Consider the following 56,846-nt stretch of genomic DNA (forward strand, 5'->3'; position numbering starts at 1 on the left):
GCTCGACGTCGCCGAGCAGCTCCGACTCCAGCTGAGACTGCCGGGCGCGCATCCAGTTGCGGTTGCCGCCGACCGTGTTGATCTCGCCGTTGTGGGCGAGCATCCGCAGCGGCTGCGCGAGCGGCCACGACGGGAAGGTGTTGGTCGAGTAGCGCGAGTGCACGACGGCGAGCTCGGACATGAACCGCTCGTCCTGCAGGTCGGGGTAGAACGGCTCGAGTTGCAGCGTCGTGACCATGCCCTTGTAGCCGAGCGTGCGGGCGGACAGCGAGACGAAGTAGGCGCCGAGCTCATGACCTGCGCGCTTGCGGAGACGATAGGCGATGCGGTCGAGGGCGATGCCGGTGAGCGGCGCCTGCGAGTGGGTCGCTCCCCCGGCGCTCACGAAGAGCTGCTCGAACGCGGGGCGAGCCTCATCGGCGAGCTTGCCCAGGTTCTCGTTGACCGTGGGCACCTCGCGCCATCCAAGGACGCGCAGGCCCTCGGCGCGGGCGATCTTCTCGATGCCGGCCTTCTGCTGGCGGCGTTCGCTGGAGTCACGCGGGAGGAACGCCAGACCCGCGGCGTACTCGCCGACCGGTGGCAGTTCGAAATCCGTGACCGCACGCAGGAACGCGTCGGGCATCTGCGTCAGGATGCCCGCACCGTCTCCGGTGCCGGCATCCGAGCCGATCGCACCGCGGTGCTCGAGGTTGCGCAGCGCTTCGAGCGCCAGCGCGATGATGTCGTGGCCCGCCTCGCCGCGCAGTGTCGCGACCATGGCAAGGCCGCAGGCGTCCTTCTCGAACGCCGGGTTGTACATGCCCTGCTTCGGGGGGTAAGCGCCGGAAGCGCCGTACGGAGGCTGAAAATACACCTGTACCGTCCTCAGATCTTCGAGTGACCCGGGGACGTCATTGGCCGGGCGAATGCAGTGTGGTCCTCACGGACCGGCGGCTATCGAGAGCCTTCCGCGTCCGTGGGAGCGGTGCTTGTGGCCCTGGCTCCTGCGGGGACTTCTTCGACCGGAGGCTCACTCAGGTCTACGAAATCGGAGGGATTGTTCTGCGAGTCTACAACAGCGTCGAGATCCTTCCGACCTCGACCCGGCTGGTAGGGCGAGGGCTCCAGGCCGAGGTGACGACGCTGGACGACGAGGATGGCGAGACCGACGACGATGCCGATGATCGCAGCCCACACGTTGCTGCGCAGGCCGAGGATGATCTCGCTCGGGTCGATGCGGATCGACTCCCAGACCACACGGCCGGCGCTGTACCAGATCAGGTAGATCGCGAACAGGCGGCCCCACTGGAGGGACGTGGCCTTGCGGCTCAGCCAGAGCAGCACGATGACGCCGAGGCCGTTCCAGATGACCTCGTAAAGGAACGTCGGGTGGAACAGAGTGCCCTCGGCGAGGCCGGGAGGGAATGCCGAGTTCGTGGACTCGATCTCGAGTCCCCAGGGGAGGTCGGTGGGCAGACCGAAAAGCTCGTGGTTGAACCAGTTGCCGAAGCGTCCCATCGCCTGCGCGAGCAGAAGGCCGGGCGCGAGGGCGTCGGCGAAGGTCCAGAAGCGGATGCCGGTCCACCTGCAGCCGAGGTAGGCGCCCACCGCGCCGCCGATGAGGGCGCCGAAGATCGCGATGCCGCCCTCCCAGATCGCCCACACCGAGCCGGGCTCGAAGGGGTTCCAGGTGTTCTTGCCCTCGCCGAAGTAGAAGTTCGGGTGCGTGAGCACGTGGAAGATGCGCGCGCCGATGATCGCGAGCGGCACGGCCAGGATCGAGATGTCGATCACGACCCACGGCTCCGCGCCGCGCCGCGTGAGGCGGTGGTTCGTCAGGAAGACCGCGGCGATGATGCCGGCGATGATGCAGAGGGCGTAGAAGTGGATCCGGATGGGTCCGAGGTCGAAGTAGGCGACCGGAGGACTCGGGATGCTGGCGAGCACGCCGGTGACGGTGCTGTGGAGCGCGAGGGACATGAGTGCGATTCTAGTTCTCGTGTACGGGGCGTGCCGACGACGTGCCGACGGCCAGGTTTCGGGTGACTTCGGCGAGGGCGGGGAGGCCGCCGTCGCGCAGGGCTCGGACGAGTGCGGTGCCGACGATCGCGCCGTCCGCGTACTCCGAGACGCCGGCGATCTGCTCGGCGGTGGAGATGCCGATGCCGACGCAGGTGCGGGTCGCGCCGTGGGCGCGCAGGCGTCCGACCAGGGTGCGGGCCGCGCGGTCGAGTTCGGCGCGCTCCCCCGTGATGCCCATGGTGGAGACGGTGTAGATGAAGCCGGTGGACGCCGAGACGATGAGGTCGAGGCGTGCGTCCGTCGACGTCGGCGCGGCGAGGAACACGCGGTCCAGGCCGGTGCGCTCGCTGGCCGCGATCCACTCCCCTGCGACATCCGGCGTGATGTCCGGGGTGATGAGCCCGGCGCCGCCGGCGGCGAGGAGGTCGTCCGCATAGCGGTCGACCCCGTACTGGAACACGGGGTTCCAGTACGTCATGACGAGGACGGGCACGTCCGTTGCCGCCGTGATCGCGCGGACCGCCGTGAACAGATCCTTCATGGTGAAGCCGTTGGCGAGCGCCGCCGTGGTCGCCTCCTGGATCACGGCGCCGTCCATCACCGGGTCACTGTACGGCGGACCCAGCTCGATGATGTCGACACCGTTCTCTGCGAGGGTGATGGCGGCCTGGATGCTGGTCTCGAGGTCGGGGAAGCCGACCGGGAGGTAGCCGACGAACACGCTGCGACCGGCGGCCTCGGCCTTCTGGATCGCCTCTTCGACGCGGCTCATCCGACTGCTCCCTCGTCGTACAGGTGGAAGTACCTGGCCGCTGTGTCCATGTCCTTGTCTCCGCGCCCGGAGAGGCACACCGCGAGGATCGCCTCGGGCCCGAGCTCGCGGCCGAGCCGCAGCGCGCCGGCGAGGGCGTGCGCCGATTCGATGGCGGGGATGATGCCCTCCGTACGGCTGAGAAGGCGCAGCGCCTGCATCGCCTCGTCGTCGGTGGCCGGGATGTACTCGGCGCGCCCGATGTCGGCGAGCCAGGAGTGCTCCGGTCCGACTCCGGGATAGTCGAGACCAGCGGAGATCGAGTGTGACTCGATCGTCTGCCCGTCCTCGTCCTGCAGGACGTAGGTCTTCGAGCCGTGCAGGATGCCGGGGCGTCCGCGCTCGATGGAGGCGGCGTGCCTGTCGGTGTCGACGCCGTCGCCGGCCGCCTCGACCCCGTAGAGCTTGACGTCCTCGTCGTCGAGGAACGCGTCGAACATGCCGATCGCGTTCGAGCCGCCGCCGACGCACGCGATGACGGCATCCGGGAGCCTGCCCGCCTCGTCGAGGAGCTGCTGGCGTGCCTCTTCGCCGATGATCTTCTGGAAGTCGCGCACCATCGCCGGGAACGGATGCGGGCCCGCCGCCGTGCCGAAGATGTAATTGGTCGTCTCGACCGAGGCGACCCAGTCGCGGTAGGCGTCGTTGATCGCGTCCTTGAGGGTGCGGGATCCCGAGGTGACCGCGACCACCTCTGCCCCGAGGAGGCGCATCCGGGCGACGTTCAGGGCCTGGCGCTCGGTGTCGACCTCGCCCATGTAGATCGTGCAGTCCAGGCCGAACAGCGCCGCAGCGGTGGCCGTGGCGACGCCGTGCTGTCCTGCCCCGGTCTCGGCGATCACGCGGGTCTTGCCCAGTCGCTTGGTCAGCAAGGCCTGCCCGAGGACGTTGTTGATCTTGTGCGACCCGGTGTGGTTGAGGTCCTCGCGCTTGAGGAAGATCCTCGCGCCGCCGGCGTGCTCGGCGAAGCGCTCCACCTCGGTGAGCGGAGACGGTCGGCCCGCGTAGGAGCTCAGGAGAGCGGCGAGCTCGGCGCGGAACGCCGGGTCGGCGATCGCGTCGGCGTAGGCCTCGGTGAGCTCGTCGATCGCGGCGATCAGCGACTCGGGCATGTAGCGCCCGCCGTAGTCGCCGAAGAGCGGTCCGTGCTGGTCACGGAGACTCATCACACCTCCAGGAAGGTCTTGAGCGTGGCGACCGGATCGCCCGTGACGAGCGCCTCTCCGATCAGGACGACGTCTGCACCGGCCGAACGGTAGTGCGTGACATCTGCGGGAGTGAGCACCGCGGACTCGGCGATCTTGACCGCGGAGTCCGGGATGCGATCGACCAGGCGGCCGAAGAGGTCGCGGTCGAGCTCGAGGGTCTTCAGATCGCGTGCATTGACCCCGATGAGCGGCGAGCCGAGATCGATCGCCGCCTCGAGCTCGTCTGCCGAATGGGTCTCGACGAGCGGGGTCATGCCCAGATCGGTGATGAAGCCGAACAGGTCGCGCAGCACCGCGGGCTCGAGGCCCGCGACGATGAGCAGGACGAGGTCGGCGCCGGCGGCGCGCGCCTCGAGCACCTGGTAGCGCGTCGCGATGAAGTCCTTGCGCAGCACGGGCAGGGACACCCGGGCCGTCACGGCCTCGAGGTCGGCCAGACTGCCGCCGAAGCGGCGCTCCTCGGTGAGGACGCTGATCGCGGATGCGCCGCCCGTCTCGTACAGCGACGCCTGATGAGCGGGATCGGGGATCTCCGCGAGCGCGCCGCGCGACGGGCTCGCGCGCTTGACCTCGGCGATGATCTTGACGCGCTCGGCGGGAGCGAGGAAGGCCAGTGCGTCCTTGGCAGCCGGGCGTGCGAGAGCAGCGCGCTCGACCTCGGAGAGAGGCCTCGTGAGGGCACGACGCTCTGCGTCTGCGACTGCGCCGGCCGTCAGGTCGGCGAGGACCACTAGTGGCCCTTCGGCTGGTACTTGGGGCCCTTCACGCCGTAGCCGGCCTTGGCCATGATCCAGCCCACGAGGGCGCCGATCGGGATGATCACGACGGAAGCCCACACGAGCGCCGGCTGCTCGAAGCAGAACGCGACGGTGGCCAGCGTGAAGCCCAGGAGCATGATGATCACGGCCGTCCAGGCCGCAGGCGAGTGTCCGTGGCCGGGGTCAGCGATCGGGTTGGTCATGGTCTCCTCCGGGGGACGACGTGCAGGATCGGTTTCAGTCTATCGGTGTCAACGAGTGGGATCGGTTCCGCGCGACAGCTCGTCCCAGGAATCGACGGCGTCGACCGGACCGGCCGTCGGCGTCGAGGGCGCGGCATCGGTCGCATAGCGGCGTCCGCCCTTCTTCCAGGCCCGTCCTGTGAGCAGGACCACCACGGATGCTGCGAGCAGGACGACCCATCCGACCAGCGCGATCACCGGCCACGCGGTGGGCACGATGGCCTTCACCACGTCGGACAGGGCGTCACCGCCGGCGAGTCCCGTCGTCTCGGTCACGGTCGAGCGGACGGCGCTCACCGGAGCGGTCAGCAGGAGCTGGAGCGTGGTCCACCCGAGCAGCAGCGCGGTCGCCCCGGCCAGAACCCCGAACACGAGGCGCAGCGCGCGCCCGGTGATCGACAGGGCCGCTCCGAGAGCGAGCACGGCGAGGCTCAGGGGCGCGAGAAGCGGGACCGCGGATGCACCGGGGACGAGGATGTCCGCCCCGGCATCCGCCCGCTGCACCGTCAGCCAGGTCTGCGTCGACGAGATGATGCCGATCGCCCCGCCCAGGAGGAACCCGGAGACGGAGAGCGAGCGCCCTCTGCGCACCAGGTCCATCAGGAGCCCGTCCCGACGACCGCGTCCAGGTCGGTCGTGTCGAAGCAGGTGCGGGTCCCGGTGTGGCACGCGGGGCCGGTCTGCTCGACGAGGAGCAGGATCGCGTCGCCGTCGCAGTCGAGGCGCGCCTCCCGCACGACCTGGATGTGGCCGGAGGTGTCGCCCTTGCGCCAGTACTCCTGACGCGAGCGCGACCAGTAGACGGCGCGACCCGATGTGAGCGTGCGACGCAGCGCCTCGGCATCCACCCAGGCGAGCATGAGGACCTCGCGCGTGTCCCACTGCTGCACGATGACGGGGGCGAGACCGTCGGCGTTGAACGCGACCTGTGCGATGCGCTCCTCGATGTCGCTCATCGGACGAGAACCCCTTCCGCGCGCAGCGCGTCCTTGACGTCGCCGACCGTGAGCGCTCCGGTGTGGAACACGCTCGCGGCGAGAACGGCATCCGCACCCGCCTTGATCGCGGGAGCGAAGTGCGACGCGGCGCCCGCTCCGCCTGACGCGATCACCGGCACGGATGCGGTCTCGCGCATGAGGCGGACGAGTTCGAGATCGAACCCGTCTCTGGTGCCGTCGGCGTCGATCGAGTTCACGAGCAGCTCCCCCGCTCCCCGCTCCGCGGCCTCACGGGCCCACTCCAGCGCATCCAGCGTGGTCTGCTGGCGGCCGCCGTGGGTCGTCACGACGAATCCGGACGGCGTGGTGTCGGCGCGCTTGACGTCGAGGGACAGCACGAGCACCTGCGCCCCGAAGCGGTCGGCGATCTCGCCGATGAGCTCGGGACGGGCGATCGCCGCCGAGTTCACGCCGACCTTGTCGGCGCCGACGGCCAGGAGCCGCGCCACATCGTCGACGCTGCGGACTCCCCCGCCGACGGTGAGGGGGACGAACACCTGCTCCGCGGTGCGCTGCACCACGTCGTACGTCGTGGCCCTGGCGTCGACGGTCGCGGTGACGTCGAGGAAGGTGATCTCGTCAGCCCCCTGCGCCGCATAGTGCCGCGCGAGCTCCACCGGGTCGCCCATGTCACGGAGATTCTCGAAGTTGACGCCCTTGACGACGCGGCCATCGGCCACATCGAGGCACGGGATGACGCGACTGGCGAGCGTCATCAGAGCCTCGCGGCGTGGATGGCGGTGACCAGGATCGCCCGCGCCCCGAGCGCGTAGAGGTCGTCCATCACCTGATTGACGCCACGACTAGGCACCATCACGCGCACGGCGACCCAGGAGGGGTCACGCAGCGGCGAGATGGTCGGGGACTCGCGGCCGGAGGCGATGGCCACGGCCTGGTCGACGAGGCCTGCGGGGAGGTCGTAGTCGAGCAGCACGAACCGCCGCGCGACCATGACGCCGCGCAGACGGCGCAGCAGCGTGTCGGTGCCCTCGGCCTCGCCTGGGCGGCTGATCAGTACAGCCTCGGACTCGAGGATGACCGGACCGAAGATCTCGAGGCCGGCCTGACGCAGCGTCGTGCCGGTGGAGACGACGTCGGCGACGGCATCCGCCACACCGAGCCGCACAGCCGACTCGACCGCGCCGTCGAGCTGGACGAGCTCGGCGTCGACACCGCGCTCGCGGAGGAACGCGCCGACGAGTCCCGGGTATGCGGAGGCGACGCGCACGCCGTTGAGGTCCTCCACGGACGTGAAGCGACCGGGAGGGCCCGCGAAGCGGAACGTCGACCCGCCGAAGCCGAGCTGCTCGATCTCACGCGCAGACCGCTGCACGTCGAGCAGCAGGTCGCGGCCGGTGATGCCCACGTCGAGGGCTCCGGAGGAGACGTAGGTCGCGATGTCACGGGGACGGAGGAAGAAGAACTCGACGTCGTTCTCGGCGTCGATGACGTGCAGGGTCTTCGGGTCGCGACGACCGGCATAGCCGGCCTCCGCGAGCATCTCGGCGGCGGTCTCGGAGAGAGAGCCCTTGTTGGGAACAGCAATGCGCAGCATGATCGGCTTTCAGATCGGATCGGAAGTATCGGAGCGCATCACAGATGTCGGTAGACGTCCGCGAGGGAGAGTCCCTTCGCGATCATCATCACCTGCAGGTGGTACAGCAGCTGCGAGATCTCCTCGGCAGCGGCCTCGTCGGATTCGTACTCGGACGCCATCCACACCTCGGCGGCCTCCTCCACGATCTTCTTGCCGATCGTGTGGACCCCGCCGTCGAGCTCGGCGACCGTACCCGATCCCTCGGGGCGAGTCTCCGCCTTCAGGCTGAGCTCCGCGAACAGTTCGTCGAAAGTCTTCACGGTTCCAGGCTAGCGGCTCTCGCGAGCTCTCTCAGCCGGGTGACGGCCGCCTCGACGTCATCGGCGCCGTAGACCGCCGACCCGGCGACGAACGTGTCGGCGCCGGCGGCCGCGGCGATCTCGATCGTGCTGTCCGCGATGCCGCCGTCGACCTGGAGCCAGACCGAGGATCCGCGGCGCTTCGCCTCATCGGCGAGCCCGCGCAGCTTGGGCATGGTCTCGCCCATGAATCCCTGTCCCCCGAATCCAGGCTCGACCGTCATCACGAGGATCTGGTCGAACTCGTCGAGGATCTCGTAGAGCCCTTCGGCGGGCGTGCCGGGCTTGACCGCCACTCCCGCGCGTGCGCCGATGCTGCGGAGTCGCCGGGCGAGTGCGACCGGATCCGACGCCGCCTCGAGGTGGAAGGTGACGCTGGCCGCCCCCAGCTCGGCGTACCCCGGCGCCCAGCGGTCGGGATCCGTGATCATCAGGTGGACGTCGAGCGGGATCGGGCTCGTCGCCTGGATGCGCTCGACCATCTGCGGCCCGAAGGTGAGGTTCGGCACGAAGTGGTTGTCCATGACGTCGACGTGGGCGAAGTCGGCTGACGCGATCTTCGCGAGGTCGCGCTGCATGTTCACGAAATCCGCGGCGAGGATGCTGGGGTTGATGCGGGGGGCTGCGGGAAGGTCGGCCATGCGCCCATTATCCCTGGTACGGACGAGCCCTTCCCTGCGGCGGCGGACGTCGATCGGGCTACGAAGGCCCCGTCGGCGTCAGAACGGCGTCGCCAGGCGAAGCCCGCGGAGCAGCGCCGCTGTCAGGACCGCTTCCGGATCAGCGCGAGGAACATCGCGTCGGTTCCGTGGCGGTGGGGCCAGAGCTGCACGCGTCCTGACCCGTCGTCGCCGAGATCGATGGGCGAGTCCGACACGTCGGCGAGGATCGCGCGGGCGTCGATCTCCTCGGCATCCGTGCGCGTGCGCAGCACCTCCTGTACGACACCCGTCGTCTCGGCGAGGTGCGGTGAGCAGGTGACGTACGCGACGATCCCACCGGGGACGAGCGCGTCGATCGCTCCCGAGAGCAGCTCGGTCTGCAGGGGCACGAGCTCGGCCACGTCGGCGGGCGACTTGCGCCATCGCGCCTCCGGTCGGCGCCGCAGCGCCCCGAGACCGGTGCAGGGCGCGTCCACGAGGATGCGGTCGAATCGGCCGGGGTGCGCGGCCGTGAAGGCACGACCGTCCTCCTCGTGCACGATCACCTCGCCGGGGACGGGCTCGAGGGCGTTGCGGACGAGACCTGCGCGCGCCGGGACCACTTCGTTGGCCTCGAGAACGGCGCCGTGCTCATGGGCGATCGCCGCCAACAGTGCCGTCTTGCCCCCGGGGCCCGCGCAGAGGTCGAGCCAGCGCTCACCGTCTCTGATCGGGGCCGCGTCGGCCAGGGCGAGGGCGACCAGCTGCGAGCCCTCGTCCTGCACACGGACGGCGCCGCCGGATGCCGAGACGATCCGGTGCGGGTCGCCGCCCGGCGATCCGAACGCCGTCGGAGCGTAGGGACGTCGCGGCTCCCCCGTGGGCGCGAGCCCCGGCAGAGCGACCAGAGTGACCTCGGGCGACAGGTTGTCGGCCTCGAGAAGGGCCTCGAGCTCCTCGGCGCGCCCCTCCGCCGCGAGTGCGCGACGCAGGGCTCGGATGATCCAGACCGGGTGCGCGCTGCGCAGTGCGAGTCGCTCGTCGTCGGAGCGGGCATCGGCCTCGATGCGGTCCTGCCACTCCCCCGGCGTCTCCCTGGAGATGCGGCGCAGCACCGCATTGGCGAAGCTCGCCGCTCCGCGCCCCTGCAGGGAGGCGACCAGGTTGACCGACTCGTTCACCGCGGCGTGCGAGGCGACCCTCGTCGCGAGCAGCTGATGCGTCGCCAGCCGCAGCGCGTCGAGGACGGCCGGATCGATGTCGGATGCCGGTCGATCAGCGGCGGCCGCGATGATGGCGTCGTAGGTGCCGCGACGGCGGAGCGTTCCGTAGGTGAGCTCGGTCGCGAGCGCGGCGTCCTGCGGGTTCAGCTGCGCGTCGGCGATCACGGACGGCAGCATCAGGTTGGCGTAGGCATCGGCATCCGACACGGCGCGCAGCACGTCGTAGGCGACGCGTCGAGCGGGCTGCACGGTCCGCACGGGTCCACGCGGGGACTGGGATCTGTTCTGCGGAGAGGGACGTCGCGGGGAAGACCGTCCGTCACGCTGTCGCTCGCCGCTCACAGCCCTGCTCGCAGACCTTCGGAGCGCTGGCCGCGCCACCAGTCGACGGCGTTCATCGCTCCCTTGCCCGCCGGTTGCACCCGGGTGACCGCAAGTGGCGCCGATCCGGTGCCGATGAGCAGGGCGCTCTTGGTCGAGACGATCTCCCCTGGCTCCAGCGGGTTCTCCGCGGATGGCGCCGCGTCGAGGATCTTCACCCTGACGCCCTCCACGGTCGTGTGGGCTCCCGGTTCGGGAGTCACGCCGCGGAACCTGGAGAACACCTTCTCCAGCGGCTGGGTCCAGTCGAGGAGGCCGTCTTCCAGGGACAGCTTGGGAGCGAAGGACTCCTGCCCGGTCTGCGGAACCGCCCGAGCGGTGCCGTCGGCGATGCCCGCGACGACGTCTGCGGTGAGCGCCGCGCCGTCGATCGCCAGTGCGTCGAGCGCGGCATCCGCCGTCGCATCAGCGGGGACGTCCACCGTGCGCATCGCGAAGACGTCACCGGCGTCGAGGGCGGGAACCAGCTGGAACACGCTCGCCCCGAGCTCGGCGTCTCCGGCGATCAGCGCCCGCTGCACCGGCGCGGCGCCGCGCCAGGCGGGGAGGAGGGAGAAATGCAGGTTGATCCATCCGTGCACCGGCGCGGACAGCAGCGGCTCGCGGACGAGGCCTCCGTACGCCACGATCACGCCGAGTTCCGCGCCGAGGGCGGTGATGGCGGTGGTGGCGGCGTCGTCGAGGCGCGGCGTCTTGATGATCGGGAGGCCGAGCTCGTCGGCGGCCTGGGCCACCGGCGACGGCGTCAGGATCCGCTTGCGTCCGAGCGGCGCATCGGGCCGGGTGACGACCGCGGCGATGTCGTGATCCGCCGCGAGGCGGCGGAGGGTGGGTACGGCAGCCGACGGCGTGCCGGCGAAGACGAGGCGCATGAAAGGTTCTCCGGAAGGGTTAGAGCTCTGGATCGAGGATATCGAGGCGGACCGAGAGCGTGCTGCGGTTCGTGCGTCCCTTGCGGCGACGGGTGCTGACGGCTTCGGCGACGACCGACGCCCGCAGGGTCGCCGCGACACGGCTGCCAGCGCCGTAGTCGAACCGCACGAGAGCACGCACCCGCTGCGGGACGTCATCGGACTCGATGGGCACGGGTCCCAGCACGGCATCCCGGGGCAGGGCGAGTTCGGCCAGCGATTCGAGCGCCCGTGCGACGGCCGCTTGGGTGCCCTCGACCAGGGCGACCCTGGCCGACGGCGGCATGTGCAGGGGGGCGCGCTCGGCGAGTTCGGCGCGCGCATAGCCCGCCTGATTCCAGGTCGCGAGGGCGCGGGCGACCCCACCGTCGACGCCCACGAGATGGACGGGCGCCCCTGGCGCGGCGAGGGCTGCGGCATTGGACCACCAGCGAAGGCAGGCCTCTCCGATGCGGAGATCGGGGGCCTGCAGCATACGAGGACCGTCCAGCAGCACGACGGCGCGGTAGCCGCCGTCTGCCAGCGGCTCCGCTCCCCTGGTCGCGACGACCAGTGCGGGCTTGTCGGCCACGCGCTCTACCGGGTGCGCGCTGTCGGCGACGATCACGCGGATGCCGGGGAACGCACGGCCGAGCTCGTCGGCGGTCCGTTCGCTGCCGGAGGAGGCGAGACGCAGCTGCGTCGACGAGCAGGAGGGGCAGGCCCACGCCCGCGCTCCCCTGCCGCACCAGCCGCACACCGGCACCGCTCCTCGGTGCGCCGCTCCGAGGGGTCCGCCGCAGTGGGCGCATCGCGCAGGGGCTCGGCACTCGGCGCACACGAGCGAGGGGGCGAACCCTGGTCGGGACACCTGCACGAGGACAGGACCCTCGGATGCCGCGGTACGCGCCGAGAGGAAAGCCGAGGACGGCATCCGCTGCGGCGACTGCTGCTCCATCTCCTGCGGGGTGGCGAGGATCACGCGCGGCATGACGCGGCGGGCGGCCCTCACGTCCTGCAGCCACCCGTGCGCGACGAGCCGCTCGACGTCGGTCGTCCGGGTGTGGCCCGCGAAGATGAGCGCGGATCCCTCTTCTCCCTGGCGGAGGAGAGCCACATCTCGAGCGTTCGCATAGGGGGCGAGCGGCTCGCCGAGCAGCGGGTCTCCGTCGTCCCAGATGGCGACGAGACCGGCCCTCGTCGGCGCATAGACCGCGGAACGGTTGCCGACGACGATGCACGGCGCGTCCTCGAGAGAGCGGAGGAACGAGCGGTAGCGGTCGGGGTTCGTCTGCCGTGAGTCGTAACGCGCGACAGCCTCCGCCGGCACGAGTCGTTCGAGAGCGGCGAGGAGCCGATCCAGGTCCCGGTGGTCGGGGACCACGAGGATGCTCGAACGGCCGGACGCCAGCATCCTCGTCGCCGCCGAAGCCAGCAGCAGAGCCCACCCCGGCGTGTCCGCCTGCAGCTGGGGAATGGCCTCGACGGCTGCGCGACCGCCGTCATCGAGCACGTCGGCGAGGCCGTCGTAGGCGGAGACCACGTCGTCGGCGCTGGCCTGCGCGTCGGCGGAGGGGATGACGGCGGGCGCATCCGCCGTCCAGGCCTTCTCAACGCGGACCTGACGCTTCGGGATCACGAGCCGGAGGACGTCGGATGCCGAGCCCGCCGCACGGTCGGCGACCCGGCGGGCGAGGCTGTGCAGACGCTCGGGGAGGACGGCGACCGTCGACACGATGCTGTCCACCTCGGACAGCGGGCGATCCGCGTCGTCCTCCGTGTCGATCTCGACGACGTACCCGTCGATCACGCGTCCTGCGGTGCGCAGCGGCACCCGGACGCGCACCCCGAGCGGCACGTCGCCGAGCGCGTCGGGCAGCGAGTAGTCGAAGAGCCGATCGAGCTGCGGCAGCGGCGAGTCCAGGAGCACGCGCGCGATGCGTCGGCTCTGCGTCGTCATCAGAGGCGACTCGCCGTCAGAGCCCGGCGGCGCGACGAAGCTCTTCGGCGCGGTCGGTGCGCTCCCACGTGAAATCGGGCAGCTCGCGGCCGAAGTGCCCGTAGGCGGCGGTCTGCGCGTAGATCGGACGCAGGAGGTCGAGCTCCTCGATGATCGCCTGCGGGCGCAGATCGAAGACCTTCGTGATCGCGGCGATGATGGCGTCGTCCGACACCGCACCGGTGCCGAACGTCTCGACGTACAGGCCGACGGGGCGCGCGACGCCGATCGCGTAGGCGACCTGCACTTCGAGCCGCTCTGCGAGACCCGCCGCCACGGCGTTCTTCGCGACCCAGCGGGTCGCGTACGCGCCGGAGCGGTCGACCTTGGACGGGTCCTTGCCGCTGAAGGCACCGCCGCCGTGCCTCGCGGCGCCGCCGTAGGTGTCGATGATGATCTTGCGTCCGGTCAGACCGGCATCGCCCTTCGGTCCTCCGGTCACGAACGGACCGGCGGGGTTGATGTAGAAGGTGACGTCGTCGAGGTCGAGGCCCGTCGTCGCCAGCACAGGATCGATGACGTGCTCGCGGACCTGCGCCTTGAGGTCGTCCTGGGAGATGTCGGGATTGTGCTGCGTGGACAGCACGACGGCGTCGACGGTCTTCGGCGTGAAGCCGTCGTAGCCCAGCGTGACCTGGGTCTTGCCGTCGGGGCGCAGGAACGGCAGCAGCCCGGTTCGGCGGACCTCGGTCAGGCGCTCCGCGAGGCGGTGCGCCGTCCACGCGGCCATCGGCATGAGCTGCGGCGTCTCGTTCGTCGCGAAGCCGAACATGATGCCCTGGTCTCCTGCGCCGAGACCGTCCAGCGGGTCGGTCGACGTGCCATCGCGGTGCTCCTGTGCGTTGTCGACGCCGCTCGCGATGTCGCCCGACTGCTCGCCCACCGAGACGCTCACGCCGCACGAGGAGCCGTCGAAGCCCGTGTCGCTCGAGGTGTAGCCGATGCCGTTCACGACATCGCGGACGATCGTGGGGATGTCGACGTACGCCTCGGTGCGGATCTCGCCGGCGACGTGGACGAGGCCGGTCGTGACCAGCGTCTCCACGGCGACGCGGGAGCCCGGATCCTTGGCGAGAAGCGCGTCGAGGATGCTGTCGGAGATCTGGTCGCAGATCTTGTCCGGGTGCCCTTCGGTGACGGACTCGGACGTGAACAGACGCAGCGCGCTCATCAGGACTCCAGAACGGGATCGAAGGGTGTGAGGGTGTGAACCCATTCTGAACCGCGCCGCCGACAATGCGGCGGCGCGGCTCCGAATATCACTCTGCGTGACGCAGGCGGAGCTTGTCCTCGTTGATCTCGTGCAGCGCGATGGTCAGCGGCTTGTCCTCGACGGACGAGTCGACGAGCGGCCCCACGTTGTCGAAGAGGTTGCCCTCGTGCAGGTCGGAGTAGTAGTCGTTGATCTGACGCGCGCGCTTCGCCGCGTAGATGACGAGCTCGTACTTGGAGTCGACACGGTCGAGCAGGTTGTCGATGGGGGGATCGATGATGCCCTTGTTGTGGTGTCCGGCCATGATGGGACCTCCTGATAAGGCGACGGGTTCGTCGCGAAGACGGTGCAATGGGCGCGCGACCCTTCGACAAGCTCAGGGACCATCGAACAGCTGATGCCTCTGGTCAGCGCGCAGAGCCTGAGGACAATTCTACGACCTCCGCGGCCGCGGTGGCGACGTCCTCGTTCACGATGAGGTGATCGAACTCGTTCTGGGCGGCGAGTTCCACCTTCGCGGTGCGCAGGCGGCGGGCCCTCTCCTCGGCGTTCTCGGTGCCGCGGCCGACGAGGCGGTGGACGAGTTCGTCCCAGGTCGGCGGCAGCAGGAAGATCAGCGTCGCGGCCGGCTCGGCCTTGCGCACCTGGCGCGCTCCCTGCAGATCGATCTCGAGGAGGACGGTCCTGCCATCGGCCAGCGCGGCGTCGATCGGTGCACGCGGGGTGCCGTAACGGGACCGGTTGTGCACGACCGCGTACTCGAGGAGCTCGCCCTCGGCGATGAGACGGTCGAACTCCGCATCGTCGACGAAGTAGTAGTGCACGCCGTCGATCTCACCGGGGCGCGGGGCGCGGGTCGTCGCGGACACCGACAGGTGGATCTCGGGGTTGTTCTCACGGATGTGCGCCGCGACCGTGCCCTTGCCGACCGCGGTGGGGCCGGCCAGCACGAGCAGACGGCTGCGTCCCCCTCGCGGCTCTAGCACGGGGAAGCGCCCGTCGAGCCACTCGGCCAGCACGACGCGCTGCCGCACGCCGAGACCCCCCAGGCGCTTCACCGGCGAGATCTGCAGCTCGTCCAGAATGCGGTCGCGCTTGCCGGCGCCGATAGCGGGCAGCGCCAGCAGGAAGTCGGTGATCCGCATGGATCCCTCGACCGAGTCGGCGTCGGCGATCGCGCGCTCCAGGACCTTCTGCGGCGTGATCACGCGCATGGTGAGGTCGCGCTTGAGCGAGGCGCGCGCGCGGCGGCGCTCGACGGCCCGGCGCGCTGCGGCTGCCCGATCGACCTCGGGTACGGAACGGTTCTCAGCCACGTGTCGACTCCGAGTACTCTGCGACGCGAGCGTCGATGGCGGCGGACAGGCCGTCGGGGCCTGCCGAGAGGATGCTGCGGCTCTCGCTCGCGATGACGGCGTCGCTCATCGGTCCGAACCGGGCGACGAGATCGGCAGGCGTCGCCCCCTGTGCGCCGAAGCCGGGTGCGAGGAGGGGTGCGACCGGGGAGAACGCGGAGATCCCGGCATCCGCCCAGTCGACGGTGGCGCCGACGACGAATCCGACGTCGCCCCACTCCCCTGCCTGCACGGTCTCCCGGTTGCGGGCCGACACGTCGGCGATGATGTCGGCGGATACGGTTCTGCCTGTCGCCGACACCGACCGCTGCAGCAGCTCGGCCTCCGTGTTGCTCGTGGAGGCGAGGACGAAGAGCCCCTTGCCACCCCCGGCCGCGAGGTCGAACGCGCCGTCCAGTGCCCCGACGCCGAGGAAGGGGTTCACGGTGAGCGCATCTACTTCCAGCGGGGAGCCCGGAGTGAGCCAGGCGGCCGCGTAGGCATCCATCGTCGTGCCGATGTCGCCGCGCTTGGCGTCCGCGATCACGATCAGGTCCGCCGCTCTCGCCGCGGCGAGCACGTCTTCCAGAGCGGCGATCCCCTGCGAGCCGAACCGCTCGAAGAACGACACCTGCGGCTTCACGATGCCCACACGATCGGCTGCGGCATCCACCGTCCGCAGACCGAACTCTCGCACGCCGTCCGCATCCTGGGGCAGACCCCACGCGTCGAGCAGTGCCGCATGCGGGTCGATGCCCACGCAGAGCGGGCCCCGTGCGGTCAGCGCCGCACGGACCCGCTCGCCGAAGCGTTCGCTCACACCGTCGCCTTCCGGTCGATGGCGTACTCCTGCAGGCTGCGGACCTCGAACCCCTCGTGCGCGGCGTCCATTCCGCTCACGGCTGCGCCCAGCACCGCCATGGTCGTGAAAAGCGCCTTGTCCGCGGCGACAGCCGCCGCGCGGATCTCGTAGCCGTCGGCGCGCGCGGCCCCACCGGAGGGCGTGTTCACGACGATGTCGATCTCGCCCTCGTTGATGAGGTCGACGATGTTCCGCGCTCCGGACTCCTGGGTCTCGCTGTACTTCTCCACCACGGTCACCGCGATGCCGTTGCGGGACAGGATCTCTGCGGTGCCCTCGGTCGCGACGATCGTGAACCCGAGCTGCTGCAGACGGTGCGCCGGAAGGATCACCGCGCGCTTGTCGGAGTCGGCCACCGAGATGAACACCGTGCCCGAGGTCGGCATGCCGCCGTATGCGGCTGCCTGGCTCTTCGCGAACGCCGTCGGGAAGTCGCGGTCAATGCCCATGACCTCGCCGGTCGAGCGCATCTCCGGGCCGAGGATCGAGTCGACGGTCTTGCCGTCGGCCGTGCGGAACCGCTTGAACGGCAGCACGGCCTCCTTGACGGCGACCGGGGAGCCGAGCGGCACGCGCGATCCGTCCTGCGCGGGGAGCATCCCCTCGCCCTTCAGTTCCGCGATCGTGGAGCCCGCCATGATGCGGCTGGCGGCCTTCGCGAGCGGGATCCCGAGCGCCTTGGAGACGAACGGCACCGTGCGGCTCGCGCGCGGGTTCGCCTCGATCACGTAGAGCACGCCGGCGCTGATCGCGAACTGCACGTTGAGCAGACCGCGCACCCCCACGCCCTCGGCGATGGCCAGCGTCGCCTCACGGACACGGTCGACGTCGGCGCGGCCGAGCGACACGGGGGGCAGGGTGCAGCTGGAGTCGCCGGAGTGGATGCCGGCCTCCTCCAGGTGCTCCATCACGCCGCCGATGTACAGCTCGACGCCGTCGTACAACGCGTCGACGTCCAGCTCGATCGCGTCGTCGAGGAAGCGGTCGACCAGGAGCGGCTTGCCCTCCTCGATCACGACCTCCCCCGCGGTGCGGACGAAGTAGTCGCGCAGTGCATCGGTGCCGTAGACGATCTCCATGCCGCGTCCGCCGAGCACGAAGCTCGGGCGCACGAGCACGGGATAGCCGATCTCCTCGGCCACGGCCACGGCTCCGTCCGCGTCGATCGCGGTGCCGTGGCGCGGCGCCAGGAGGCCCGCCTTGTCGAGGAGCTGCGAGAACAGCTCGCGCTCCTCGGCGATGTCGATCGCGGCGGGGCTGGTCCCGAGCACGGTGTACCCGGCCGCCTCGATGCCCTTGGCGAGGCCGAGGGGCGTCTGGCCGCCGAGCTGGCAGACGACACCGAGGATCGTGCCGCTCGCAGCCTCGGCGTCGAGCACCTCGAGCACGTCCTCGAGCGTCAGCGGCTCGAAGTAGAGGCGGTCGGAGGTGTCGTAGTCGGTGGACACGGTCTCCGGGTTGCAGTTGACCATGACGGTCTCGAACCCGGCGTCCGACAGCGCGAAGGACGCGTGGACGCAGGAGTAGTCGAACTCGACGCCCTGACCGATGCGGTTCGGACCGGACCCGATGATGACGATCTTGGTCCGCTCGGACGGCGCCACCTCCGACTCGAAGTCGTAGCTCGAGTAGTGGTACGGCGTGAGCGCGGGGAACTCGCCTGCGCAGGTGTCGACCGTCTTGTACACGGGGCGGATGCCCAGTCCGTGGCGCACGCCGCGGACCTCGGCCTCCGTCGCGCCGCGGAGCTGCGCCAGCTGGGCGTCGGAGAAGCCGTGCTCCTTCGCGTAGCGGAGGGTGGCGGCATCCAGCTCGTCCGCGGTGCGGACGAGCTCGGCGACCTCGTTGATCAGGACGATCTGGTCGAGGAACCACGGATCGATGGCCGTGGCCTCGAAGGCCTGCTCGACGGTGGCGCCCTTGCGCAGCGCCTGCTGCAGCGTGACGATGCGACCGTCGGTCGGAATCTTCGAGATCTCCAGGAGCTCGTCGACCGTGCGGTCCTCCGCGCCCCAGTGGAAGCTCGATCCGCGCTTCTCGAGCGAGCGCAGCGCCTTCTGCAGCGCCGTCGCGTAGTTGCGGCCGATGGCCATCGCCTCGCCGACCGACTTCATGGTCGTGGTGAGCGTGGCGTCGGCCGCGGGGAACTTCTCGAAGGCGAAGCGCGGGACCTTCACCACGACGTAGTCGAGCGTGGGCTCGAAGCTCGCCGGGGTGACCCCGGTGATGTCGTTCGGGATCTCGTCGAGGCGGTATCCCAGAGCGAGCTTGGCCGCGAGCTTCGCGATGGGGAAGCCCGTCGCCTTCGAGGCGAGCGCGCTCGACCGCGAGACGCGCGGGTTCATCTCGATGACGATGATGCGTCCGTTGGAGGGGTCGACGGCGAACTGGATGTTGCAGCCGCCCGTGTCGACGCCCACGGCGCGGATGATGTCGATGCCGATGTCGCGGAGCTTCTGGTACTCGCGGTCGGTGAGCGTGAGGGCGGGGGCCACCGTGATGGAGTCGCCCGTGTGCACGCCGACGGGGTCGACGTTCTCGATGGAGCAGACCACGACCGTGTTGTCGGCCGTGTCGCGCATGAGCTCGAGCTCGTACTCCTTCCAGCCGAGGATGGACTCCTCCAGGAGCACCTCGGTGGTCGGCGAGTCCCGCAGACCCGCGCCGCCGATGCGACGGAGGTCCTCTTCGTCGTATGCGAAGCCGGAGCCGAGGCCGCCCATCGTGAACGAAGGCCGGACCACCAGCGGGTACCCGAGCTCGGCGGCGCCCGCGAGCAGGTCGTCCATCGTGTGCGCGATGACGCTGCGTGCGACGTCGGCACCGGCGTCGAGGACGAGCTGCTTGAAGATCTGGCGGTCCTCGCCCTTCTTGATGGCATCGACCTTGGCGCCGATCAGCTCGACGTCGTACTTGGCGAGGATGCCGCGGGCGTCCAGCTCCATCGCGGCGTTGAGGGCGGTCTGTCCGCCGAGGGTCGGGAGGATGGCGTCGGGCCGCTCCTTCGCGATGATCGTCTCGATGACCTCGGGGGTGATCGGCTCGATGTACGTCGCGTCCGCGAAGTCGGGGTCGGTCATGATCGTCGCCGGGTTCGAGTTGACGAGGATGACGCGGACGCCCTCCTCGCGGAGTACGCGGCACGCCTGGGTGCCGGAGTAGTCGAACTCGCAGGCCTGACCGATGACGATCGGGCCGGATCCGATGACGAGGACGGAGGTGATGTCGTCGCGCTTGGGCATTACTTGGCGTCCTTGTTCTCGCGGACCATCGCCGCGAATCGGTCGAAGAGGTAGTTGGCGTCGTGCGGTCCGGCCGCGGCCTCCGGGTGGTACTGCACGGAGAACGCGGGGATGTCGAGGGCGCGCAGGCCCTCCACAACGTTGTCGTTGAGGCCGATGTGGCTGACCTCGACCTTGCCGTAGCCGTTGGGGCTGTCGAACGCGCCGTCCAGGGGCGCCTCGACGGCGAAGCCGTGGTTGTGAGCGGTGATCTCGACGCGCCCTGTGGACTTGTCGAGGACGGGCTGGTTGATGCCGCGGTGCCCGAACGGGAGCTTGTACGTGCCCAGACCGAGCGCGCGCCCCAGCAGCTGGTTGCCGAAGCAGATGCCGAAGAACGGCAGTCCGTCGTCGAGCACGCTGCGGAGCAGCCCGACGTGCGCGTCGGAGGCGGCGGGGTCACCGGGTCCGTTCGAGTAGAAGACCGCGACGGGGTCGACCGCGCGGATGTCGTCGATCGTCGAGTTCTGCGGCAGCACGTGCACCTCGAAGCCGCGGGCCGCGAGGTTGTCGATCGTGGCCTGCTTGACGCCGAGGTCGAGCACGGCGAGATTGCCGATGCGCTGTCCCATCGCCGAGGTCACCGTGGCGACGTCGACCGACACCTGAGCGGACAGGTTCTGCCCAGCCATCTGCGGCGCCTCGCGGACGATGCGCACCTGCTCCTCCGCGTCGAGACCGGCGGCCTCTCCCGAGAAGATGCCGCCGCGCATGGAGCCGGCCGACCGGATGTGACGGGTGATGGAACGGGTGTCGATGCCGCTGATGCCGACCACGCCGTCCTCGACGAGCGTCTCATCGAGCGAGGCGTTTGCACGCCAGTTCGAGACGACGCGCGAAGGGTCGCGCACGATGTACCCGGCCACCCAGATCCGTCGGGACTCGGGGTCCTCGTCGTTCATGCCGGTGTTGCCGATGTGCGGTGCCGTCTGCAGCACGATCTGGCCCGCATAGGACGGGTCGGTGAGCGTCTCCTGGTATCCGGACATGCCGGTCGCGAACACGACCTCTCCGAGCGTCGTGCCGATGGCTCCGTACGCGCGGCCGGTGTGGCGGGTGCCGTCTTCGAGGACGAGGACGGCGGGTTCTGGCAGGGAGGTCATGATGTGGCTCCTGAATCGGGGGCGGCGGGGACGATCCGCTGCAGTTCGGTGATGAAGGTGGTGGGGTCGCCGTCGGCGACGCGCAGATAGGAGTCGACGATCGTGTCGTCGTCGGCGTTCCAGGCGACTCGGACCAGACCGCCCGGCTCGACGACGCGGTCGATCGTGACCGTCGCGCGGTCGACCGAGACGAGTCGGGATGCCGCGACGAAGACCGTCGGAGCCCCGTCGAGGCAGAGTGCGAGTCCGCGGTCGGTGACGGCCGCCTCGCCTCGGGCCCGGTACGCCAGTGGGGAGATGGTCAGCCGTTCGAGAGGCTGATCGTGCTTCGTGGTCGAGACGTAGAGCACCTCGCGGCGATGGGTGACCTCTGCGTGCTCGGGGACCCCGAGCGGAGCGGAGAGCCCCGAGTCCCGACGAAGACGTCGACGCCATGCGAACGTCATCGCGCCCAGCACCAGCAGCGCCAGGACGATCGTGAGGGCGATCGCCACCTCGCGGGTCACGCGCCGAGCTCCGCGACCACTGCGCCGTCGGCGACCGTCACGACGCCGCCGTGCACGGTGAACTGCACGCGCCCCGGCAGGTCGCGGCCCAGGTAGGGCGAGTTCACGCTGCGGCCGTGCAGGTCGGACTCCGTGAACACCCCGGCGATCGAGGCGTCGTAGAGCGCGAGCTGCGCGGGCTGCCCGACCTCCAGCGGCGTGCCGTGGCCCGACAGACGGCCGATCCTCGCCGGCGCGGCGCTCATGACCCTGGCGACGTCCGCCCAGCCGATGAGGCCGGTCTGCACCATCGACTGGTGCACGACCCGCAGTGCGCTCTCCAGACCCACCATGCCGTTGGCCGCGGCCTGCCACTCGCACGCCTTGTGCTCGCTGGGGTGCGGGGCGTGGTCCGTGGCGACGATGTCGATCGTGCCGTCGGCGAGGCCCTCGCGCACGGCCAGCACGTCCTCCTGACGACGCAGCGGCGGGTTGACCTTGTACCGCGCGTCGTAGCCGCGCACCAGTTCGTCCGTGAGGAGCAGGTGATGCGGGGTGACCTCGGCGGTGACGTTGATGCCCCGCTTCTTCGCCCAGCGGATGATGTCCACTGATCCGGCGGTCGAGAGATGGCAGACGTGCAGCCGGGAGCCGACGTGCTCGGCGAGCAGCACGTCGCGCGCGATGATCGACTCCTCGGCGACCGCGGGCCAGCCGGCGAGTCCGAGCTCGGCGGAGACCGAGCCCTCGTTCATCTGCGCACCCTCGGTGAGGCGAGGATCCTGTGCGTGCTGGGCGATGACGCCGTCGAACGACTTCACGTACTCCAGCGCCCTGCGCATGATCAGCGGATCGAAGACGCAGAAGCCGTCGTCGCTGAAGACCCGCACCTGCGCCCTGGACGTCGCCATGGCGCCGAGTTCGGCGAGGCGTTCGCCCTTCTGGCCGACGGTGACCGCGCCGATCGGCTGGACGGTCGCATAGCCGGCGGCCTCGCCGAGGGCGAGCTCCTGCTCGACGACGCCGGCGGTGTCGGCGACGGGCGAGGTGTTCGGCATGGCGAAGACCGCCGTGAATCCGCCGGCAGCCGCAGCGCGGGTACCGGTGAGGATCGTCTCGGAAGCCTCGTAGCCGGGTTCGCGGAGGTGGGTGTGCAGATCGACGAGACCGGGCAGTGCCACCAGCCCTGCGGCGTCGATCACGCGAGCACCCGCGCGGGTGAGGCCGGAGCCGATCTCGGAGATCACCCCGTTCTCCACGATGATGTCGGCGCTCTCGGCACCGAGAAGCTGCGCGCCGGTGATGACGAGGGTCTCGCTCACAGGTCTCCCCCTCGTTCGTCGTCTCGTTCCCCTGCCAGCAGCAGGTACAGCACAGCCATCCGGATGGACACTCCGTTCGCCACCTGCTCCAGCACGGTGGAACGCGCGGAGTCGGCGGCTTCAGAGGAGATCTCCAACCCGCGGTTCATGGGCCCGGGGTGCATCACAATGCTACCGTCCGGGAGACCGGCCACGCGCAGTGCGTCGAGGCCCCAGCGCCTGGAATACTCCCGCTCAGTCGGGAAATACGCGGCGTTCATGCGTTCCAGCTGGATGCGCAGCATCATCACGGCGTCCGGCCCATCGGCCAGCGCCTGATCGAGGTCGTAGACGACCTTCGCCGGCCAGAGGGAGACGTTCTGCGGAACGAGGGTCGGCGGCGAGACCAGAGTGACCTCCGCACCCAGGGTGCTGAGCAGCCAGACGTTGGAGCGAGCGACCCGCGAGTGCAGCACGTCGCCGACGATGACCACGCGGATGCCGCTGAGATCGCGCCCGCGGCTGTCGGCGCCGAACCGGCGCTTGCGGATCGTGTACGCGTCCAGGAGAGCCTGCGTGGGGTGCTCGTGCGTGCCGTCGCCGGCATTCACGACACCTGCGGAGATCCACCCGCTGGTGGCGAGCGTCTGCGGCGCGCCCGACGAGGGGTGCCGCACGACGACGGCATCCGCTCCGATGGCCTCGAGGGTCTGCGCGGTGTCCTTCAGGCTCTCGCCCTTGGACACGCTCGACCCCTTCGCGGCGAAGTTGATGACGTCGGCGGAGAGGCGCTTGGCTGCGGCCTCGAACGAGATGCGGGTGCGCGTGGAGTCCTCGAAGAAGAGGTTCACGACGGTCTTGCCACGCAGGGTCGGCAGCTTCTTGACCTCGCGCGACTGGGTGTCGGCCATGTCCTCGGCGACGTCGAGGATGCGCAGGGCGGTCGCCCTGTCGAGGTTCTTGGTGTCGAGCAGGTGCCTCATGCCTCGATCGTCACCTCCTCGGCGCCGTCGTTCTCGATCAGACGCACGTTGACGCGCTCCTGACGGGAGGACGGGATGTTCTTGCCGATGAAGTCGGGGCGGATGGGCAGCTCACGGTGCCCACGATCGATGAGGATCGCGAGACGGACGATCGACGGCCGCCCTATCGACTGCAGGGCGTCGAGGGCCGCGCGGATGCTGCGTCCGGAGAAGAGCACGTCGTCCACGAGCACCACGGTCTTGCCGTCGATGCCGCCCGCCGGGATCTCGGTGGGATGCGGAGACCGCGTCGGATGCTTCGAGAGGTCATCGCGGAACAGCGTGACGTCGAGCGCACCGGAGGGCACCGGCGTCTGGGCGATCTCGCTGATCACGAGCGCGAGGCGACGGGCGAGGGTGACTCCGCGGGTCGGGATGCCCAGGAGGACGAGGTCCTCGGCGCCTCGATTGGACTCGAGGATCTCGTGGGCGATGCGGGTCAGAGCCCGCGAGATGTCGGCATGGTGCAGCACAGTGCGTGCACTCATCAGCCACTCCCTTCTCCGCCTCACAGGACGGTCTTAAAGGTTGTTTGCAGATCCAGTCTATCGGAGCCGGAGCCCCTGGACGTCAGCTCGTGGGGAGCAGCTCCTCGTCGGCGGACTCGTCGATGCGCTTCGCGCGGATCGGGTGGCCGCTGGTCGACAGGCAGCGCCCGGACTTCAGGTCCCACTTCCAGTCGTGCATGCTGCAGGTGAGGATGCCGTCCTCGTCCACCGTGCCCGTGCGGGTGAGATCGGCACGCAGGTGCGGGCAGCGCCGCTGCACGACCCACCCGCCGACCTCGGCGTCCTCGGTCTGGTCGGTCTGCTCCTGGTACCAGTTCTCGACGTACTCGATCCGATCGACCGAGAGGCACTTGAGGAAGGTCGTGAGGAACTCGTTGAACTTCCCGCTGCGGCCGACGGAGAACTGCATCGACAGGAAGATCGAGTTCGACCAGTCGATCTCGTGGTCGACGATGTTCGTGGAGACGAGGTCTGCGGGGATCGTGTACCAGTAGATGCACTCCTCCCCCGCGTACTCGCGGACCTTCGCCCGAGGGAAGTCGACCACCATGTCGAGATCGCCGATGCGGAACCGCACGCAGCCGCCGACGCCGAGCCGGATGGTGCGCGACTTCTTGAGCAGCGGCTCCCACCAGGTCTTGATCGCCTCGAGCATCTCCGCGGGCGGGATGATCTCCGCGCGGGACGCCTCCTCGTCGCGGATCTCCTGCTGCCTGCTCGCCCGCTGCTCCTCGAGGTAGTCCCACTTCTCATCGAAGATGTGGGCGATCTCGGCATCCGAGTACAGCGTCTGCGCGGTCGTGACCTCGCCGCCCTCGACGGTGACGACCGTCCCGGGAATGAACAGCTGGCCGTCGTACTGCGGCGCGAGCTCCTTCATGTGGGCGAGGAACTGCATCTGATCGGTGAAGATCGACTCGCCGTTCTTGCCGAGCCCGTTGAAGTCGAACAGGTCGTCGCGCAGGAACATGGGAGGACCCGCCATGGGGAAGACGTGCGGGGCGTCGACCTTCTCGATGTAGTACATGGCGCGCTTGTTCTGCGCGTCGCGCTTGAGCTTCGCGAAGTTCTGCTTGGCGTCGAGCGGAAGGTCGTAGACCATCGGCCACCAGATGGCGCCGGAGACCTGCGTGAAGTACGCGTCAGGGGTTCCGAAGTGGAGCAGCTTCTCGAGGTCGAGGGGATGCGAGTCGTTCTGGTTCAGCATCGATCCCGTGCCGTCGTCGACGCTGAGGGAGGAGTCGCCGATCGGACCGTCGCTGGGGGCGCGGAGCGGAGTGATCATGATCTTGAGCTCCCCGCGCTCGATGATCTCCCCCGCGGGCGCGTAGGTGATGTTCGTGTAGCCGAGAGCGCGGATGTCCTGTTCGAGATCGTCGATCGGGTACTCGGGCAGGAGCACCTCGATGTCCTTGCGGATGTACCGCTCCAGCAGCTTCGGATCGAAGTGGTCGCGGTGCCTGTGCGAGATGTAGAGGAAGTCCGCCTCCCGTCCGAAGCGCTCCCAGTCCAGGGCGCGGTTGTCGGGGAACGGGAACCAGGATCCGAAGAACGAGGGGCCCAGCACGGGGTCGCAGATGATGTTGCCGCCGACCGTCTCGATGAACATTCCCGCGTGGCCGAGTCCCGTGATCCGCATTGCATTCCTCTCGAAGTGGACCCGTAGAGTCTACCGGCGACCGCCTGGACGACCTCGGAGACCGGCCGTGAATACGCACCGCCACCGGCCCCGGCGCGCGTTGCGGACTCGTTACCCAACCCTGACCGGATCGTGATCGAACTCCCTGCTGCACGCCGGTCTCCGCTCACTACCCTGCCCCTATGAACACGACACGGAGACTGCTGACAGCACTCGTCCTCGCTTCGCTGGCGGGGTTGGGCCTCGCCGGCTGCGCCGCCGGTGGGTCGGGGGGCGCGGAATCGGCCGGCGGAGGTCGGGCCCCGGTGCAGGAGGCGGCGTCATCGAACGAGGCCGATGAACCGGACACCGCGGTCGTGATCACCGGACGGATCTCCATCGTCGCCGACGATCCCATCGCCGCGGCGGCGGATGCCACGTCGATCGTGTCGGATGCGGGGGGCCGCGTCAGCGGAAGGACCGAACGCGCCGCCGAGGAGGGCGGACAGGCCAGCGCCGAGCTCACGCTGCGGATCCCGGCCGACGCCATCGAAGAGGTCCGCACCGACCTCGCCGCGCTGGGCGCCGTGAAGGAGACCGCGCTCGAGTCGACCGAGGTGGGCGCGACGCAGCGCGACCTCGATGCCAGGATCACCACTCTTCGCGCCTCCATCGCCCGCTACACGGACTGGCTCGGCACGGCATCCGAGACCTCGGACCTGATCGAGCTGGAGTCGGCGATCGCCGAGCGCCAGAGCGAGCTGGAGGGGCTGGAGGCCCAGTCCCGTTCCCTGGAGGACCAGGTGGCCATGTCGACCATCACGCTGAGCCTCATGTCTGAGTACGTGCCGGTCGAGACCGCCCCGAAGGACTTCGGCGACGCGCTCACGATCGGCTGGGACGGATTCGTCGCCTTCTGGGGCGCGATGCTGATCGGCATCGGCGTGGCACTCCCCTGGCTCGTCCTGCTCGCTGCGATCGCCGCCGTCGTCATCTTGCTGGTCATCCGCAGCCGGCGCCGTCAGGCCGCCAGGCCGCAACCGCCGCGCCCGGCGCCGGACGCCGAGCTGTTCGCGGTCATGGATGACATGCCCGCTCCGCACTGACCCTCTCGGCGGCGGACCTCTGCGGCCCGTCACCGGAACGCGCGATAGCTTGGCCGGATGGAGTTCCGTGCGTTCCACACCTATGCGTCCATCCTGGGGATGGACGTGGCGGTGACCCCACAGGAGCAGAACGGCGACTACGAGTCGGGCGCCGTGCGGATCGACGGCGAGCTCTGGCACCTCCGCACCGCCCGCGTCACCCCTACGAAACCGGGAGCATTCCTCGCCTTCTGGCGGCGCGACGCCGCGGGGAAGACCGCACCGTTCGACGAGCAGGACCCTGCGGCGGGCCTGCTCGTGTTCGTGGAGCAGGACGACCGTCGCGGAGTCTTCCGCTTCGCTGCGGCGGACCTCTCCCGACTCGGCATCACGGCAGGGCGCACGTCGGGAAAGCGCGGTTTCCGGGTCTATCCGAGCTGGTGCGCAGGCCTGAACCCCCAGGCCACTGCGACCCAGCGTGCACAGGCCTCCGCGTTCCGGGAGTACTGAGCCGGAGGGTCTATTCGTCGAAGAGACCGCGGATGTCGTCGGCGGTGAGCGACTGCGCGAAGAGCTCGTCGTCGTCCATCACCGCGGTGAACAGACGCGCCTTGCGCTGCTGGAGCTCCAGCACCTTCTCCTCGATAGTGCCCGACGAGATCATCCGATAGACGAAGACCTGGCTGGTCTGGCCGATGCGGTGCGTGCGGTCGATCGCCTGTTCCTCGGCGGCGGGATTCCACCACGGGTCCAGCAGGAACACGTAGTCGGCCTCGGTGAGCGTCAGTCCGAATCCGCCGGCCTTCAGGCTGATCAGGAACACGGGCTGCTGCCCCGACTTGAATCCGTCGATGACATCCTGGCGACGGCGCGTGGAGCCGTCGAGGTGCGCGTACGGGATGCCGGCCGCATCGAGACGCGCCGCGGCGAGGTCGAGGAACGACGTGAACTGGCTGAAGACCAGGGCACGGTGCCCCTCGGCCTGCAGCTCGACGACGCGTTCGATCAGGGTGTCGAGCTTGCTCGATCCGATGTGCGCATCGTTCTCATCGATGAGCTCCGGCGCGAGGCTCAGCATCCGCATGAGCGTCAGCGAGCGGAACACGATGAACCGGTTGCGATCGAGGTCGTCCAGCAGACCGAGGACCTTCTGGCGTTCCCGCTGCAGCACGACGTCGTAGAGCGCGCGATGCGCGGGGCTCATCTCGACCTCGAGCACCTGCTCCTGCTTCGGGGGCAGATCCGACGCGACGAGCTCCTTCGTGCGGCGGAGCATGAGCGGGCGGATGCGACGGCGCAGCTGGGCGAGCCGGCGCTGGCGGTATTCCCCGCCCTCCTCGTTCTCGGGAACCTTGCCCTTCTCGATCGGCTGGATGTAGCGATCGCGGAACTTCCGCGCCGACGGGAAGAGCCCGGGTGCGGAGAGCTTCAGGAGCGACCAGAGCTCGGAGAGGCTGTTCTCCATCGGGGTGCCGGTGACCGCGTAGGTGACATCGGCGCGGAAGGCCGAGATGGCTCTGTGCAGCTTGGTCTTCGGGTTCTTCACGAACTGCGCCTCGTCGAGGATCAGCCCCGCCCAGTCGACCGAGCCGAACTCCCTCTCATCGAGCCGAGCGACCGTGTACGAGCTCACGACGATGTCGGCGGATGCCGCGGCATCCGCCAGCCGGCCTGTGCGACGCCCGCTCGTGCTGTCGACGATTGCAACCCGCAGCCCGGGAGTGAAGCGCGCAGCCTCGGACTTCCAGGTGCTGAGGACCGAGGTGGGGGCGAGCACGAGGAACGCCCGCTTCTCCCCCTTCTCCTTGGTGTGCTGCACGAAGGTCAGCAGCTGCAGCGTCTTCCCGAGTCCCATGTCATCGGCGAGGATGCCGCCGAGCCGGTGCCTCCAGAGGAACGCCAGCCAGTCGAAGCCCGTCTTCTGGTACGGCCTGAGCTCGGCGTGCAGGCCGGACGGCACCGGCGTCGGTGGCACACCGGTCGCCTGGCGGAGTCCCTCCGCCGTCGAGCGCCAGCTCACCGCCGGCTGGGCCTCGTCGGCCAGGTCCTCGAACTCCTCCCAGAGGTCGGTCTGATAGCGGCTGATCCGCGGACCGGTCTCCCACTCGTCGAGCTCGCCGGCCTCGTCGATCAGCTCCCTGAGCCTGTCGAGCGCCGGATGCGCGAGCGAGAAGTACCCGCCGTCGGAGAGCAGCAGCTTCTTCTTGCCCTTGCTGAGCGCGGTGAAGAGCGGCCCGAAGGGAATGCTCCTGCCGTCGATCGTGACGAGGATCCCGAGGTCGAACCAGTCGGAGTCGGTGGTCTCGAGCGTCGTCACCTTGACCTCGGGGTCTCCCGTCAGCTCCCGGTACTCCTTGCGCGTCCCCGTGGTCGCGACGATGACGCCGACGGCCTCGAACGCGGGGACCACCTGCGCGACGAAGGCCGCAGCGTCGATGTCGTGGAAGGAACCGGTCGGCGCGAAGCGCGTGGTCGAGTGCTCCTGCCAGACGGATTCGAGCAGGGCGCGCTTCTCCGACTCGGCCGCCGGATCGCGCACCGCTGCACTCCCCGCCTCGAAGGGGACCCTGCCGAACCCGCCGTACGACCACTCGAAGGAGTAGCTCACGACATCGCCCCGCTCGAAGGCGAGATTCAGCACCACCTCCGGCGCCGGGATCTCCGGCAGCGACACCGCGCCGGCCGTGCGGACGGGCACTCGTCTGGCCAGCAGCGGGTAGGCGTTCTCGACGAACGCGGACTCCTCTTCGGCAGGCACCTCGATGGGCAGCCGCGCGCTCAGCAATGCGTGCATCTGCTCGCTGAGCGGCGCCTCGGCGAGGACGATCTCCATCCGACTGCCGATGAGGGTGGCGGAGTACACGCCCGTGCGTCCGATCGGATGCACCTCGGCTGAGGGGACGGCGCGGCCGTCGATCGTCACCTCCGCGGCGACGCGCAGATCACCGCCGTCGGGGCGGGTGATGGACGCAGCCACCTCAGCCCGCTCGGCGAGGCGCACCGTCGCGCTCTTCTGACTCGGCACCAACGGGATGCCCAGCGCCGCCCCGGCACGCAGATGGCCCCACAGCAGCGTCGACTCGATCTGGTCGACGACCAGCCACTCGCCGGCGTTCCCCGAGAGCAGCGAGTCGCGGGAGATGCTGAGCAGGTCGCCGAACCAGCGGTTCTGGACCCTGCCGAACTGCGACACGTCCCTACGCACCACATCCCAGCCCGCGTGCCCCTGGATCCACGAGCCGGTCTGGTGGCTGCGCATCAGCGGACGGATCGCGAGCAGAAGCTCTCCCGACGGCTTGGCGAGATCTCGAGGCGTCGCGGGGCGCACCGCCCTCGGGGCCCAGTGGTTGTCGCCGCGCGACTCGCGGTGGCGCAGCTCGACGCCGAGGGCGAGCGACTGGGTGTGCGCGGCGACCGCTGGACCGATGAGCGATCGCCACGAGGCTGCGGGAGCCGCGGGAGCCTCCGCAGCGGGCTCTGCGACCGGATCGACGGCCCTCGCCCCCGCCTGCTGGGCGTACTCGTGCACGTTCGACGCGAGCAGCGCGGCCACGACGTGCTTGCACGCCGTGCGGACCGGGCACGAGCAACGCGTGGAGCGGACTCGTCTCTTGCCACCGGACGAGATGAAGGTGACCTCGCACAGGTACTGCGCTCCTGCGCTCCCCTTCACATACGCCTCGAGCTCCTGGCGATCCTCGTGCCAGATCAGATCGAGGACGTTGCCCTCACGGAAGTACGCCAGTCCGCGCGTATAGCCTCCCGCATCCGTGATCTGCATGAGGTCTCGGAGATCGACGTGAGGTGCGGGCATGCCAGCATCCTTCCCGCTGCGTCGGACAATGCGGACGCAGCGACTCGGGCGGCGACTCAGGCGGCGCGAGCCACCCTGGCGAGGACTCCGTGCACGAACGCGCCGGAGTCGTCGGTCGAGAACTCCTTGGCGAGCTCGACGGCCTCGTCGATCGCGACGGCCGTGGGCACCTGGTCGTTGTAGAGGATCTCCCACACGCCGATGCGCAGCAGAGCGCGATCGACGGCCGGCATCCGCTCGAGCTTCCAGTCCCGGCTGTGCGTGGTGATGTGCTCGTCGATCTCGTCGCGGTGATCGATGATCCCGTCGACGATCTCGCGGGCGTACAGCCACGACGCCTCACGGGCCGGCTCGCTCGCCGCGCGCTTGGCCTCGGCGGCCAGGGCCACGGAGACCTCGTCTCCGCGCACGTCGGCGGAGAACATGATGTCGAGTGCGCGCTTGCGCGCCTTCGTCCGAGCGCTCACGCCTTACTTCTCGCGACCGAGGTAGTCACCCGTGCGGGTGTCGACCTTGACCTTGGTTCCGGTCTCGAGGAACAGCGGCACCTGGATCTCGTAGCCGGTCTCCAGCGTCGCGGGCTTGGTGCCGGCGGAGGAGCGGTCGCCCTGCAGGCCGGGCTCGGTGTAGGTCACCTCGAGGATGACGGATGCCGGGAGGTCGAGGTACAGCGGGTTGCCGTTGTTCAGCGCGATCGTGACCTGCTGGTTCTCGAGCAGGAAGTTCTTCGCGTCGCCGACGGTGGCCGATCCGACCGTGATCTGATCGAAGTCGGTCTGGTCCATGAAGACGTACCCGTCGCCGTCCGTGTACAGGTACGTGTAGTCGCGGCGGTCGACGTTCTCGATCTCGACCTTGGAACCGGCGTTGAACGTCTTGTCGACGACCTTGCCCGTGAGGACGTTCTTGAGCTTGGTGCGCACGAACGCGCCGCCCTTGCCGGGCTTGACGTGCTGGAACTCGACGACGCTCCAGAGCTGGCCCTCCAGGTTGAGGACGATGCCGTTCTTGATGTCTGCGGTAGATGCCATGCGCTGAGAGTTCCGTTCGTGGTGTGAAGTTCGCGGGTGGCCGGGCTTGGTCGAAGCGCGAGCCGACAGTCGATTCTACGGGATGAGCGCTGCGAGCTCCCGCACGGCGTCGGCGTAGCCGTCCACGCCTCGGCCGACCACCCGCACCGCGGCGACGTCGTCGAGGTAGGAGTGGTGCCGGAACTCCTCGCGGGCGTACACATCGGAGATGTGCACCTCGGCGAACGGCAGACCGACGCCGGTGAGGGCGTCGCGGAGCGAGACGGACGTGTGCGTGAGGCCGCCGGGATTGATCACGATGCCGGCGCAGTCCTCGCGCGCGGCGTGGATGGCGTCGATGAGCACGCCCTCGTGGTTGCTCTGGAGCGCGCGCAGGTCGAAGCCGACCTCGGCGGCGGCCTCTGCCGAGAGCCGCTCGACGTCGGCGAGGGTGGCCGAACCGTAGATGCCCGGCTCACGGGTGCCGAGGAGGTTGAGGTTCGGCCCGTTGACCAGGAGCAGACGGCGCGGTGCGCTCACGCCCCGACCTCCTGGTACGCGGCGAACAGCAGCGACTCGTCGGGCGCCTGCAGCACGGTCGGCTTGCCGATCTCGTCGAGGACGATGAAGCGCAGCATCCCCCCTCGGGTCTTCTTGTCGCGCTGCATGGTGGCGAGCAGCTGCTTCCATGCCCCCGAACGGTAGGTCGTCGGGAGCCCCAGCGACTCCAGCACGGTGCGATGGCGCTCGGCGGAGTCGTCTGACAGCCGTCCGGCGAGCCGCGACAGCTCGGCCGCGTACATCATGCCCACGGAGATCGCGGCGCCATGACGCCACTTGTAGCGCTCCGCGTGCTCGATCGCGTGCCCGAGGGTGTGCCCGTAATTGAGGATCTCGCGCTGACCCGCCTCGCGGAAGTCGTCGGAGACGACCCTGGCCTTCATGTCGATCGCGAGCTCGACCGCCCTGCGGAACTCCGGGGTCGTGGTGTCGACGGCGCGCGACGGATCGGCCTCGATGATGTCAAGGATCTCCGGCGCCCAGATGAACCCGGCCTTCACGACCTCGGCGTAGCCGGCGGTCGCCTCGTTCGCACTCAGACTGCCGAGCTCGTCGAGGTCGCCGATCACCGTGCTCGGCGCCCAGAACGCGCCGACGAGGTTCTTGCCCTCGGCGGTGTTGATCCCGGTCTTCCCGCCGACCGAGGCATCGACCAGGCCCAGAACGGTCGTCGGCACCTGCACGACCTGCACGCCGCGCAGCCAGGTCGCGGCCACGAAGCCCGCGAGGTCGGTGACCGCTCCCCCGCCGTAGCCGATCACCGCGTCCGTGCGGGTGAAGTCAGCCTGCCCCATGACCTGCCAGCAGAAGGCCGCCACCTCGATGCGCTTGCCCTGCTCGGCGTCGGGGACCTCGGCGAGCAGCACCTCGCGCGGCCCGTTCGCCGTGTCGGCGAGCAGGCGATCGCGCAGCTCTGCGGCCCGCGCGGCGAGCGTGGGCGGATGCACCACGAGGACCTTCCGCACGGCCGGGTCGAGCGCCGCCGAGACGCTGTCGAGGATGCCCCGTCCGATGAGGATGTCGTAGGGGTCGTCGCCCGTGACGCTGATGGTCGTCGTGCTCATCGCTGTTCTCTCCTCCATGCGGCGATATCGTCCGCGATCCTCTGCATCGGACGACGCGACGTGTCGAAGGTCGCCGATGCCACTTCTTCATACAGACCCCGGCGCTGCTCGAAGATCTGTCTCCACCGCTGCACGGGGTCGTCTCCGGCCAGCAGGGGCCGCCCCCCGCCGGTGATCCGGTCTGCGACCGCCTCCGCACTCACGGTCAGGTAGACCACCTGATGCGTGCGCAGGAGCTCCCGCGTGGCCGCGTCCGTCACCGCACCGCCGCCGAGGGAGACGACGCCGCCCTCGTCGAGCGCCGTCGCGACCGCCTCACGTTCGAGAGCCCGGAAATGCGCCTCCCCGTGCTCGGAGAAGATCGCCGGGATCGGTCCGTGCACGGCTGCGATGCGCTTGTCGGTGTCGATGAACGCGACCCCCAGCGCGCGCGCGACCCGTCGACCGACGCTGGTCTTGCCGGCCCCCATCGGGCCGACCAGCACCAGCGTCAGAGGATCAGCCGCGCTCGTCATGCGCGATGAGCGCCGCCTCGGATGCGGGAGTCGTCCGCAGCTCGGCCGGGATGCTCTCCAGGTACGAGTCGAGGTTGCGCCGGGTCTCGCGGATGCTGTCGCCGCCGAACTTCTCGAGCACGGCGTTCGCGAGCTCGACCGCCACCATCGCCTCCGCGACCACGCCGGCCGCGGGAACCGCGCAGACGTCGGAACGCTGGTGGTGGGCGGTGGCGTCCTCGCCCGTGGCGACGTCGATCGTGCGCAGCGCGTGCGGGACGGTCGCGATCGGCTTCATGCCCGCGCGGACGCGGAGGACGGTGCCGGTCGACATCCCACCCTCGGTGCCGCCGGCCCGGTCGGAGCCTCGGGAGATGCCGTCCGCGGTCGCGAACAGCTCGTCGTGAGCCGCGGATCCGCGGCGGCGGGTGGTCTCGAAGCCGTCGCCGACCTCCACGCCCTTGATCGCCTGGATGCTCATCAGCGCCTGGGCGAGTCGCGCGTCGAGGCGACGGTCCCAGTGCACGTGCGAGCCGAGCCCCGGCGGGAGGCCGTAGGCGAGCACCTCGACGATGCCGCCGAGGGTGTCGCCGTCCTTCTTGGCGTCGTCGACCTCGGCGACCATCAGCGCAGAGGTCGCGGGGTCGAAGCAGCGCAGCGGATCGGCATCGAGCGCCTGGACGTCGTCGGGCGTCGGCAGCGGCGAGCCCGAGGGCACCTGCACAGGGCCGATCGAGAGCGTGTGGCTGACCAGGCGGATGCCGAGCTCGCCGAGAAAGGACCGGGCGATGGCCCCCAGCGCGACGCGGGCGGCGGTCTCCCTGGCGCTGGCGCGCTCGAGGATCGGACGCGCCTCGTCGAAGTCGTACTTCTGCATGCCGACGAGGTCGGCGTGCCCGGGTCGCGGACGCGTGAGCGGGGCGCTGCGGCCGCGGGACTTGTCGGTGAGCTCGACGGGCTCGGGGTTCATGACCTCGATCCACTTCGGCCACTCCGTGTTGCCGATGCGCAGCGCGATCGGGCTGCCGAGGGTCTTGCCGTGCCGCACTCCGCCGGAGATCGTCAGCTCGTCCTGCTCGAACTTCATGCGCGAGCCGCGGCCGTAGCCGAGCTTGCGACGGGCGAGGTCGGCCTGGATGGCCTCGGACGACACCGGGACGCCGGAGGGCAGACCCTCCATGACGGCAATGAGTTCTGGGCCGTGCGATTCGCCGGCCGTGAGCACGCGGAGCATTGCTCTAGTCTCCCACGCGTTTCGACCCGCTCCGCGCCGCATGTCGCCGAGAGGCTAGAGCGCGGCGCGCATCGCGGCGACGACGTCCTGCTCATCCGGCAGCGGGACACCGGGATCGCCGTGCACGAAGACGCGGATCTGCCGCACGGCCTGATGCAGCAGCATGCCCAGACCGGGAATGGCCGGCGCCTCGCCCCAGTTCGTCGCGAGAGCCGACGGCCACGGCGCGTACGCCACATCGAACAGCGCACCGCCGGCCGCGGCGAGCGGCGCCACGACGTCCCCGGGCAGCGCGGTGCCGCCCGGCAACGACGACACCGTCAACTCGACGGCATCCGCCGTCTCCGTGAACGGGAGCACCGTCACCTCCACGCCCAACCGCGCACCCAGCTCGCGAAGGCTCGACGCGCTCTCGGGCCGACGGGCCCGCACGTCCGCCGATCGCGCGCCCATGTCCGCGACGGCGACGAGTGCGGATGCCGCCGTCGCCCCGGCGCCGAGCAGCCGAACGCGCTCGACGGTCGTGATCCCGCTCTCGCCGAGCGCGTCGATGATGCCACCGACGTCGGTGTTGAACGCGTGGACCATGTCGCCCAGCGTCAGCGTGTTCGCGACTCCCGTGAGCTCGGCGTGCGCGTCGCGGACGTCGGCGATCCGATACGCCTCGTCCTTCAACGGCATCGTCAGCGACAGTCCCCGCCAGGAGTCGTCGAGGGAGCGGACCGCACCCGCGAACTCGCCCTCCGTCACCCGGCGACGGTCGTACGACCAGTCGAGCCCGAGGACGCCGTACGCCGCAGCGTGCAGCTGAGGGGACTTCGAATGGGCGATGGGGTCACCCCACACCGCCAGACGGGTTCGGCTCACTAGCTGCAGCCGCCGTCGGGGTTCGCCTTGCACCAGGCGTCCCACTTCTCGATCGCCGCCTGGTGCTCCTCGTACGTCGTGGAGAACACCGTCTCCCCCGTCGCGAGGTTGATCGTCACGAAGTAGAGCCACGGCCCGTCAGCGGGGTGCATGGCGGCGTCGATCGCGGCGTCGCTCGAACTCGCGATCGGCGTCACGGGAAGCCCCGTGTTGACGTACGTGTTCCACGGGTTCGGGTCCTTGAGCGCCTCGGCCGAGCTCGACACCACTCCCTCGTGCAGGGAGCCGTATCCGTACTGCGCCGTCGAGTCCATCTGCAGCTTCATGTCGATGTCGAGGCGGTTCTGGATGACCCGCGACACCTTGGCGAAGTCGTCCGTGCGGCCCTCGCGCTGGATGATCGAAGCGATGGTGAGGATGCGTTCGGCATCCGCATCCGGCACGCCAGCCTTCGTCAGGGACTCGCGGGTGCGGTCGACCATGCGCTGGATGACCTGGACCGGCGTCACACCCGGATCGAAGGTGTACACGGCGGGGAAGAGCCAGCCTTCGAGGCTCTGGGCGCTGACGCCGTACGCCGATGGATCGGCGACCGCGGCCTGCAGATCGGCCAGAGGGAAGCCCAGCGACTCCGAGATCCCCGGCAGGATCGAGGCGATCGTCCCGCCCTCGTTCACCCCGACGGTGTTCTCGAGCTTGTTCTCCGGGTTCTTCAGCGCCTCCAGGGCGTCGGCGGCCGTCATCTTCTCCTGCAGACGGTAGATGCCCGGGTAGAAGGTGACGGCGATGTTCTCGTCGACGAGGTAGTCGTAGAACACGTCCTTCGTGCGGGTGACCCCGGCTTCGAAGAGCGCGGCCGAGACCGGCTTCCCGGTGTCTCCGTCATGGATGGTGACCATGGCCTCGCCCGAGGCGAGCCCGGGCTCCCAGTCCTTGGGGTCGCCCCAGCCCATGATCTCGTTGATCTTGTCGCCGTAGGTGTTCATCGCCCAGACTCCCCCGGCGACGACGCCGCCGATGAGCGCCAGGACGATGATGAGCGCGACCAGGCATCCGGTGCGGCGCTTCTTCTTGGGCGCTGCCCGGTGATCGTCCTCGTCGACGTGGTGGAAGAGGTCTTCGAGTCCGCCGCCCGCGGGCTTGTCGGGGGCCGATGCGGGAACGACGGGAGACACCGGGGTCGGGGCGAGCGGCTCCTGCGCCGCGGATCGCGCCGCAGCGGACTCCTGGGCCACTGCCGCCGGCGTGGCATCAGCCGATGCCACAGGCGGGCCGCTCGGAGCTGACCCGGTCGATGCGAGGAGCGCTTCGGCCGCAGGCGCGGGGCCGGGGGCCGCAGGCTGCTCCCCTGCCGGGCCGTTCGACGCGGTGGGTGCACCGGAGGATGCGGCTTCGCGGGCGGCACGACGGGATCCGGGGGCGGGAGGGGTGTTGTCCACCGTCGGGATCTGGTGCGTCGGCGCGGGGAGATTCTCGAACAGCTCGCCGAGGCGCGCTTCCGGATCGTGCTGGGGGGCGGCACTCTCACGTTCGGGCATGATCAGTGGGACTCCTCGTCGAACGGAATCGCGGCACCGGGCGCTTTCCCCGTGCTCTTCTCCGTGTCGATCGCCTGCTGCAGAAGCACCACGGCGGCGACCTGATCCACAATGCTACGAGAGTTCTTCTGATTTCTCCCCGAAGAACGGAGCGCGGCGTGTGCGGACACGGTGCTCAGACGCTCGTCGACGAGACGCACCGTGGTGCCCGTCCGCCTCTGCAGCGCCTCGGCGAACTCCCTCGCATCCGTCGTCGATGCGGTGTCTGCGCCCTGCATGTTCACGGGCAGACCGACCACGAACTCGAGCGGCTCGTACTCGGCGGCGATCTCGGCGATCCTGTCGATCGACGTCTCCGAGCGCGGCACGGTCTCGACGGGGACGGCGAGCATGCCGTCGGGATCGCACCTGGCGACCCCGACGCGCGCCTTGCCGACGTCGATGCCGATCCGCACTCCGCGGCGGAACCCGCTCACGCTGCGTGCAGCTCCTGGGAGACGGCGTCGAGAGCCGCGGGCAGAGCCGCGGCATCCGTTCCACCGCCCTGGGCGACGTCATCGCGACCGCCGCCTCCGCCTCCGAGCACCCCGGCGGCGCGCTTCGCGAGCACCCCGGCCTTGGCTCCGGACACGCGAGCCGCGTCGTTGGTGGCGACGACCACGACGGGGCGGCCGTTCACGACCGCGCCGAGCGCGACGACGGCAGCATCCGACCCCAGGCGATCGCGGACCCCGAGCACGAGATCGCGCAGATCGTCGGCAGAGGCCAGCTCCCCGAGCGACTGCGATGCGAGCAGGAAATCGCCCACGCGGGCGGCGGCATCGGCGATCGCCGGAACCTGACCGGCGCGCTCCTTCGCCTCGAACTGGGCGATGCGCTTCTCTGCGGCCTTCAGGCTCGCCGACAGGTCGGCGATGCGCTCCGGCAGCTGCTCACGCGGCGTCTTCAGCGAGGCGCTCAGCTGCGACACGAGAGCGCGCTCTGCTGCGAGCTCGCGGAACGCGTCCTGACCGACGAGAGCCTCGATGCGGCGGTTGGAGGCGCCGACCGACGACTCCCCGACGATGCTGACCAGCCCGATCTCGGCGCTGGAGCTCACGTGCGTGCCGGCGCACAGCTCACGCGACCACGGGCCGCCGATGTCGACCATGCGCACGACGTCGCCGTACTTCTCGCCGAACAGCGCCATGGCGCCGGCCTCCTTGGCCTCATCCAGCGAGACGATGCGGGTGGTGACCTCGAGCGCGTCCTGCACCGCGCGATTCGTGATCTCCTCGATCTCGGTGCGGGTCTCCGCGGAGAGCGCCTGCGACCACGCGAAGTCGAAGCGCATGTAGCCGGCACGGTTCAGGGAGCCCGCCTGGGTCGCGGTCTTGCCGAGGGTGTCACGCAGAGCGGCGTGCACGAGGTGCGTGGCGGAGTGCGCCTGGCGTGCCGCGCGACGGTTCGCGGCGTCCACCACGGTCGTCGCCGCATCGTCCACCGCCACGGAGCCGCGGCTCACCTCGACCGTGTGGCTGATGAGCCCGGGAACCGGACGCTGGACGTCGAGGACCTCGAGCTCGTACCCCGGTCCGACGATCGTCCCCTTGTCGGCGACCTGGCCGCCCGACTCGGCGTACAGCGTGGTCTCCGACAGCACGACCTCGGCGATCTGGCCCTCCGCGGCGCTCTTCACCGGCTGCCCGTCGACGAGGATGCCCAGGATGCGGGACTCCACCTCGAGCGCGGTGTAGCCGTCGAAACCGGTCTCGCCGAGCGAGCGGAGCTCGCGGTACACCGAGACGTCCGCCAGCTGGCGCTTGCGGTTGCGGGCATCGGCCTTCGCACGCTGGCGCTGCTCCTGCATGAGCCCGTCGAACGCGGTGCGGTCCACATCGAGCCCCGCCTCCTCGGCGACCTCGAGGGTGAGGTCGATCGGGAAGCCGTAGGTGTCGTGCAGCAGGAACGCCTCGGTGCCGCTGAGGGTCGTGCCGCCGCCCTTCTTCGTCTCGTCGAGCGCCAGGTCCAGGATCGTCGAGCCCTGGGCGAGCGTGCGGCGGAACGTCTCCTCCTCCGCGAACGCGGATGCCGACAGCGTCGACCAGTCCTGCTCCAGCACAGGGTACGCGGACTTCATGGCGTCGCGAGAGGTCGCGAAGAGCTCAGGGAAGACCGGCTCATCGACGCCGAGCAGCCGCATCGATCGCACCGTGCGGCGCATCAGCCGACGCAGGATGTACCCGCGGCCCTCGTTCGACGGACGAACGCCGTCGGAGAGCAGCATGAGCGAGGAGCGCACGTGATCAGCGACGACACGGAAGCGGACGTCGTCCTCGTGCACGGAGCCGTACGTGCGGCCGGAGAGCTCGACCGCGCGGTCGAGCACCGGGCGCACCTGATCGGTCTCGTACATGTTCTCGACGCCCTGCTTGAGGAACGCGACGCGCTCGAGGCCCATGCCGGTGTCGATGTTCTTCATGGGGAGCTCCCCCACGATGTCGAACTCGGTCTTGCCGCGGATGTTCTCGATGAAGTCCTGCATGAACACGAGGTTCCAGATCTCCAGGAACCTCGAGTCGTCGGCCGCCGGTCCGCCGTCCTTGCCGTAGGCGGGGCCGCGATCGAAGAAGATCTCGCTGTCGGGTCCGCCGGGGCCGGGCTGACCGGTGTTCCAGTAGTTGTCCGCGCGGCCCAGACGCTGGATACGCTCGGGCTTCAGGCCGATGATGTCGCGCCAGATCGCCTCCGCCTCGTCATCGGTCTCGTAGACGGTGACCCAGAGGTCCTTCTCGTCGAAACCGAGGCCGCCGTCGGCCTCAGACGAGGTCAGCAGCTCCCACGCGTAGCGGATCGCGCCCTCTTTGAAGTAGTCGCCGAACGACCAGTTGCCGAGCATCTGGAAGAACGTGCCGTGGCGTGCCGTGCGGCCGACCTCTTCGATGTCGTTGGTGCGGATGCACTTCTGCAGATCCGCGATGCGGGGATGCGGCGCGGGGACGACGCCCGTGAGATACGGGATCATCGGCACCATGCCGGCGACGGTGAAGAGCAGAGACGGGTCGTCGCTGACCAGCGAAGCCGACGGGACGATGAGGTGGTCGTTCTTCTCGAAGAAATCGAGATAGCGCTGCGCGATCTCCGCAGTTTTCATAGCTGTGCCGGGTGTCCTTGCGTGTGAAGGGAGGGGAAGGGTGCCGCGTGGTGGAGCGCGGGTCTCAGTCGTCGGCCGGCTCGGTGAGCCGTGCCTCCTGCTCGCGGTACGCGTCGCCGATGATCGCCGTGAACTCGTTGATCCGGGCGTCGACCTCGGCGAGGATGTCGTGGCCGCGCGGGTCCTTGTTCATGAAGTGGGCCGCGACGAAGCCGCCGATCACGCCGATCAGGAACCACAGCACGTTCTTCATGTCGTCATCCTTGCCATTAGACCCGCGAAGGCGCGGTCATCCCATCGTATGCGCAAACGACAGGAGGCGTCGGGTGACCCCGACGCCTCCTGTGTGAGAAACGCTGTATCAGCGAGCCGCGTAGTACTCGACGACGAGCTGCACTTCACAGGTCACGGGGACCTCGGCGCGCTTCGGGCGACGGACCAGGCGCGACTGGAGCTTGTCGAGCTCGACCTCGAGGTAGCCGGGAACGGGAGGCAGGACCTCGGCGTGACCGCCGGCTGCTGCGACCTGGAAGGGCTCGGTGCCCTCGCTCTTGGCCTTGACGTGGATGAGCTGACCCGGCTTCACGCGGAACGACGGGCGGTCGACGAGCTGGCCGTCGACGAGGATGTGACGGTGCACGACGAGCTGACGAGCCTGCGCGGTGGTGCGGGCGAAGCCCGAACGCAGCACGAGGGCGTCGAGACGCATCTCGAGGAGCTCGACCAGGTTCTCACCGGTCAGACCCTCCTGGCGGCGAGCCTCGTTGAAGGTGTTGCGCATCTGCTTCTCGCGGATGCCGTACTGCTCGCGCAGACGCTGCTTCTCACGCAGACGGACGGCGTAGTCGCTGTCGGCCTTGCGCTTCGTGCGGCCGTGCTCACCCGGAGCGTAGGGACGCTTCTCGAGGTAGCGGGCGGCCTTCGGGGTGAGGGCCACGCCGAGGGCGCGGCTGAGACGGACCTTGCGGCGGTCCTGGGACTTCGTGGTCACGAAGCTGTCCTTCCGATGACGCGGTCGCGACTTTCGCGACTCGCGGACGTATCGCCCGCGTTCTGCCTTGGAGCGCACGCCGGGGCGCCAGCAAGGTGGGGTGTGAACGAGGAGATGCCCGAAAACTCGGTTTCGAGCCGATCAAGTCTAACAGATCGCCGATCACTCCCGCGGAACACCGGGGTTCCCCGCATCCTCCATCGGCTCGACGCTCCGCCGAGGACCGGGACCGCCCACGGTGAGCCAGACGATCGCAGCCACGAGGGCGAGCAGCGCGCCCGCGGCGCCAGGAGCCAGATACCCCTGCGTGAGCACCCAGCCGACGGCGACGACGAGCAGCAGGGTGCACACGGCCGCCGCCCACAGCGGCATGACGCGCGCCTTCTCCGTCGGCCACCGCTTCTCGATGGGCGGGACGACGACGCAGAACACCCCGATCACGACGATGATCGCGATGAGCCAGGGGATGCGGGTGAGCCACCACTCCGGCGTCAGCACGGTCGGGAACGGCAGACCGAACGCGAGCTGCCCGCCCACGACCACGGCCATCGCGACGGCGTGCCAGAGATAGATCACCATGCCGTACAGCCCCAGCGCGCCGATGACGACGAGGACGGACCGTCTGCGCATGAGGGCGCGGATCGCCGGTTGCAGCAGGGTGAACAGATAGACCTGGGCGAGCCCGAGCAGAAGGAGGAGCACGGTCGGCGGATTCAGGTTGGCGATCATGTCCGGGTCGTACCCCATGCCGAAGACCGCGATGCACATGAGCCCGTAGGCGACTGCCGCCAGCAGGAGGAGCAGCCACCGCGGACGGCGGGAGTACCACTGGTCCCGCACCCCGAAGCCCAGCTGCTGCACGAACAGCCAGAGGAAGAGCCAGTTCAGCGCGCCGATAGGCAGCCCCAGATACCGTCCGGCGAGGTCCACCGCCACGACGAGAGCCGCGAGCGAGAGATAGGTCGCCCAGGCGGCATGGCGATGGAACCACGCCATCAGCGGCACGAAAGAGGTGCAGATCGCATAGACCGCGATGAACCACAGCGGCTCGGCCAGGCGGAACGCGAAGGTGCGCAGGAACTCCGGATCCACCCCGCTCGCCGCCATCACGCCGATCACGACCAGCACCCCGAGCATCGCCAGCAGCACGGGCCGGGCGAGACGCAGCGCGCGCACGCGGATGTACTCCCCCGCTGTCTCCCCGCGATGACGCAGCCGACGCCACGTGGTGATGCCGGCGAACCCGCCGGCGATGAAGAAGGGGGGCATGATCATGCCCACCCAGGTCAGCCCGGCCAGGGGGGTCCATTCCGCCAGCGCGTTGAAGGCGCGGAGAGGATCCCCGTCGATGCCCATCTGCAGCGCATGCAGCAGCACGACGACGGGCAGGCAGATCGCGCGGACGAAGTCGATCGAGAGATCGCGATCGGGAGGGATGCGGGTGAGTCTGCCTGGCACGAGCCCACTGTAGAGGGAAGGCGGCGCGGGACCGCGGATGCAGCTCCGCTCAGCGATCCCCGAGGATCTTGCGGATCCGCTCCAGACGCGCGGAGATGTCGCGCTCCGCGCCGAGGTTCTTGGGCTCGTAGTACCGTCGCCCGTCGAGCTCGTCCGGCAGGTACTGCTGCGGGAGGATGCCGTACTCGCTGTCGTGCGGATACACGTAGCCCTTGCCGTGCCCGAGACGCTTCGCCCCGGGGTAGTGCGCGTCTCTGAGATGCAGCGGCACCCGGCCGAAGCCGCCTGAACGGATGTCGGCGATCGCCGCGTCGATGCCGACGTACGCGGCGTTGGACTTCGCCGTCGTCGCGAGGTAGACGGTCGCCTCCGCGAGCGGGATGCGCCCCTCCGGCATGCCGATGAAGGCGACGGCGTCTGCGGCCGCGACGGCGATCACCAGGGCCTGCGGGTCGGCGAGGCCGACGTCTTCCGACGCCGAGATCACGAGCCGCCTGGCGATGAAGCGCGGGTCCTCCCCCGCCTCGATCATCCGTGCGAGGTAGTGGAGCGCGGCATCCGGATCCGATCCTCTGATCGACTTGATGAACGCGCTGATCACGTCGTAGTGCTCATCGCCCTGCCGGTCGTAGCGGAGCAGCGCCTTGTCGACGGCCTGCGCCACGTCGTCGGCGGTGACCACGGGAACGCCGTCGGCGTCGCCGTCGCTCTCGCCGTGGGACAGCGCCACCGCTGCCGCGGCCTCCAGCCCGGTGAGAGCACGCCTGGCGTCGCCGGATGCGAGCCGCACCAGCGCCGAGCGCGCCTCGTCGGAGAGGGAGACGCCGCCGTTCAGTCCGCGCGCGTCGGCGACCGCCCTGTCGACGAGCACGCCGATGTCGTCGTCGGTGAGCGGCTGCAGCGTCAGCAGCAGGGATCGGGAGAGCAGTGGCGAGATGACCGAGAACGACGGGTTCTCGGTCGTCGCGGCGATGAGGATGACCCACCCGTTCTCGACGCCGGGCAGGAGGGCGTCCTGCTGGGCCTTGGTGAACCGGTGGATCTCATCGAGGAAGAGGATCGTCGTCTGGCCGTAGAGGTCGCGCTGGGTGATCGCCTCCTGCATGACCTCCCGCACGTCCTTCACGCCGGCCGTGATCGCCGAGAGCTCGACGAACCGGCGACCGGACGAGCGCGCGATCGCCTGCGCCAGGGTCGTCTTGCCGGTGCCCGGCGGCCCCCACAGGATGATCGACACGGCTCCGGGCGAGGTCGCCGCGGGATCGGCGAGGGCGACGATCGGCGACCCCGCTCTGAGCAGGTGCTTCTGACCGGCGACCTCGGCGAGCGAGACGGGTCGCATGCGCACGGCGAGGGGCGTCTGCCCTGAGAGCAGTGCGGCAGCGGATGTCATGCTCTCCAGGCTAATGCGGGAGAGGGACACTCGCGGCGATAGGCTCTCAGGCGACGTCGTCGATTCACGTCCAGTAAGGGAGCACGGCATGGTGGCACGCGGTTCGAAGAGCGCACAGACACGCGCCCAGGCGGAGCGCGCCCGGTTGCATGCGGCGCGCGGCGCCTGGCACGACGGCCAGATCCGCCGTCGGGTGCGCGACAACACGATCGCCGGCGTCGTCGGAGGACTCGTCGTCGCCGCGGCCATCGCCAGCCAGTTCGTGCACGCGCAGGTGACCGCCCCCGAGCCGACCCCCACCCCGACGTCGACGGTCTCCCCCACGGATGCACCGACCGTGCAGCCCTCGCAGGAGCCCACGCCCGCGGAGACCCCGGCGGAGTGACCGACGACCTCACACCCGCCGCCGCGCGGTGTGAGCGGATCGCACCACGGATGTAACGCCTCGGGCGTCTGTCCGAAACGCGTATGTACGAGTGTGGGCACAGCGAGTGATCCGCTCGCCTCGATCCTCGTGGAGGTCCGCCCATGTCATACGCCACGCCCGCAGAGCTCGTCACCCTGATGGTGGATGCCGGCGCCTACAAGCTCCGTCTTTCCACCCGCGACACCCTCATCCGCGCCTTCATGGGTGCGGCCGTGCTCACCCTCGGCGCCGCCTTCGCCGTCACCGTCTCGACGCAGACCGGGCAGCCGCTCCTCGGCGCTCTCCTGTTCCCCATCGGCTTCGTGCTTCTCTACCTCCTCGGCTACGACCTGCTCACGGGGGTGTTCACTCTGGCCCCGCTCGCCGTCCTCGACCGTCGCCCCGGAGCGACGGTCACCGCCGTCCTGCGCAACTGGGGACTGGTCTTCCTCGGCAACTTCGCCGGCGCGCTCCTGGTCGCGCTGCTCATGGCGATCTACTTCACCTACGGCTTCTCGGCCGATCCGAGCCCGGTCGGCCTCGCGATCGGCGAGATCGGACACGGTCGAACGGTCGGCTACGCGGAGCACGGCGCCGCCGGCATGCTGACCCTCTTCATCCGAGGAGTCCTGTGCAACTGGATGGTGTCGACGGCGGTGATCATGTCGATGGTCTCCAAGACCGTGCTCGGCAAGATCGTCGCGATGTGGCTTCCGATCACCCTGTTCTTCTACATGGGATTCGAGCACTCCATCGTGAACATGTTCCTGTTCCCCTCCGGGTTGCTCCTCGGCGCCGACTTCACGATCATGGACTATCTCGTGTGGAACGAGATCCCGACCGTCGTGGGCAACCTCGTCGGAGGGCTCCTCCTCGCGGGCCTCCCGCTCTACCTCACCTACGGGAGGACGGCCGCAGCCCGACCGATCCGCGCCCAGCGCGCCGAACGCGAGCGCCGCGCGCCGCGCACCGCACCGGAGCGCGCACCCGAGGTCGTCGGAGCGATCTGAGCGCCTCAACGACGATGGCCCGGAGCATGCAGCTCCGGGCCATCGTCGTCGTGTTCAGCGGTCGCTGACGGCGAGGCGATAGCCGCGCTTGACGACCGTCTGGATGAGATCCGTCCCGCCCACTGCTTCACGGAGTCGCGCGATCGCGACTTCCACGGCGTGGGGATTGCGCTCGCCTCCGGGCAGTGCGTTCCCGAGGTCCGCCCTGGTGAGCACCCGGCCACCGGCATCGGCCAGTGCCTCCAGGAGCGCCGATCCCGTGCGCGACAGCGCGATGAAGCGCCCGTCGATGAGCGCACCGCTGCTGCGCACCTCCACGCGGCCGACGTCCGTGACGAGCGACGGCGCCCGACCGCCCCCGAAGTGAGAGATCACGGTCCGCGCGAGGGAGCCGAGTCGACCCCGTTCGGCGATCGTGAGCGGAAGGCCCGCTTCCTTCAAGGGGATCGCGGTCACCGGCCCCACCGCAGCCAGCAGCAGCCGCCCGGCCTCCGCGCGTCGACGGATCCGGTCGAGCGCCCCTGCCTCGGCAGCGACGGCGAGCCATGAGGCCGTTCCGGGGGCGGATGTGAAGAGCACGGCATCCGCCTCACCGGAGGCTGCCTGCAGCGTGGAGCGGCGCACGACCTCGGGGTTCGGCGGCGGGCCCCAGCGGTACACCGTGATGCTGATGACTTCGGCGCCCGCGCCCTCCAGGAGCTCGTCGAGACCGTCCGCACCCGCACCGTGGTGCTGCACGACGATGCGCTTGCCCGACACGCCCGACGCAAGCAGGTACTCCCCCACCTCCGCTGACGTCTCGGACTCAGCGACCCAGTCCGCGGAGAATCCCGCCTGCTGGATCGCGCCGTGCGCCTTGGGCCCCCGCGCGACGAAGTGCGCGCCGTCGAGCGCGGCGTCCAGTCGCTCATCGACGCCGTGCTCGTGGGCGGCGTCCATCCAGCCTCGGAAGCCGACACCGGTCGTCACGACCACGATGTCCGGAGGTGCGGCGACGAGCCGCTCCGTGCGGAGCAGCAGCTCCTCGTCGTCGGCGTTGGGCACGATGCTGAGCGCGGGCGCCCGGTGCACGGCGGCGCCGCGGCGCTCGAGGGCGGACGCCAGGTCCGCGGAGCGTCGATCGGCGGCGACGACGATCGTGCAGCCGGCGAGTGCGTGTTCGAGCGGACGCGTCGGACTCACGCTGTACCTGTGGAGATCAGATCGGCGGGGAGCAGGAGGTCCGCCCGCGCGACCTGACCGAACACGATCACCGCGGGGTTGGTCACACGTGCGTCCTCGGCCTGTCTCACCACGTCTCCCAGTGTGCACCGGATCGTCCGCTGACGATCCGTGAGCCCGTTCTCGACGACGGCGACGGGCGTCGCCGCATCGACCCCGAAGTCGAGGGCGGTCGAGACGATGCGCGGAAGTGCCGACACGCCCATGAGCACCACGGTCGTGACTGCGGGATCGGCCATCGACGTAAGCGTGCTGTGCGTGATCTCGCCCTGACCGTTCACCACGTGGAGCGCCGAGGCGACGCCGCGATGGGTGACCGGGATGCCCGCGGCCTGTGGGACGGAGATCACGCTGCTCACTCCCGGAGTGACGCTCACGGGGACGCCTGCCACCTGACACGCGATGACCTCCTCGCCGCCGCGTCCGAAAACGAAGGGGTCACCGCCCTTGAGGCGCACGACCCTGCTCCCCGCCTTCGCATGCGCCACGAGCAGCGCGTTGATCTCCTCCTGCGGCACCGGATGGTGCCCCGGTCGCTTGCCGACGTCGATCACCGTGACATCAGGGTCGATCTCGGCACGCAGCTCGTCGAACGGTCCCAGGCGGTCGGCGACGATCACGTCGGCCTCCTGGAGCAGCCGGTACCCGCGGAGCGTCATCAGGTACGCGGGGCCGGGGCCGCCTCCGACCAGATCGACCCGTCCCACACGCCGCCGCTTCACCGGGGCACCTCGACGAAGACGTCGCCCTCGATGACCCGCACCGGCCAGACCCGCAGACCGGACTGCGCCCCGTCCTGGACGACCTCTCTCCCCTGGGCGTCGAGGCACTCACCCGTGGCGAGATCGAACACCTGCTTGTGCAGCGGGGAGGCGACGGTGTCCGCGTCCCCCCGAGTGCCCACGATCCCTCTCGCGATCACCTGGGCGCCGGTGAACGGGTCGAGGTTGTCGACGGCGCGCACCGATCCATCCCGCAGCCGGAAGAGCGCGACCTGGAGGTCGTCGACCAGGGCGGCGCGTCCGCGCTCCACCTCGAGGTCGTCGAGCCCGCACACCCGGATGCTCTCCCGCACCGCAGGCGAGGTCATCGGCGCACCTCCAGAGCGGTGCCGGCGATGAGGACTCCGCCGCGCTTCTCCGCCGCCGTCGCCGGGCGGATCTGCCCTCGCTCCGCGACAAAGGCGAGCGAGGGGTCCGGAGTGTCAGCCGCGTTCACGAACGATCGGAACCTGGCGAGCTTCTCGGGGTCGCGCAGTGTCGCCGCCCACTCGTCCTCGTACCGGTCGACGTGCTGAGCCATCGCTTCGTCGAGGTCGCGGCAGATGCCGAGCGCATCGTCGAAGATGACGGAGCGCAGCGTGTCGAGCCCGCCCTCGAGCTCGTCGAGCCAGGGCGCCGTGCGCTGCAGTCGATCGGCCGTGCGGATGTAGTACATGAAGAACCTGTCGATCGCGCGGATCAGCCCGTCGTCGTCCAGATCGGAGGCGAGCAGCTGCGCGTGCTTCGGAGCGAATCCGCCGTTGCCGCCCACGTACATGTTCCAGCCGGTCTCGGTCGCGATGACGCCGACGTCCTTCCCTCGCGCCTCCGCGCACTCGCGAGCGCATCCGGAGACCCCCAGCTTGAGCTTGTGCGGCGCTCGGAGGCCCCGGTAGCGCAGCTCGAGCCGCACGGCCATCCCCACGGAATCGAGCACTCCGTAGCGGCACCAGGTCGATCCGACGCAGGACTTCACCGTGCGCAGGGACTTACCGTACGCGTGCCCCGACTCGAATCCCGCATCCACCAGCCGCTCCCAGATGAGCGGGAGCTGTTCGAGACGGGCGCCGAACATGTCGATGCGCTGGCCGCCCGTGATCTTCGTGTAGAGGGCGAAGTCCTTCGCGATGCCGCCGATCGCCAACAGACCGTCCGGCGTCACCTCGCCGCCCGGCATGCGAGGCACCACCGAGTAGGTGCCGTCCTTCTGCATGTTCGCCATGACGTGGTCGTTGGTGTCCTGCAGCGTGGCGTTCTCGCCGTCGAGGACGTGCGATCCGACGAGGACCGAGAGGATGCTCGCGATCGCCGGCTTGCAGATGTCGCACCCGCGCCCTCGTCCGAAGCGCTCGACGATCGAGCTGAACGTGCTCAGCCCGGATACCCTCACCGCGTCGAAGAGCTGCGCCCGCGACAGCTCGAAGTGCTCGCACAGCGCGTGGGAGACCGTCTGACCCAGCGCGACGAGCTCCTGTCCGACCAGCTTCTTCACCATCAGGGCGCACGAGCCGCACGTGGCGCCCGCCTTGGTGCAGACCTTGACGGCGGCGGCATCCCGACACCCCTCCTCGTGCACGGCGCTCCGGATGCGCCCGGCGGTCACGTTCGCGCACGAGCACACGACCGCCTCGTCGGGGAGGGCCGCTCGCGCGGGCTCGTCGCCGTTCTCCGGCAGCAGGTAGGCGGCAGGGTCAGCACCCAGACGCGCGCCGACCAGCGGACGCAACGCTCCGTATGCGGACGCGTCGCCGACGAGGATGCCGCCGAGCAGGGTCTGGGCGTCGTCCGAGAGGACGAGCTTCTTGTACACGCCCGCCACCGGGTCTGCGTAGACGACGTCGAGCGCATCGGGCGTCGTCGCCATGGCGTCGCCGAAGCTCGCCACGTCCACGCCCGAGAGCTTGAGTTTGGACGAGTCGTCGTATCCGGGGAACGCCGCCTCTCCTCCGAGCAGACCGGTCGCCGCGACCTCGGCCATCGCGTACCCGGGCGCCACGAGCCCGACGCAGCGCCCCTCGTAGTTGGCGACCTCGCCGATAGCGAGGATGTTCTGGTCGGATGTCGTGCATCGATCGTCGATGAGCACACCGCCGCGAGGGTCCACCCGCAGCCCCCCGTTGCGGGCGAGCTCGTCGCGCGGACGCACTCCGACGGTGAAGATCACGACGTCGGCGCGCAGGAACGAGCCGTCCTGGAACTCCAGAGCGGTCACCGCTCCCGATTCATCGGGGTCGATTCGGGTCGTGCGGGCCTCCGTCCGCACCGTGATGCCGCGGGCCTCCAGGAGCCGACGCAGCATGGAGGCGCCGACCGCGTCGAGCTGCTGGGACATGAGCCGATCGGAGTACTGCACCACCGTGACGTCGACGTCCATCCCCTGCAGCGCACCTGCCGCCTCGAGGCCGAGCAGTCCGCCCCCGATCACGGTGCCGCGAAGCGGGCGCCCGAGCATGCCTGCGCGTCGCGACACGAACTCCTGCAGCCGCTGCATGTCGTCGAGCGTGCGATACACGAAGCATCCGGGCAGGTCCGCCCCGTCGACCGCCACCCTCGCGGCGTACGAGCCGGTGGCGAGCACCAGGGTGTCGTACCGAAGCACGCGCCGGGATCGCGTCGTCACCGTCTGCGCGGCGCGATCGAGCCGCAGCACGCAGTCATCCCTCACGAGCTCGACGCGATCGTCGTCGAACACGGATCGGTCGAGTTCGAGATCCTCTGGCCCCGCGCCGGAGAAGAAGCCGCTCAGTCCGACCCGGTCGTAGGGATGCCGCCCCTCGTCGCCGAGCACGGTCACGCGCATCGCGGCATCCGTCCTGCTGAGCAGACTCTCCACGAACCGATGCGCGACCATGCCGGCCCCGACGACGACGATCTCGGGGGTTGCGGGGGCGATGTCGTCCATGGATCTCCTGTCGACGCGGGGACTGTCGTGCTGGCGACGATAGGAGCGCGGTGTTTCCCGGAGGTGATGCGCCGTGTTTCGCGCATCGAACGTTCTCCTCACAGATCGATAACGTCGGCGTGAGAACGCGGGGCCACAACGGGAGTGCCCCTCGTACTAGGCTGAAGTTCGTCCTTTCCGCCTCCCGCGGCCGTACCGCGCAAGGAGAATCATCGTGTCTGCCCCCGAGTCCTCGAAGCCGACTCCCCCCGTTCCCGCTCCCCCTGCCGCGCCGCTGCCGCGCAAGCTGCCGTCGCCGGCCGCTGTCGCGCCCGTCGCAGCCGCCGCGACGCCCCCCACGTCCACTCCCGAGGAGGTGGCGAAGTGGGGACGCGTGTCGGAGGACGGCACCGTCGAGGTGCTCGAGGGCGAGACCTGGCGCGTCGTCGGTCAGTACCCCGACGGCACTCCCGAGGAGGCGCTGGCCTACTTCGTGCGCAAGTACGACGACATCGCCTTCAAGGTGCACGCGCTGGAGCAGCGCCACCAGGCCGGTGGCGCTTCGGCCGGCGATCTCGCGAAGCAGGCGGGCCACGTTCTGACGGAGGCGACGGATGCCGCGGCCGTCGGCGATCTCGCCGGACTCCGCGACCGCCTGAACGCCCTGACCGATTCCCTGTCCGAGGCCACCGCCGAAGAGGCGCGCCAGGCAAAGGAGCTGGTCGACAGGGCCATCGCCGAGCGCACCGCCCTCGTCGAGCGCGCGGAGGCCATCGCCGCCCGCGACCTCTCGAAGGTGCAGTGGAAGCAGCTGACCGCCGAGCTCGGCGCGCTGTTCGACGAGTGGCAGGCCCACCAGCAGAACGGTCCTCGTCTGTCGAAGGGCGTCTCGCAGCAGCTGTGGAAGCGATTCCGCGATGCGCGCGCCGTCGTCGACAAGCAGCGCCGCGCGTTCTACTCGGAGCTCGATGACGCGCACAAGGCGGCCCGCGATGCGAAGACCCGCCTCGTCGAGCGCGCTGAGGCCCTCGCTCCCCGCGGGACCGACGGCATCCCGTCGTACCGCAACCTCCTCGACGAGTGGAAGGCCGCCGGCCGTGCCGGTCGCAAGGCCGACGACGCGCTCTGGGCGCGCTTCAAGGCCGCAGGAGATGCGCTGTACTCGGCCCGTGCCGAGCAGGCCGCGGCGGAGGAAGCCGACTCGGCTCCGAAGATCGAGGCCCGTCAGGCGCTCCTCGAAGACGCCAAGGCCGTCGCCGACGAGCCGAACATCAAGAGCGCCCGCGCACTGCTGACCCGCATCCAGCGTCAGTGGGACGAGGTCGGTCGCATCTTCCCCCGCGAGAAGGAGCGCGCTCTCGATGACCGCCTGCGCGTGATCGAGCAGGCGCTCAAGGCCCGCGAAGAGGTCGACTGGAAGAAGAACAACCCCGAGACCAAGGCACGCGCGAACGACATGAGCTCGCAGCTGGTCGAGGCCATCGAGAAGCTCGAGGCCGAGCTCGCCGCGGCGGAGAAGGCCGGAGACAAGAAGGCGGCCAAGACCGCGGCTGACGCTCTCGAGGCGCGTCGCACCTGGCTGAACGCCCTCGGGGGCTGAACCTCTCCACAGATCTCCGCAGAGACGCCCGGACGCGGGATGCCGTACGCCACACTGGCGTGATGCATCCCGCGTTCGTGTATCTGCCCGGCGATCGTCTGACGCTGCCCGAGCTCAGCTCCGCGCGGCTCGACGGGCACGTGGTCGAGCTCGGCGAGGGGTACATCCCCGCCGATCTCATCGAGGGGCCGGCTCTCAGGGCTCGCATGATCGCCGGACTGGTCCCGGCCGGCACTGCGGCCTCGGGACCGACAGCCGCGTGGATCCACGGTGCCGGCGACACGCCCCCGACACCCCACCACGTGCACCGCGCCGTGGAGAGGAGATTCAGACCGGACCCCGATCATCGGCTGATCTTCCACGACACGCGCGTCCCGGCATCCGATGTCCAGGTGCTCGGCGGAGTCCTCACGACCACTCCGGTGAGGACGATGGTCGATCTCGCGCTCACCACCACCCGTGACCCGCGGATGCTCGTCTGGATGCGCCTGCTCGCGGCCGAGAGCCCACCGCTCGTCGAGGAGGCCGTGCGCTCCCTGTCGGCGAGGACGCGCGTCCCCGGATCACGTGGCGCGCTCGCGACTCTCGAGAGGCTGAGGCTCAGGAGGACGTGACGCGGTACACGTCGTACACCGCATCGATGCGCCGCACCGCGTTCAGGACGCGATCGAGGTGCACGGCATCGCCCATCTCGAAGACGAACCGGCTGAGCGCGAGGCGCTCGTCGGTGGTCGAGACCGTGGCGGAGAGGATGTTCACGTGGTGCTCGCTGAGCACGCGGGTGACGTCGGAGAGCAGTCCGGAGCGATCGAGCGCCTCGACCTGGATCTGCACGCGGAACACGCTCTTGGTCGTGGGCGCCCAGGACACCTCGACGAAGCGGTCCTTGTCCTCTTCGCTGCTGAGCGCCTTCACGTTCACGCAGTCGGCCCGGTGGACAGAGACGCCGCTGCCACGGGTCACGAAGCCGACGATCTGATCGCCCGGCACCGGAGTGCAGCACTTTGCGAGCTTCACGAGGATGTCGGCGGCTCCGCGCACGAGCACGCCGGAGTCTCCGGCACGGGGCTCCCTGGTCGGGATGCTCCCGGGGAGGTCGATGGGACCCGTGGCCGGATCGTTGGCCGCCACCAGCGCGGTGACCTTCTCCAGCACGGACTGCGTGGAGACGTGCCCCTCGCCGACCGCGGCGTACAGTGCGGAGACGTCTTCGTAGCGAAGCTGGTGCGCGACCTCTGCGAAGGAGTCCTGGCTCATCAGGCGCTGCAGCGGGAGGTTCTGCCGGCGCATCGCCCGGGCGATGGCCTCCTTGCCCTGCTCGATCGCCTCCTCGCGACGCTCCTTCGTGAACCATCCGCGGATCTTGTTGCGCGCCCGTGTGCTCTTGACGAAGCCCAGCCAGTCCTGGCTCGGACCCGCGTCGGGGTTCTTCGACGTGAAGACCTCGACGACGTCTCCGCTCTTGAGCTCGGACTCCAGGGGCACGAGGCGCCCGTTGACCTTGGCGCCCATCGTGCGGTGACCGATCTCGGTGTGCACGGCGTAGGCGAAGTCCACGGGAGACGCATCGGCCGGAAGGCCGATCACACGTCCCTTCGGCGTGAAGACGTAGACCTCCTTGGCTCCGATCTCGAAGCGCAGGGAGTCGAGGAACTCACCGGGGTCGGCCGTCTCCGCCTGCCAATCGGAGATGTGTGCGAGCCACGCCATGTCGGCGTCTGCGGCGCGCACCTCGGCCTTGCCGCCGTTCATCCGCTCCTTGTACATCCAGTGGGCGGCGACGCCGTACTCCGCCTGCTGGTGCATCTCCTGCGTGCGGATCTGGATCTCGACCGTGCGACCGGCCGGACCGATCACCGTGGTGTGCAGCGACTGGTACAGGTTGAACTTCGGGGTGGCGATGTAGTCCTTGAACCGGCCGGGCAGCGGGGTCCAGCGGGCGTGGATCGCTCCGAGGACCGCATAGCAGTCGCGCACGGAGGCGACGATCACCCGGATGCCGATCAGGTCGTAGATGTCGTCGAACTCGCGACCCCGCACGACCATCTTCTGATAGACGGAGTACAGCTGCTTGGGGCGTCCGACGACCTTGCCGCGGATGCGCAGGTCACGCAGATCCTCGTCGATCTCCTGGACGACCTGGTTCAGGTACTTCTCGCGCTGCGGCGTGCGCTGCGCGATGAGGCTGTGGATCTCGTTGTAGATCTTCGGGTGCAGCACCGCGAAGGACAGGTCCTCGAGCTCGGACTTGATCGCCTGGATGCCGAGTCGATTGGCCAGGGGCGCGTAGATCTCCAGCGTCTCCTTGGCCTTCTTGGCCGCCTTCTCGGGCGGCACGAAGCCCCAGGTGCGCGCGTTGTGCAGTCGGTCGGCGAGCTTGATCAGCAGCACGCGGATGTCCTTCGACATCGCCACGATCATCTTGCGGACGGTCTCTGCCTGGGCGCTCTCGCCGTACTTGACCTTGTCGAGCTTGGTGACGCCGTCGACGAGCATCGCGACCTCGTCGCCGAACTCGGCGGTGAGCTCGCTCAGCGCGTAGCCGGTGTCCTCCACGGTGTCGTGCAGGAGTGCCGCGGCGATCGCCCTGGGTCCGAGGCCCAGCTCGGCGAGGATCTGCGCGACCGCGAGCGGGTGGGTGATGTACGGCTCGCCGCTCTGACGCTTCTGGCCCTCGTGCTTCTCCTTGGCCACCGCGTAGGCGCGCTCGATCACGGCGAAGTCACCGCGAGGATGATTCGCTCGGACCGTGCGGATCAGGTTGTCGAGATCATTGATCCGGGGCGCGCGGGAGAAGATGCGGGGAACCAGGCGTCGCAGGCTCGAACCCTGCGACGACGTCTGCGGTTCCGCCATCCGCTCACCTCCCCAATCAGTACATCTTACGCGGGTCCTGCGGGGCCGAGCCCCGCAGGACGGGCACGCTCACGCGTCGACGGTCGCCTTGGCTCGGGCCTCGCGGATCTTCGCGTCACGCGCCATGAGCTGCGGCTCGTTCTCGCGGAACAGCGAGTAGAGCGGAGCGGCGACGAACAGCGTCGAGTACGTCGCGACCAGGATGCCGACGAAGATCGACAGCGAGATGTCGGTCAGCGTCTCCGCACCAAGCCAGAAGGCGCCGATGAAGAGGATCGCCCCGACGGGCAGGGCGGCGACGACCGAGGTGTTGATCGAGCGCACCAGCGTCTGGTTGACGGCGAGGTTGACCGACTCCCCGAAGGTGCGTCCGGACTTCTCCCCGTCTTCCGTGGTGTTCTCTCGGACCTTGTCGAAGACGACGGTCGTGTCGTACAGCGAGTAGGCGAGGATCGTCAGGAAGCCGATGACGGCCGCCGGGGAGATCTCGAAGCCCGCGAGAGCGTACACGCCGATCGTGATGACGAGGACGTCGAGCAGGCCGATGATCGCCGCAGCGGACATCTTCCAGGTGCGGAAGTACAGGGCGAGGATGAGGAAGGTCAGCGCGAGGAAGATCGCGAGTCCCCACAGCGACTGCTTGGTGACGTTCTCACCCCACGCGGGGCCGATGAACGAGGACGTGACGCTCTTCGGGTCGACTCCGTAGGCATCGGCGAGAGCGGCGGAGACCTTCTGCGTCTCCTCGTCGCTCATCTGATCGGTCTGGACGCGGATGTCCTTGCCGCTGACGACCACGACCTTCGTCGCAGCGCCCGGAACCACCGAGTGCACGGCCTTGGTCGCCGTGCTCTGATCGATGCTGTTCGGGGCGGTGACCGTGAACTGCGATCCGCCGGTGAACTCGATGGAGAACTGCACGGGGCGGATGAACGGGACGAGGATCGACCCGACCACCAGCGCGATGGCGATGATGAACCACAGTCGACGCTTGGCGACGAACGGGAAAGAGGTCTTTCCCGAGTACAGGTTGTTGCCGAACTCACTCATGGAAGCCATCAGTTCGCCCCCTCATTTCCGCCGCTGCCGGCTCTGTCGCCGGCGAGTGCCTCCGCGCGCTTGCGCTCGGCGATCGTCTGCCTGCGATCTGCTTCTCCGCGCGAGCGCGCGTTCTTCGCCCCGCGACCGGCGGATGCCGTAGAGACTTCGCGGTACTGCGAGCGGCTGCGGTACACCGCGCCGAGGGACTCCGGGTCGAGGCCCGAGAGCTTGTGTCCGCCGCCGAAGAAGCGGGTGCGCACGAGCAGCTGCATGACCGGGTGCGTGAAGATCACGAAGATGAACACGTCGATCAGGGTCGTGAGCCCGAGGGTGAACGCGAAGCCCTTCACCGTCGCATCGGCCAGGATGTACAGCACGACGGCGGCGAGGATGTTGATCGACTTCGAGATGTAGATCGTGCGCTTCGCCCGGCCCCAGCCGTCTTCCACGGCTGCCGTGATCGACTTGCCGTCGCGCAGCTCGTCCCTTATTCGTTCGAAGTACACGATGAACGAGTCCGCGACGAATCCGATCGAGACGATCAGACCCGCGACGCCGGCGAGCGAGAGACGGAAGCCCATGCGCCACGCGAGGATGCAGATGATGATGTAGGTCAGCACACCCATCACCGCGATCGAGGCGACGATGA

Annotated in this window: 54 protein-coding genes (2 of these 54 only partly in view); 6 read left to right on the forward strand and 48 right to left on the reverse strand. The window is 69.4% G+C overall.

Annotation, left to right across the window (positions count from 1 at the left end):
* The 26 genes from gltB to ACFY5A_RS14655 form a co-directional block, all read right to left on the reverse strand.
* On the reverse strand, positions 1-802 hold the 5' end (the start) of the coding sequence (gene gltB / locus ACFY5A_RS14530) for a glutamate synthase large subunit (protein WP_387235044.1). The gene continues 3,722 nt to the left of window position 1, outside the view; the window shows 802 of its 4,524 coding nt (coding positions 1-802); it begins with the start codon at positions 800-802; its stop codon lies beyond the left edge, outside the window.
* Between the two features lie 134 nt (positions 803-936).
* A complete protein-coding gene (gene lgt, locus ACFY5A_RS14535) occupies positions 937-1,962 on the reverse strand; it encodes a prolipoprotein diacylglyceryl transferase (protein WP_341942150.1) in 1,026 nt (341 codons plus the stop codon).
* A 10-nt stretch (positions 1,963-1,972) separates the two neighbouring features.
* The gene (gene trpA, locus ACFY5A_RS14540) at positions 1,973-2,776 is read right to left on the reverse strand and encodes a tryptophan synthase subunit alpha (protein WP_105676288.1); all 804 of its coding nucleotides are present in this window, start codon (positions 2,774-2,776) and stop codon (positions 1,973-1,975) included.
* Positions 2,773-3,981, reverse strand: coding sequence for a tryptophan synthase subunit beta (trpB, locus tag ACFY5A_RS14545; RefSeq protein WP_387235047.1), 1,209 nt, complete (start codon positions 3,979-3,981; stop codon positions 2,773-2,775). The genes trpA and trpB overlap by 4 nt, the downstream gene beginning before the upstream one ends.
* Positions 3,981-4,754 carry an indole-3-glycerol phosphate synthase TrpC gene (gene trpC / locus ACFY5A_RS14550; protein WP_387235050.1) on the reverse strand — a complete coding sequence of 258 codons (774 nt, stop codon included), beginning with the start codon at positions 4,752-4,754 and terminating at the stop codon, positions 3,981-3,983. The genes trpB and trpC overlap by 1 nt, the downstream gene beginning before the upstream one ends.
* On the reverse strand, positions 4,754-4,984 hold the full coding sequence (locus ACFY5A_RS14555; RefSeq protein ID WP_105676292.1) for an HGxxPAAW family protein: 231 nt from the start codon (positions 4,982-4,984) through the stop codon (positions 4,754-4,756). The genes trpC and ACFY5A_RS14555 overlap by 1 nt, the downstream gene beginning before the upstream one ends.
* Positions 4,985-5,032: 48 nt before the next feature.
* A complete protein-coding gene (locus ACFY5A_RS14560) occupies positions 5,033-5,623 on the reverse strand; it encodes a Trp biosynthesis-associated membrane protein (RefSeq protein ID WP_341942146.1) in 591 nt (196 codons plus the stop codon).
* On the reverse strand, positions 5,623-5,979 hold the full coding sequence (gene hisI / locus ACFY5A_RS14565; RefSeq protein WP_341942145.1) for a phosphoribosyl-AMP cyclohydrolase: 357 nt from the start codon (positions 5,977-5,979) through the stop codon (positions 5,623-5,625). Before hisI ends, ACFY5A_RS14560 begins: the two co-directional genes overlap by 1 nt.
* Positions 5,976-6,737 carry an imidazole glycerol phosphate synthase subunit HisF gene (gene hisF / locus ACFY5A_RS14570; protein WP_105676295.1) on the reverse strand — a complete coding sequence of 254 codons (762 nt, stop codon included), beginning with the start codon at positions 6,735-6,737 and terminating at the stop codon, positions 5,976-5,978. Before hisF ends, hisI begins: the two co-directional genes overlap by 4 nt.
* The gene (gene hisG, locus ACFY5A_RS14575; protein ID WP_387235055.1) at positions 6,737-7,576 is read right to left on the reverse strand and encodes an ATP phosphoribosyltransferase; all 840 of its coding nucleotides are present in this window, start codon (positions 7,574-7,576) and stop codon (positions 6,737-6,739) included. Before hisG ends, hisF begins: the two co-directional genes overlap by 1 nt.
* A gap of 38 nt (positions 7,577-7,614) precedes the next feature.
* A complete protein-coding gene (locus ACFY5A_RS14580) occupies positions 7,615-7,878 on the reverse strand; it encodes a phosphoribosyl-ATP diphosphatase (protein WP_105676298.1) in 264 nt (87 codons plus the stop codon).
* Entirely contained in the window at positions 7,875-8,558 is a 684-nt protein-coding gene (gene rpe / locus ACFY5A_RS14585; protein ID WP_387235058.1) for a ribulose-phosphate 3-epimerase, read from the reverse strand. Before rpe ends, ACFY5A_RS14580 begins: the two co-directional genes overlap by 4 nt.
* A 122-nt stretch (positions 8,559-8,680) precedes the next feature.
* Positions 8,681-10,030, reverse strand: coding sequence for an RsmB/NOP family class I SAM-dependent RNA methyltransferase (locus ACFY5A_RS14590; RefSeq protein WP_387235962.1), 1,350 nt, complete (start codon positions 10,028-10,030; stop codon positions 8,681-8,683).
* Positions 10,031-10,119: 89 nt separating this feature from the next.
* Positions 10,120-11,034: a methionyl-tRNA formyltransferase gene (gene fmt, locus ACFY5A_RS14595; protein WP_387235061.1), complete on the reverse strand. Its 915-nt coding sequence runs from the start codon at positions 11,032-11,034 to the stop codon at positions 10,120-10,122.
* A 19-nt stretch (positions 11,035-11,053) separates the two neighbouring features.
* Positions 11,054-13,012 carry a primosomal protein N' gene (locus ACFY5A_RS14600; protein ID WP_387235064.1) on the reverse strand — a complete coding sequence of 653 codons (1,959 nt, stop codon included), beginning with the start codon at positions 13,010-13,012 and terminating at the stop codon, positions 11,054-11,056.
* 16 nt (positions 13,013-13,028) lie between these two features.
* Positions 13,029-14,222, reverse strand: coding sequence for a methionine adenosyltransferase (gene metK / locus ACFY5A_RS14605; RefSeq protein ID WP_344010078.1), 1,194 nt, complete (start codon positions 14,220-14,222; stop codon positions 13,029-13,031).
* An 88-nt stretch (positions 14,223-14,310) separates the two neighbouring features.
* Entirely contained in the window at positions 14,311-14,568 is a 258-nt protein-coding gene (gene rpoZ, locus ACFY5A_RS14610) for a DNA-directed RNA polymerase subunit omega (protein ID WP_045258544.1), read from the reverse strand.
* A 103-nt stretch (positions 14,569-14,671) separates the two neighbouring features.
* The gene (gene gmk, locus ACFY5A_RS14615; RefSeq protein ID WP_341942138.1) at positions 14,672-15,580 is read right to left on the reverse strand and encodes a guanylate kinase; all 909 of its coding nucleotides are present in this window, start codon (positions 15,578-15,580) and stop codon (positions 14,672-14,674) included.
* A complete protein-coding gene (gene pyrF / locus ACFY5A_RS14620; RefSeq protein WP_387235068.1) occupies positions 15,573-16,418 on the reverse strand; it encodes an orotidine-5'-phosphate decarboxylase in 846 nt (281 codons plus the stop codon). Before pyrF ends, gmk begins: the two co-directional genes overlap by 8 nt.
* Positions 16,415-19,702 carry a carbamoyl-phosphate synthase large subunit gene (carB, locus tag ACFY5A_RS14625; RefSeq protein ID WP_387235071.1) on the reverse strand — a complete coding sequence of 1,096 codons (3,288 nt, stop codon included), beginning with the start codon at positions 19,700-19,702 and terminating at the stop codon, positions 16,415-16,417. Before carB ends, pyrF begins: the two co-directional genes overlap by 4 nt.
* Positions 19,702-20,844, reverse strand: a complete 1,143-nt coding sequence (gene carA, locus ACFY5A_RS14630; protein ID WP_105676312.1) for a glutamine-hydrolyzing carbamoyl-phosphate synthase small subunit — start codon at positions 20,842-20,844, stop codon at positions 19,702-19,704. Before carA ends, carB begins: the two co-directional genes overlap by 1 nt.
* Positions 20,841-21,350: a hypothetical protein gene (locus ACFY5A_RS14635; protein WP_341942135.1), complete on the reverse strand. Its 510-nt coding sequence runs from the start codon at positions 21,348-21,350 to the stop codon at positions 20,841-20,843. Before ACFY5A_RS14635 ends, carA begins: the two co-directional genes overlap by 4 nt.
* The gene (locus tag ACFY5A_RS14640) at positions 21,347-22,651 is read right to left on the reverse strand and encodes a dihydroorotase (protein WP_341942134.1); all 1,305 of its coding nucleotides are present in this window, start codon (positions 22,649-22,651) and stop codon (positions 21,347-21,349) included. The genes ACFY5A_RS14635 and ACFY5A_RS14640 overlap by 4 nt, the downstream gene beginning before the upstream one ends.
* Entirely contained in the window at positions 22,648-23,613 is a 966-nt protein-coding gene (locus tag ACFY5A_RS14645) for an aspartate carbamoyltransferase catalytic subunit (RefSeq protein ID WP_387235076.1), read from the reverse strand. The genes ACFY5A_RS14640 and ACFY5A_RS14645 overlap by 4 nt, the downstream gene beginning before the upstream one ends.
* Positions 23,610-24,140 carry a bifunctional pyr operon transcriptional regulator/uracil phosphoribosyltransferase PyrR gene (gene pyrR / locus ACFY5A_RS14650; protein WP_105676318.1) on the reverse strand — a complete coding sequence of 177 codons (531 nt, stop codon included), beginning with the start codon at positions 24,138-24,140 and terminating at the stop codon, positions 23,610-23,612. Before pyrR ends, ACFY5A_RS14645 begins: the two co-directional genes overlap by 4 nt.
* Positions 24,141-24,222: 82 nt before the next feature.
* The gene (locus tag ACFY5A_RS14655; RefSeq protein ID WP_387235079.1) at positions 24,223-25,800 is read right to left on the reverse strand and encodes a Rieske 2Fe-2S domain-containing protein; all 1,578 of its coding nucleotides are present in this window, start codon (positions 25,798-25,800) and stop codon (positions 24,223-24,225) included.
* Between the two features lie 182 nt (positions 25,801-25,982).
* Here ACFY5A_RS14655 and ACFY5A_RS14660 point away from each other — a divergent pair, with 182 nt between their 5' ends.
* Positions 25,983-26,885 (forward strand): DUF4349 domain-containing protein, encoded by a 903-nt coding sequence (locus tag ACFY5A_RS14660; RefSeq protein ID WP_387235082.1) that lies wholly within the window; start codon positions 25,983-25,985, stop codon positions 26,883-26,885.
* A 57-nt stretch (positions 26,886-26,942) separates the two neighbouring features.
* A complete protein-coding gene (locus ACFY5A_RS14665) occupies positions 26,943-27,374 on the forward strand; it encodes a MepB family protein (protein ID WP_387235085.1) in 432 nt (143 codons plus the stop codon).
* A 10-nt stretch (positions 27,375-27,384) separates the two neighbouring features.
* On the opposite strand, the gene ACFY5A_RS14670 is transcribed toward ACFY5A_RS14665, so the two are convergent.
* The 15 genes from ACFY5A_RS14670 to ACFY5A_RS14740 all read right to left on the reverse strand — a co-directional run bounded on the left by ACFY5A_RS14670 (position 27,385) and on the right by ACFY5A_RS14740 (position 44,421).
* Positions 27,385-30,678 carry an SNF2-related protein gene (locus ACFY5A_RS14670; RefSeq protein ID WP_387235088.1) on the reverse strand — a complete coding sequence of 1,098 codons (3,294 nt, stop codon included), beginning with the start codon at positions 30,676-30,678 and terminating at the stop codon, positions 27,385-27,387.
* 56 nt (positions 30,679-30,734) lie between these two features.
* Positions 30,735-31,145, reverse strand: coding sequence for a transcription antitermination factor NusB (nusB, locus tag ACFY5A_RS14675; RefSeq protein ID WP_105676323.1), 411 nt, complete (start codon positions 31,143-31,145; stop codon positions 30,735-30,737).
* A gap of 3 nt (positions 31,146-31,148) precedes the next feature.
* The gene (gene efp, locus ACFY5A_RS14680; RefSeq protein WP_105676325.1) at positions 31,149-31,709 is read right to left on the reverse strand and encodes an elongation factor P; all 561 of its coding nucleotides are present in this window, start codon (positions 31,707-31,709) and stop codon (positions 31,149-31,151) included.
* 75 nt (positions 31,710-31,784) lie between these two features.
* Positions 31,785-32,228: a type II 3-dehydroquinate dehydratase gene (locus ACFY5A_RS14685; protein WP_341942129.1), complete on the reverse strand. Its 444-nt coding sequence runs from the start codon at positions 32,226-32,228 to the stop codon at positions 31,785-31,787.
* On the reverse strand, positions 32,225-33,313 hold the full coding sequence (gene aroB, locus ACFY5A_RS14690; RefSeq protein WP_387235091.1) for a 3-dehydroquinate synthase: 1,089 nt from the start codon (positions 33,311-33,313) through the stop codon (positions 32,225-32,227). The genes ACFY5A_RS14685 and aroB overlap by 4 nt, the downstream gene beginning before the upstream one ends.
* On the reverse strand, positions 33,310-33,828 hold the full coding sequence (locus ACFY5A_RS14695) for a shikimate kinase (RefSeq protein WP_387235093.1): 519 nt from the start codon (positions 33,826-33,828) through the stop codon (positions 33,310-33,312). The genes aroB and ACFY5A_RS14695 overlap by 4 nt, the downstream gene beginning before the upstream one ends.
* Positions 33,812-35,041 carry a chorismate synthase gene (aroC, locus tag ACFY5A_RS14700; protein WP_341942126.1) on the reverse strand — a complete coding sequence of 410 codons (1,230 nt, stop codon included), beginning with the start codon at positions 35,039-35,041 and terminating at the stop codon, positions 33,812-33,814. The genes ACFY5A_RS14695 and aroC overlap by 17 nt, the downstream gene beginning before the upstream one ends.
* Positions 35,042-35,095: 54 nt before the next feature.
* Entirely contained in the window at positions 35,096-35,908 is an 813-nt protein-coding gene (locus tag ACFY5A_RS14705; protein WP_387235095.1) for a shikimate dehydrogenase, read from the reverse strand.
* The gene (mltG, locus tag ACFY5A_RS14710) at positions 35,908-37,446 is read right to left on the reverse strand and encodes an endolytic transglycosylase MltG (RefSeq protein WP_341942124.1); all 1,539 of its coding nucleotides are present in this window, start codon (positions 37,444-37,446) and stop codon (positions 35,908-35,910) included. Before mltG ends, ACFY5A_RS14705 begins: the two co-directional genes overlap by 1 nt.
* 2 nt (positions 37,447-37,448) lie before the next feature.
* Positions 37,449-37,922: a Holliday junction resolvase RuvX gene (ruvX, locus tag ACFY5A_RS14715; protein WP_105676335.1), complete on the reverse strand. Its 474-nt coding sequence runs from the start codon at positions 37,920-37,922 to the stop codon at positions 37,449-37,451.
* Positions 37,919-40,579, reverse strand: a complete 2,661-nt coding sequence (alaS, locus tag ACFY5A_RS14720; protein ID WP_341942123.1) for an alanine--tRNA ligase — start codon at positions 40,577-40,579, stop codon at positions 37,919-37,921. The genes ruvX and alaS overlap by 4 nt, the downstream gene beginning before the upstream one ends.
* Positions 40,580-40,643: 64 nt before the next feature.
* Positions 40,644-40,832 (reverse strand): hypothetical protein, encoded by a 189-nt coding sequence (locus tag ACFY5A_RS14725; RefSeq protein ID WP_105676339.1) that lies wholly within the window; start codon positions 40,830-40,832, stop codon positions 40,644-40,646.
* A 108-nt stretch (positions 40,833-40,940) separates the two neighbouring features.
* A complete protein-coding gene (gene rpsD, locus ACFY5A_RS14730) occupies positions 40,941-41,570 on the reverse strand; it encodes a 30S ribosomal protein S4 (RefSeq protein ID WP_052674772.1) in 630 nt (209 codons plus the stop codon).
* Between the two features lie 162 nt (positions 41,571-41,732).
* Complete coding sequence (locus ACFY5A_RS14735; protein WP_387235100.1) at positions 41,733-43,028, reverse strand: acyltransferase; 1,296 nt, start codon at positions 43,026-43,028, stop codon at positions 41,733-41,735.
* A 49-nt stretch (positions 43,029-43,077) separates the two neighbouring features.
* The gene (locus ACFY5A_RS14740; protein ID WP_341942121.1) at positions 43,078-44,421 is read right to left on the reverse strand and encodes a replication-associated recombination protein A; all 1,344 of its coding nucleotides are present in this window, start codon (positions 44,419-44,421) and stop codon (positions 43,078-43,080) included.
* 88 nt (positions 44,422-44,509) lie between these two features.
* Between ACFY5A_RS14740 and ACFY5A_RS14745 the strand changes: the two genes are divergently transcribed.
* Positions 44,510-44,806 (forward strand): hypothetical protein, encoded by a 297-nt coding sequence (locus ACFY5A_RS14745; protein ID WP_105676345.1) that lies wholly within the window; start codon positions 44,510-44,512, stop codon positions 44,804-44,806.
* Positions 44,807-44,949: 143 nt separating this feature from the next.
* A complete protein-coding gene (locus tag ACFY5A_RS14750) occupies positions 44,950-45,837 on the forward strand; it encodes a formate/nitrite transporter family protein (protein WP_105676346.1) in 888 nt (295 codons plus the stop codon).
* A 54-nt stretch (positions 45,838-45,891) separates the two neighbouring features.
* Here ACFY5A_RS14750 and ACFY5A_RS14755 read toward each other — a convergent pair whose 3' ends face one another.
* From ACFY5A_RS14755 to nirB, 4 genes are read right to left on the reverse strand one after another with little or no spacing between them, the layout of a single operon-like run.
* Positions 45,892-47,019, reverse strand: a complete 1,128-nt coding sequence (locus ACFY5A_RS14755; protein ID WP_341942118.1) for a uroporphyrinogen-III synthase — start codon at positions 47,017-47,019, stop codon at positions 45,892-45,894.
* Positions 47,016-47,780, reverse strand: a complete 765-nt coding sequence (gene cobA, locus ACFY5A_RS14760; protein WP_387235103.1) for a uroporphyrinogen-III C-methyltransferase — start codon at positions 47,778-47,780, stop codon at positions 47,016-47,018. The genes ACFY5A_RS14755 and cobA overlap by 4 nt, the downstream gene beginning before the upstream one ends.
* Positions 47,777-48,148, reverse strand: coding sequence for a nitrite reductase small subunit NirD (gene nirD, locus ACFY5A_RS14765; RefSeq protein ID WP_341942116.1), 372 nt, complete (start codon positions 48,146-48,148; stop codon positions 47,777-47,779). Before nirD ends, cobA begins: the two co-directional genes overlap by 4 nt.
* Positions 48,145-50,721, reverse strand: coding sequence for a nitrite reductase large subunit NirB (gene nirB / locus ACFY5A_RS14770; protein ID WP_387235106.1), 2,577 nt, complete (start codon positions 50,719-50,721; stop codon positions 48,145-48,147). Before nirB ends, nirD begins: the two co-directional genes overlap by 4 nt.
* Positions 50,722-50,935: 214 nt before the next feature.
* On the opposite strand from nirB, the gene ACFY5A_RS14775 reads away from it, so the two are divergent.
* Both ACFY5A_RS14775 and ACFY5A_RS14780 read left to right on the forward strand, forming a co-directional pair.
* Positions 50,936-52,300 (forward strand): DUF349 domain-containing protein, encoded by a 1,365-nt coding sequence (locus ACFY5A_RS14775; RefSeq protein ID WP_387235109.1) that lies wholly within the window; start codon positions 50,936-50,938, stop codon positions 52,298-52,300.
* A 62-nt stretch (positions 52,301-52,362) separates the two neighbouring features.
* The gene (locus tag ACFY5A_RS14780) at positions 52,363-52,914 is read left to right on the forward strand and encodes a hypothetical protein (protein ID WP_341942113.1); all 552 of its coding nucleotides are present in this window, start codon (positions 52,363-52,365) and stop codon (positions 52,912-52,914) included.
* Here the strand turns inward: ACFY5A_RS14780 and ACFY5A_RS14785 are convergent.
* The 3 genes from ACFY5A_RS14785 to secD all read right to left on the reverse strand — a co-directional run.
* Complete coding sequence (locus ACFY5A_RS14785; protein ID WP_105677356.1) at positions 52,901-55,156, reverse strand: bifunctional (p)ppGpp synthetase/guanosine-3',5'-bis(diphosphate) 3'-pyrophosphohydrolase; 2,256 nt, start codon at positions 55,154-55,156, stop codon at positions 52,901-52,903. The two genes, ACFY5A_RS14780 and ACFY5A_RS14785, sit on opposite strands and share 14 nt — an antisense overlap.
* A 69-nt stretch (positions 55,157-55,225) precedes the next feature.
* Positions 55,226-56,215 (reverse strand): protein translocase subunit SecF, encoded by a 990-nt coding sequence (secF, locus tag ACFY5A_RS14790; protein WP_341942112.1) that lies wholly within the window; start codon positions 56,213-56,215, stop codon positions 55,226-55,228.
* Positions 56,215-56,846, reverse strand: the 3' portion of a protein-coding gene (secD, locus tag ACFY5A_RS14795; protein WP_387235114.1) for a protein translocase subunit SecD. Its footprint extends 1,099 nt past the window's final position; only the last 632 of its 1,731 coding nucleotides appear in the window; its start codon lies off the right edge, out of view; its stop codon occupies positions 56,215-56,217. Before secD ends, secF begins: the two co-directional genes overlap by 1 nt.

The sequence above is a fragment of the Microbacterium sp. NPDC012755 genome (assembly GCF_042901325.1).
Classification (GTDB): domain Bacteria; phylum Actinomycetota; class Actinomycetes; order Actinomycetales; family Microbacteriaceae; genus Microbacterium; species Microbacterium natoriense.

Excerpts from the sequence above, each read along its gene's own strand:
- lgt (WP_341942150.1), bottom strand. The coding sequence starts at position 1,962 with ATGTCCCTCGCGCTCCACAGCACCGTCACCGGCGTGCTCGCCAGCATC.
- trpA (WP_105676288.1), bottom strand. The coding sequence starts at position 2,776 with ATGAGCCGCGTCGAAGAGGCGATCCAGAAGGCCGAGGCCGCCGGTCGC.
- trpB (WP_387235047.1), bottom strand. The coding sequence starts at position 3,981 with ATGAGTCTCCGTGACCAGCACGGACCGCTCTTCGGCGACTACGGCGGG.
- ACFY5A_RS14555 (WP_105676292.1), bottom strand. The coding sequence starts at position 4,984 with ATGACCAACCCGATCGCTGACCCCGGCCACGGACACTCGCCTGCGGCC.
- ACFY5A_RS14560 (WP_341942146.1), bottom strand. The coding sequence starts at position 5,623 with ATGGACCTGGTGCGCAGAGGGCGCTCGCTCTCCGTCTCCGGGTTCCTC.
- hisI (WP_341942145.1), bottom strand. The coding sequence starts at position 5,979 with ATGAGCGACATCGAGGAGCGCATCGCACAGGTCGCGTTCAACGCCGAC.
- hisF (WP_105676295.1), bottom strand. The coding sequence starts at position 6,737 with ATGACGCTCGCCAGTCGCGTCATCCCGTGCCTCGATGTGGCCGATGGC.
- hisG (WP_387235055.1), bottom strand. The coding sequence starts at position 7,576 with ATGCTGCGCATTGCTGTTCCCAACAAGGGCTCTCTCTCCGAGACCGCC.
- rpe (WP_387235058.1), bottom strand. The coding sequence starts at position 8,558 with ATGGCCGACCTTCCCGCAGCCCCCCGCATCAACCCCAGCATCCTCGCC.
- fmt (WP_387235061.1), bottom strand. The coding sequence starts at position 11,034 with ATGCGCCTCGTCTTCGCCGGCACGCCGTCGGCTGCCGTACCCACCCTC.
- ACFY5A_RS14600 (WP_387235064.1), bottom strand. The coding sequence starts at position 13,012 with ATGACGACGCAGAGCCGACGCATCGCGCGCGTGCTCCTGGACTCGCCG.
- metK (WP_344010078.1), bottom strand. The coding sequence starts at position 14,222 with ATGAGCGCGCTGCGTCTGTTCACGTCCGAGTCCGTCACCGAAGGGCAC.
- rpoZ (WP_045258544.1), bottom strand. The coding sequence starts at position 14,568 with ATGGCCGGACACCACAACAAGGGCATCATCGATCCCCCCATCGACAAC.
- carB (WP_387235071.1), bottom strand. The coding sequence starts at position 19,702 with ATGCCCAAGCGCGACGACATCACCTCCGTCCTCGTCATCGGATCCGGC.
- carA (WP_105676312.1), bottom strand. The coding sequence starts at position 20,844 with ATGACCTCCCTGCCAGAACCCGCCGTCCTCGTCCTCGAAGACGGCACC.
- ACFY5A_RS14645 (WP_387235076.1), bottom strand. The coding sequence starts at position 23,613 with ATGAGGCACCTGCTCGACACCAAGAACCTCGACAGGGCGACCGCCCTG.
- pyrR (WP_105676318.1), bottom strand. The coding sequence starts at position 24,140 with ATGAGTGCACGCACTGTGCTGCACCATGCCGACATCTCGCGGGCTCTG.
- ACFY5A_RS14655 (WP_387235079.1), bottom strand. The coding sequence starts at position 25,800 with ATGCGGATCACGGGACTCGGCCACGCGGGAATGTTCATCGAGACGGTC.
- ACFY5A_RS14660 (WP_387235082.1), top strand. The coding sequence starts at position 25,983 with ATGAACACGACACGGAGACTGCTGACAGCACTCGTCCTCGCTTCGCTG.
- ACFY5A_RS14665 (WP_387235085.1), top strand. The coding sequence starts at position 26,943 with ATGGAGTTCCGTGCGTTCCACACCTATGCGTCCATCCTGGGGATGGAC.
- ACFY5A_RS14670 (WP_387235088.1), bottom strand. The coding sequence starts at position 30,678 with ATGCCCGCACCTCACGTCGATCTCCGAGACCTCATGCAGATCACGGAT.
- efp (WP_105676325.1), bottom strand. The coding sequence starts at position 31,709 with ATGGCATCTACCGCAGACATCAAGAACGGCATCGTCCTCAACCTGGAG.
- aroB (WP_387235091.1), bottom strand. The coding sequence starts at position 33,313 with ATGAGCACGACGACCATCAGCGTCACGGGCGACGACCCCTACGACATC.
- ACFY5A_RS14695 (WP_387235093.1), bottom strand. The coding sequence starts at position 33,828 with ATGACGAGCGCGGCTGATCCTCTGACGCTGGTGCTGGTCGGCCCGATG.
- aroC (WP_341942126.1), bottom strand. The coding sequence starts at position 35,041 with ATGCTCCGCGTGCTCACGGCCGGCGAATCGCACGGCCCAGAACTCATT.
- mltG (WP_341942124.1), bottom strand. The coding sequence starts at position 37,446 with ATGCCCGAACGTGAGAGTGCCGCCCCCCAGCACGATCCGGAAGCGCGC.
- alaS (WP_341942123.1), bottom strand. The coding sequence starts at position 40,579 with ATGAAAACTGCGGAGATCGCGCAGCGCTATCTCGATTTCTTCGAGAAG.
- ACFY5A_RS14725 (WP_105676339.1), bottom strand. The coding sequence starts at position 40,832 with ATGAAGAACGTGCTGTGGTTCCTGATCGGCGTGATCGGCGGCTTCGTC.
- ACFY5A_RS14740 (WP_341942121.1), bottom strand. The coding sequence starts at position 44,421 with ATGACATCCGCTGCCGCACTGCTCTCAGGGCAGACGCCCCTCGCCGTG.
- ACFY5A_RS14745 (WP_105676345.1), top strand. The coding sequence starts at position 44,510 with ATGGTGGCACGCGGTTCGAAGAGCGCACAGACACGCGCCCAGGCGGAG.
- ACFY5A_RS14750 (WP_105676346.1), top strand. The coding sequence starts at position 44,950 with ATGTCATACGCCACGCCCGCAGAGCTCGTCACCCTGATGGTGGATGCC.
- nirD (WP_341942116.1), bottom strand. The coding sequence starts at position 48,148 with ATGACCTCGCCTGCGGTGCGGGAGAGCATCCGGGTGTGCGGGCTCGAC.
- nirB (WP_387235106.1), bottom strand. The coding sequence starts at position 50,721 with ATGGACGACATCGCCCCCGCAACCCCCGAGATCGTCGTCGTCGGGGCC.
- ACFY5A_RS14780 (WP_341942113.1), top strand. The coding sequence starts at position 52,363 with ATGCATCCCGCGTTCGTGTATCTGCCCGGCGATCGTCTGACGCTGCCC.
- ACFY5A_RS14785 (WP_105677356.1), bottom strand. The coding sequence starts at position 55,156 with ATGGCGGAACCGCAGACGTCGTCGCAGGGTTCGAGCCTGCGACGCCTG.
- secF (WP_341942112.1), bottom strand. The coding sequence starts at position 56,215 with ATGGCTTCCATGAGTGAGTTCGGCAACAACCTGTACTCGGGAAAGACC.